The 57,671-nt window shown below is 72.6% G+C and carries 48 protein-coding genes (2 of these 48 cut by a window edge); 23 read left to right on the top strand and 25 right to left on the bottom strand.

Going from position 1 to position 57,671, the window contains the following annotated elements:
• A protein-coding gene (locus HNR21_RS34175) for an outer membrane protein assembly factor BamB family protein (protein WP_182708360.1) crosses the window boundary here: on the top strand, positions 1 to 736 show its 3' portion. It extends 1,067 nt beyond the left edge of the window; the window shows 736 of its 1,803 coding nt (coding positions 1,068-1,803); the start codon falls outside the window, past its left edge; its stop codon occupies positions 734 to 736.
• Between the two features lie 8 nt (positions 737 to 744).
• On the opposite strand, the gene HNR21_RS34170 is transcribed toward HNR21_RS34175, so the two are convergent.
• The 3 genes from HNR21_RS34170 to HNR21_RS34160 all read right to left on the bottom strand — a co-directional run bounded on the left by HNR21_RS34170 (position 745) and on the right by HNR21_RS34160 (position 4,358).
• Complete coding sequence (locus HNR21_RS34170) at positions 745 to 1,812, bottom strand: glycosyltransferase (RefSeq protein WP_182708359.1); 1,068 nt, start codon at positions 1,810 to 1,812, stop codon at positions 745 to 747.
• Positions 1,813 to 2,077: 265 nt separating this feature from the next.
• Positions 2,078 to 2,905, bottom strand: a complete 828-nt coding sequence (locus tag HNR21_RS34165; protein WP_220500406.1) for a sulfotransferase family protein — start codon at positions 2,903 to 2,905, stop codon at positions 2,078 to 2,080.
• Between the two features lie 46 nt (positions 2,906 to 2,951).
• A complete protein-coding gene (locus tag HNR21_RS34160; RefSeq protein ID WP_182708358.1) occupies positions 2,952 to 4,358 on the bottom strand; it encodes an arylsulfatase in 1,407 nt (468 codons plus the stop codon).
• A 294-nt stretch (positions 4,359 to 4,652) separates the two neighbouring features.
• Between HNR21_RS34160 and HNR21_RS34155 the strand changes: the two genes are divergently transcribed.
• The 5 genes from HNR21_RS34155 to HNR21_RS34140 all read left to right on the top strand — a co-directional run bounded on the left by HNR21_RS34155 (position 4,653) and on the right by HNR21_RS34140 (position 13,194).
• A complete protein-coding gene (locus HNR21_RS34155; protein WP_182708357.1) occupies positions 4,653 to 5,633 on the top strand; it encodes a hypothetical protein in 981 nt (326 codons plus the stop codon).
• Complete coding sequence (locus tag HNR21_RS34150) at positions 5,630 to 6,811, top strand: DUF6716 putative glycosyltransferase (protein WP_182708356.1); 1,182 nt, start codon at positions 5,630 to 5,632, stop codon at positions 6,809 to 6,811. Before HNR21_RS34155 ends, HNR21_RS34150 begins: the two co-directional genes overlap by 4 nt.
• Positions 6,812 to 7,249: 438 nt before the next feature.
• Positions 7,250 to 9,382 carry a DNRLRE domain-containing protein gene (locus HNR21_RS35770; RefSeq protein WP_246442451.1) on the top strand — a complete coding sequence of 711 codons (2,133 nt, stop codon included), beginning with the start codon at positions 7,250 to 7,252 and terminating at the stop codon, positions 9,380 to 9,382.
• Between the two features lie 61 nt (positions 9,383 to 9,443).
• Positions 9,444 to 11,375 carry a LamG domain-containing protein gene (locus HNR21_RS34145; protein ID WP_246446555.1) on the top strand — a complete coding sequence of 644 codons (1,932 nt, stop codon included), beginning with the start codon at positions 9,444 to 9,446 and terminating at the stop codon, positions 11,373 to 11,375.
• 412 nt (positions 11,376 to 11,787) lie between these two features.
• Complete coding sequence (locus HNR21_RS34140) at positions 11,788 to 13,194, top strand: hypothetical protein (protein ID WP_182708354.1); 1,407 nt, start codon at positions 11,788 to 11,790, stop codon at positions 13,192 to 13,194.
• 9 nt (positions 13,195 to 13,203) lie between these two features.
• Here the strand turns inward: HNR21_RS34140 and HNR21_RS34135 are convergent, their stop codons facing one another.
• From HNR21_RS34135 to HNR21_RS34090, 10 genes are all read right to left on the bottom strand, one after another.
• Positions 13,204 to 14,493 (bottom strand): hypothetical protein, encoded by a 1,290-nt coding sequence (locus HNR21_RS34135; protein ID WP_182708353.1) that lies wholly within the window; start codon positions 14,491 to 14,493, stop codon positions 13,204 to 13,206.
• On the bottom strand, positions 14,490 to 15,464 hold the full coding sequence (locus HNR21_RS34130; RefSeq protein WP_119728645.1) for a glycosyltransferase family 2 protein: 975 nt from the start codon (positions 15,462 to 15,464) through the stop codon (positions 14,490 to 14,492). The genes HNR21_RS34135 and HNR21_RS34130 overlap by 4 nt, the downstream gene beginning before the upstream one ends.
• 61 nt (positions 15,465 to 15,525) lie before the next feature.
• Positions 15,526 to 16,923 carry an alpha-2,8-polysialyltransferase family protein gene (locus tag HNR21_RS34125; protein WP_182708352.1) on the bottom strand — a complete coding sequence of 466 codons (1,398 nt, stop codon included), beginning with the start codon at positions 16,921 to 16,923 and terminating at the stop codon, positions 15,526 to 15,528.
• A 2-nt stretch (positions 16,924 to 16,925) separates the two neighbouring features.
• Complete coding sequence (locus HNR21_RS34120) at positions 16,926 to 17,885, bottom strand: glycosyltransferase family 2 protein (protein ID WP_182708351.1); 960 nt, start codon at positions 17,883 to 17,885, stop codon at positions 16,926 to 16,928.
• A gap of 116 nt (positions 17,886 to 18,001) precedes the next feature.
• Positions 18,002 to 18,901 carry an N-acetylneuraminate synthase family protein gene (locus tag HNR21_RS34115; RefSeq protein WP_119728648.1) on the bottom strand — a complete coding sequence of 300 codons (900 nt, stop codon included), beginning with the start codon at positions 18,899 to 18,901 and terminating at the stop codon, positions 18,002 to 18,004.
• On the bottom strand, positions 18,898 to 20,067 hold the full coding sequence (locus HNR21_RS34110) for an acylneuraminate cytidylyltransferase (protein WP_182708350.1): 1,170 nt from the start codon (positions 20,065 to 20,067) through the stop codon (positions 18,898 to 18,900). Before HNR21_RS34110 ends, HNR21_RS34115 begins: the two co-directional genes overlap by 4 nt.
• A 115-nt stretch (positions 20,068 to 20,182) precedes the next feature.
• Positions 20,183 to 21,262: an acyltransferase family protein gene (locus tag HNR21_RS34105; RefSeq protein WP_182708349.1), complete on the bottom strand. Its 1,080-nt coding sequence runs from the start codon at positions 21,260 to 21,262 to the stop codon at positions 20,183 to 20,185.
• Positions 21,249 to 21,620, bottom strand: coding sequence for a phosphomannose isomerase type II C-terminal cupin domain (locus tag HNR21_RS34100; RefSeq protein ID WP_220500405.1), 372 nt, complete (start codon positions 21,618 to 21,620; stop codon positions 21,249 to 21,251). Before HNR21_RS34100 ends, HNR21_RS34105 begins: the two co-directional genes overlap by 14 nt.
• Positions 21,621 to 21,768: 148 nt before the next feature.
• Entirely contained in the window at positions 21,769 to 23,202 is a 1,434-nt protein-coding gene (locus HNR21_RS34095; protein WP_182708348.1) for a glycosyltransferase family 39 protein, read from the bottom strand.
• A complete protein-coding gene (locus tag HNR21_RS34090) occupies positions 23,199 to 23,951 on the bottom strand; it encodes a polyprenol monophosphomannose synthase (RefSeq protein ID WP_233359086.1) in 753 nt (250 codons plus the stop codon). Before HNR21_RS34090 ends, HNR21_RS34095 begins: the two co-directional genes overlap by 4 nt.
• A 204-nt stretch (positions 23,952 to 24,155) precedes the next feature.
• On the opposite strand from HNR21_RS34090, the gene HNR21_RS34085 reads away from it, so the two are divergent.
• A complete protein-coding gene (locus tag HNR21_RS34085; RefSeq protein ID WP_182708347.1) occupies positions 24,156 to 25,679 on the top strand; it encodes a hypothetical protein in 1,524 nt (507 codons plus the stop codon).
• 43 nt (positions 25,680 to 25,722) lie between these two features.
• On the opposite strand, the gene HNR21_RS34080 is transcribed toward HNR21_RS34085, so the two are convergent.
• From HNR21_RS34080 to HNR21_RS34065, 4 genes are all read right to left on the bottom strand, one after another.
• Positions 25,723 to 29,190, bottom strand: coding sequence for a bifunctional glycosyltransferase/CDP-glycerol:glycerophosphate glycerophosphotransferase (locus HNR21_RS34080; protein WP_182708346.1), 3,468 nt, complete (start codon positions 29,188 to 29,190; stop codon positions 25,723 to 25,725).
• A 198-nt stretch (positions 29,191 to 29,388) separates the two neighbouring features.
• A complete protein-coding gene (locus tag HNR21_RS34075; protein WP_182708345.1) occupies positions 29,389 to 30,507 on the bottom strand; it encodes an acyltransferase family protein in 1,119 nt (372 codons plus the stop codon).
• A gap of 26 nt (positions 30,508 to 30,533) precedes the next feature.
• A complete protein-coding gene (locus tag HNR21_RS34070) occupies positions 30,534 to 31,952 on the bottom strand; it encodes an LCP family protein (RefSeq protein WP_119728656.1) in 1,419 nt (472 codons plus the stop codon).
• Between the two features lie 41 nt (positions 31,953 to 31,993).
• Positions 31,994 to 32,860 (bottom strand): TIGR03089 family protein, encoded by an 867-nt coding sequence (locus HNR21_RS34065; RefSeq protein WP_182708344.1) that lies wholly within the window; start codon positions 32,858 to 32,860, stop codon positions 31,994 to 31,996.
• Positions 32,861 to 32,916: 56 nt separating this feature from the next.
• On the opposite strand from HNR21_RS34065, the gene HNR21_RS34060 reads away from it, so the two are divergent.
• From HNR21_RS34060 to HNR21_RS34050, 3 genes are read left to right on the top strand one after another with little or no spacing between them, the layout of a single operon-like run.
• Entirely contained in the window at positions 32,917 to 35,064 is a 2,148-nt protein-coding gene (locus tag HNR21_RS34060; RefSeq protein WP_246442449.1) for a hypothetical protein, read from the top strand.
• Positions 35,065 to 35,106: 42 nt separating this feature from the next.
• Entirely contained in the window at positions 35,107 to 36,024 is a 918-nt protein-coding gene (locus HNR21_RS34055) for a glycosyltransferase family 2 protein (protein ID WP_182708343.1), read from the top strand.
• Entirely contained in the window at positions 36,021 to 37,100 is a 1,080-nt protein-coding gene (locus HNR21_RS34050) for a glycosyltransferase family 4 protein (RefSeq protein WP_182708342.1), read from the top strand. The genes HNR21_RS34055 and HNR21_RS34050 overlap by 4 nt, the downstream gene beginning before the upstream one ends.
• A 46-nt stretch (positions 37,101 to 37,146) precedes the next feature.
• Here HNR21_RS34050 and HNR21_RS34045 read toward each other — a convergent pair whose 3' ends face one another.
• Complete coding sequence (locus HNR21_RS34045; protein WP_182708341.1) at positions 37,147 to 37,950, bottom strand: SDR family oxidoreductase; 804 nt, start codon at positions 37,948 to 37,950, stop codon at positions 37,147 to 37,149.
• A gap of 88 nt (positions 37,951 to 38,038) precedes the next feature.
• On the opposite strand from HNR21_RS34045, the gene sigJ reads away from it, so the two are divergent.
• Complete coding sequence (sigJ, locus tag HNR21_RS34040) at positions 38,039 to 38,920, top strand: RNA polymerase sigma factor SigJ (protein ID WP_182708340.1); 882 nt, start codon at positions 38,039 to 38,041, stop codon at positions 38,918 to 38,920.
• Between the two features lie 21 nt (positions 38,921 to 38,941).
• Here the strand turns inward: sigJ and HNR21_RS34035 are convergent, their stop codons facing one another.
• On the bottom strand, positions 38,942 to 39,736 hold the full coding sequence (locus tag HNR21_RS34035) for an alpha/beta fold hydrolase (protein ID WP_220500404.1): 795 nt from the start codon (positions 39,734 to 39,736) through the stop codon (positions 38,942 to 38,944).
• A gap of 56 nt (positions 39,737 to 39,792) precedes the next feature.
• Entirely contained in the window at positions 39,793 to 41,040 is a 1,248-nt protein-coding gene (locus HNR21_RS34030; protein WP_182708338.1) for an MFS transporter, read from the bottom strand.
• An 83-nt stretch (positions 41,041 to 41,123) separates the two neighbouring features.
• Between HNR21_RS34030 and HNR21_RS34025 the strand changes: the two genes are divergently transcribed.
• The 4 genes from HNR21_RS34025 (at position 41,124) to HNR21_RS34010 (ending at position 45,761) form a co-directional block, all read left to right on the top strand.
• Complete coding sequence (locus tag HNR21_RS34025) at positions 41,124 to 41,921, top strand: sulfotransferase family protein (RefSeq protein ID WP_220500403.1); 798 nt, start codon at positions 41,124 to 41,126, stop codon at positions 41,919 to 41,921.
• Between the two features lie 66 nt (positions 41,922 to 41,987).
• Positions 41,988 to 43,127 (top strand): cytochrome P450, encoded by a 1,140-nt coding sequence (locus tag HNR21_RS34020; protein WP_182708337.1) that lies wholly within the window; start codon positions 41,988 to 41,990, stop codon positions 43,125 to 43,127.
• Between the two features lie 229 nt (positions 43,128 to 43,356).
• On the top strand, positions 43,357 to 44,820 hold the full coding sequence (locus HNR21_RS34015; RefSeq protein WP_182708336.1) for a M28 family peptidase: 1,464 nt from the start codon (positions 43,357 to 43,359) through the stop codon (positions 44,818 to 44,820).
• Positions 44,817 to 45,761 (top strand): aspartyl/asparaginyl beta-hydroxylase domain-containing protein, encoded by a 945-nt coding sequence (locus tag HNR21_RS34010; RefSeq protein WP_220500402.1) that lies wholly within the window; start codon positions 44,817 to 44,819, stop codon positions 45,759 to 45,761. Before HNR21_RS34015 ends, HNR21_RS34010 begins: the two co-directional genes overlap by 4 nt.
• Before the next feature lie 131 nt (positions 45,762 to 45,892).
• On the opposite strand, the gene HNR21_RS34005 is transcribed toward HNR21_RS34010, so the two are convergent.
• The 3 genes from HNR21_RS34005 to HNR21_RS33995 all read right to left on the bottom strand — a co-directional run bounded on the left by HNR21_RS34005 (position 45,893) and on the right by HNR21_RS33995 (position 47,519).
• Entirely contained in the window at positions 45,893 to 46,387 is a 495-nt protein-coding gene (locus tag HNR21_RS34005; RefSeq protein WP_182708335.1) for a hypothetical protein, read from the bottom strand.
• A gap of 141 nt (positions 46,388 to 46,528) precedes the next feature.
• The gene (locus HNR21_RS34000) at positions 46,529 to 46,711 is read right to left on the bottom strand and encodes a DUF397 domain-containing protein (protein ID WP_182708334.1); all 183 of its coding nucleotides are present in this window, start codon (positions 46,709 to 46,711) and stop codon (positions 46,529 to 46,531) included.
• Positions 46,680 to 47,519, bottom strand: coding sequence for a helix-turn-helix domain-containing protein (locus HNR21_RS33995; protein WP_182708333.1), 840 nt, complete (start codon positions 47,517 to 47,519; stop codon positions 46,680 to 46,682). Before HNR21_RS33995 ends, HNR21_RS34000 begins: the two co-directional genes overlap by 32 nt.
• 118 nt (positions 47,520 to 47,637) lie before the next feature.
• Here HNR21_RS33995 and HNR21_RS33990 point away from each other — a divergent pair, with 118 nt between their 5' ends.
• Both HNR21_RS33990 and HNR21_RS33985 read left to right on the top strand, forming a co-directional pair.
• Entirely contained in the window at positions 47,638 to 48,108 is a 471-nt protein-coding gene (locus HNR21_RS33990; RefSeq protein ID WP_182708332.1) for an ATP-binding protein, read from the top strand.
• Between the two features lie 2 nt (positions 48,109 to 48,110).
• Positions 48,111 to 48,521 carry an ATP-binding protein gene (locus tag HNR21_RS33985; RefSeq protein WP_182708331.1) on the top strand — a complete coding sequence of 137 codons (411 nt, stop codon included), beginning with the start codon at positions 48,111 to 48,113 and terminating at the stop codon, positions 48,519 to 48,521.
• A 334-nt stretch (positions 48,522 to 48,855) separates the two neighbouring features.
• On the opposite strand, the gene trxA is transcribed toward HNR21_RS33985, so the two are convergent.
• Positions 48,856 to 49,197, bottom strand: a complete 342-nt coding sequence (gene trxA / locus HNR21_RS33980; protein ID WP_182708330.1) for a thioredoxin — start codon at positions 49,195 to 49,197, stop codon at positions 48,856 to 48,858.
• Positions 49,194 to 50,159, bottom strand: a complete 966-nt coding sequence (locus HNR21_RS33975; protein ID WP_312881524.1) for a lysylphosphatidylglycerol synthase domain-containing protein — start codon at positions 50,157 to 50,159, stop codon at positions 49,194 to 49,196. The genes trxA and HNR21_RS33975 overlap by 4 nt, the downstream gene beginning before the upstream one ends.
• A 96-nt stretch (positions 50,160 to 50,255) precedes the next feature.
• On the opposite strand from HNR21_RS33975, the gene HNR21_RS33970 reads away from it, so the two are divergent.
• The 6 genes from HNR21_RS33970 to HNR21_RS33945 form a co-directional block, all read left to right on the top strand.
• Complete coding sequence (locus HNR21_RS33970; RefSeq protein WP_119728673.1) at positions 50,256 to 50,963, top strand: class I SAM-dependent methyltransferase; 708 nt, start codon at positions 50,256 to 50,258, stop codon at positions 50,961 to 50,963.
• A 57-nt stretch (positions 50,964 to 51,020) separates the two neighbouring features.
• A complete protein-coding gene (locus tag HNR21_RS33965; RefSeq protein WP_182708329.1) occupies positions 51,021 to 52,166 on the top strand; it encodes a glycosyltransferase family 4 protein in 1,146 nt (381 codons plus the stop codon).
• A gap of 69 nt (positions 52,167 to 52,235) precedes the next feature.
• Positions 52,236 to 53,306, top strand: a complete 1,071-nt coding sequence (manB, locus tag HNR21_RS33960; protein ID WP_119728675.1) for a mannose-1-phosphate guanylyltransferase — start codon at positions 52,236 to 52,238, stop codon at positions 53,304 to 53,306.
• Positions 53,303 to 54,190: a DNA-3-methyladenine glycosylase family protein gene (locus tag HNR21_RS33955; protein ID WP_182708328.1), complete on the top strand. Its 888-nt coding sequence runs from the start codon at positions 53,303 to 53,305 to the stop codon at positions 54,188 to 54,190. Before manB ends, HNR21_RS33955 begins: the two co-directional genes overlap by 4 nt.
• A 302-nt stretch (positions 54,191 to 54,492) precedes the next feature.
• Positions 54,493 to 55,434, top strand: coding sequence for a LysR substrate-binding domain-containing protein (locus HNR21_RS33950; RefSeq protein WP_182708327.1), 942 nt, complete (start codon positions 54,493 to 54,495; stop codon positions 55,432 to 55,434).
• 149 nt (positions 55,435 to 55,583) lie between these two features.
• A protein-coding gene (locus HNR21_RS33945; protein ID WP_182708326.1) for a bifunctional FO biosynthesis protein CofGH crosses the window boundary here: on the top strand, positions 55,584 to 57,671 show its 5' portion. Its footprint extends 498 nt past the window's final position; the window shows 2,088 of its 2,586 coding nt (coding positions 1-2,088); it begins with the start codon at positions 55,584 to 55,586; its stop codon lies off the right edge, out of view.

Raw genomic sequence — 57,671 nt, 5'->3', positions numbered from 1 at the left:
CGGCCTGCGTCCCCGGCTGGCGGAGGGCCTGCTCCCGGCGGGGGTGGACGCCATCGACCCCGGTGACGGGCGCACCACCACCGCCGCCACGGGCCTGGTCGTCGACCCGGGCCTGGACGGGGCCGTGCCCTGGCTGGCGGCTGCGGGCGGCCTGCTGTACGTGGCCGCGCCGCAGGCGACGCCCCGCCCGGGCGGCGGTGCCCGGCTGGCGGCGTTGCACGGAGGCCCGTCCGGGCGGGGGACGCCCGAGCTGGGCGGCGTTCCCGTCGAGGACTGGCCCGACGCCTGCTCCCTGCTGCGTCCCGCCGACCTGGACGCCACCCGGCTCGCGGGCTACCGTTCCCGCCCCGGCCGCGTCACGATCGGCCACCTCACTCCGGAAGACCCGGTGAGCTGCGCCTACGAGCCGGGTCTCAGCCTGTACCCGGAGGACGCCGGCGAGTCGGTCCTGCCCGCCGCCGAGGCCGACCCCCGCGAGGTCACGGTCGGCGTCAAGTGGGTGGCCACCGACGCCGCCTCGGCCTCCGCCCTGCTCGGCGCCCTCCGCGACACCCAGACCCAGGTGCGCCCGCGCGCCGGTCTGGGCGACGAGGCCTACGAGCTCGGCCCCACCTCGGGCACCATCGCGCTCCGCGTGGGCCGCCACATCATCGGCGTCTACGCCTCCCGGCCCACCGGCACCGCGACCCAGGTGGCCCGGGCCGTGGCGGCCAACCTGCGCACCGCCCGCCCGTGACGCCCGGATCAGGCCCGCGCCGGCTCCCGGACCCCGGCGGCCTCCTCCAGCATCCGCACGAACCGATCGCCCTCCGCGGCCCCGTCGAACCGTTCACGGGCCGTCTCGTACGCCCGCCGCCCCAGCCGGGCGCGCAGGCCCTTCTCGTCGCGCAGCCGCAGCACCGCCGCCAGTGCCGCCTCCACGTCGCCGGGCGGCACCACCAGCCCGCACCGCTCGTCCCCGACCAGTTCCGCGACCGCCGGAACGGCCGAGGCCACGACCGGGATCCCGTGCGCCATGTAGTCCATGACCTTGACCGGAACGCCCTGCGGGGCGTGCCCGGATCCGGGCGGCAGCGCCAGCCCGGCCATGGCGCCCTCGGCGATGCGCATGGCCCGGTCGTAGGGAACGAACCCGTACCACCGCAGCGCACCCGACCGCTGCGCCGCCCGCAGCGCGGGCCGCACCCGCGGGTCGGCGCCGCCGATCAGCTCCACCGCCACGCCCTTGTCGGCCAGCCGCCCGGCCATCTCGATCACCTCGAGCGCCCCGCCCGCCGCCGACAGCCGCCCGACGTGCACGACCCGCCGGTCGTCGGGCTCGGCGGGCGGCACCGCGGACACCTCCGGCACGTCCGGCACCACCGGATGCCCGTCCCCGAACTCCGCCCGGTACTCCGGCGAGGCGAGCACCAGCCGATGCCGCCGCCCCGCCCGCGCCCGCACGTACCGCGACATCGCCCCCGGCAGCCCGAACCCCGCCGGGGCCTCGTGCACGTCCACGACCACGGCCTTCCGCCGCGCCGCCCGGGGCAGCGCCACCGTCAGCTCGGGGTCGTGCAGCAGCAGCACATCGCAGTACGGCACGTGCTCGGCCAGCGCCCGGCGCACCGCCCGCAGCACCGACAGCGCCCCGCGCCCGCCGGCCCGCGGCACGTCCACCGGGGTCAGCTGCCGCCACGGCGTGACATGCCAGGCCCGGAACGGCGCCGCGTACGTCACCGAATGCCCGGCGTCCAGCATCGCCCGGATCTGCCGATGCAGGACGCGCGCGTCCTCCGGATGGTGCCGCACCGTGCACACCAGAACCCGCATGCCGCCCCCGAGGGTTGATGATCACTTACCGAGTACGCACCAATCCTCAGCGCGCTCGGCGAACACCCGGGATATACGACGGGACAACGGGATGAACGTGCTTCACGTGGAGGGCGGCTTTTACGTGGGGAGCGACCCTCACACCCCCGCACGCTCAGTCGGCCGGAGCTCCGCCTGGGGGCTCCGGCCGAGTGAGGGTTGGTTGGTCCGTGGTCGCTGTGGAAGTTCTGGGGGCTTCGCCCCCAGAACTCCCGCCGGATCACCGTCAGTCGAGATAACCCCAGGTCTTGGCTATGGGGATGAGGGGGTCGGGGGTCTTCTCGTCGTCGGAGAGGGCACGGGCGGGCTGGATCGTTCCGGACTTGATGTTCTTGCTCCAGTCGCCGAAGAACGGCTTGAGGGGACCGTGGTCCTGCTTGCCGTACTCGAGCATGTCCCGCTCCCACGGAACGCCGAGGTACTCGCAGATCTTGCGGGTCTCGCCCTCGGGGTCGGTGGTCAGGTCCTCGTAGCGGACCACCACGCCGGGGACGCGGTCGCGGCAGGCCTCCATGCCCTCGGCGTGCTTGAGGACCTCGTCGACCACGTCGTCGAGGACGGCGTTGGGGCGGCGGCTCATCACCGAGCCGACGATGGCGGCGGGGTTGCGCCACAGGTAGATGAACCGGGCCTTGGGCCAGGCGCGGAGCAGCCGGCGCCAGCGCAGCGCGTTGGCGGGGGTCTTCTCGGCGATGATGCTCTTACCGCTGCGGGACAGCTCGTGGTAGAGGATCCGGTCCCACAGCATGTGCTCCAGTTCCTCCTTGGACAGCGCCAGCTCCTCCACCACGTCCGCGGTGAAGTCGGCGGCCAGGTGGACCTGGACGGTGTTCAGGTGCAGCTCGTGCGGGGCGCGGATCTTGGAGTGGCTGTTCAGCAGCACGCGCAGCAGCGTGGATCCGGAACGCTGGCACGACAGCACGAACACCGGGGACTCGACGAGCCGGGCCGTGCGCGGCTTGGGCAGCGCGGGAGCGGGTCCGCGGCCCGGCGGGCGCACCGCCGCGGCCAGCAGTTCGCTTCTGCGTCGCAGGCCCTTACGCAGGACCTGCACTCGTCGGTTCGGGCTGTTGCCGTTCACCATCTGTCGCCATCCATCTTCATCCGGGAGGTTCCCAGGCCTCGCGCAGGTAGCCGATCCCGCGGTCGACGACGTCGGGGTGTGCGCGCGCGATATCGGTCGTCTCCGCCGGATCGGCTCGCAGATCGTACAACTCCAGCGACCAGCTGTCGTCCGGTTCGGAGTAGTGCCGACCCGGTGCATAACCGACGAGCTTCCAATTGCCGAACCTGACGGCGGCGGCGGCCCGCCAGGTTCGGCCGCGTTCGGCCCGGGCCACCCGCGGAGTCCGCCGGGATCCGCTGGGACGGACCCAGTACAGATATTCGTGCTGGGGCGTGCGACCCCGGCCGGTCAGAATTCCGCGAAGCGAGATCCCGTCGCCCTCGGCCGGGCCGAGACCCGCCAGATCGGTGAGGGTGGGGAACAGGTCCCACATCGCCGTGGGACGCGCGCTGACGGTGCCGCGGGTGCGCGTGAGGTGGCCCGGCCCCCAGGCGATGAGCGGCACCCGGATCCCGCCCTCGTACAGGCTGCGCTTGTAGCCGCGCAGGCCGCCGCGCGCCCCGAAGAAGTCGGGGTCGAAGTCGCCCTCCTCGTGCGGGCCGTTGTCGCTGGTGAAGAACAGCAGGGTGTCGTCGACCAGGCCCAGCTCGGCGAGCTTGTCCACCAGCCGGCCCACATAGGAGTCCAGCAGGCTGACCTGGGCGGCGTGCGCCCGGTCCGGCAGCCGCCACGGCTGCCTCGGGTACGGGTCGCCGGGCACCACCGAGGGCGCGTGCGGCAGCGGCAGCGTCAGCACCAGCAGGAACGGCTCGTCGCGGTGCCGTTCCATGAATTGCAGGCTGCGCTGCACGATCACTTCCGGCGCGTACACCGCCCGGCCCGAACGGCGGTTGCCCGCGAACCGCACCGGAGTGCGATTGTCCCACAATTTCGATGGGAAATAACTGTGCGCCTCTTTGTGCGACAGGTAACCGTAGAACTCCTCGAACCCCTTGTCATTGGGATGGGTGTCGGTATTGGGATCGGGGCCGCCGAATCCCCACTTGCCGAACAGCCCGGTCCGGTAACCGGCCTGCCGCAGCGCCATCCCGAAGGTGACGTCCTGCGGCGCCAGCGGCGCGTCCGTGCCCTGGGGGTTGTCGCGCACCCGGGAGTGCCCGGCGTGCCGGCCGGTCAGCAGCGTGCACCGGCTCGGGGCGCACACCGCCGCGCCCGAGTAGAAGTGGGTGAAGCGCACGCCCTCGGACGCCAGCCGGTCCAGCCGCGGGGTGCGCATCATGCGCTGGCCGTACGAGCCGAGTTCTCCGTAGCCCAGGTCGTCGGCGAGCACGAGGATGAAGTTGGGCCTGCGCCGGCGCTCCGCCGTGGAGGGGGTGGCGCGCGGCCGTGCGGGTCCGTCGCCGCGGATCGTCAGCGCCGTCGTGGCCCCCGCGGCGGCCACCCCGGCCGTCGTCGTCGCCGCTCCCAGCAGAAACCGGCGACGAGAGGGCGGGGGAACTGCGGAAGGCGGCTCCTCCGTCGGGTTCATCGCGCGCCGCGCCGGTTACGGGAGCCGATACCGGGGGAATTGCTCATGTCGGAGCACAGCGTACACGCTGATCCCCTTTTGCACGTCTGAAGTGTGCGAGCCCCTGTCCGGTGGGCTACTGTTTGCGGAGTGTTCACGCATTCGTCGCCTTCGTGTGGGCGGCGGGGCAGCTAGCCTCGGCTCGGTCGATGGAATGAGCCAAACCGCATGTCGTCATCGGTGATCTGGGCGGAGTCGCCCCTGCAACTGCTGTCGGCCGTGGAGGCCCACCGGGCGGGCCTGTGCGGACCGTGCACCGAGGCGCGGCTGCGGGCCGGCGCGCCGTCCCTGGAGACCACCGCGGCGGAGATCGAGCGCCTGGGCGTCCCGGCCGGTCTGCGGATGGCCGGCAGCGCGCCGCGCCCGGTCCGTCCCGCCGAGGACGGCGTCTGGGTGATCGGCGACGCCTTCTCCGGCGCGGTGCAGCGCGGGCTGGTCGCCCCCGGCCGCTGCCGGCTGGTGATCGTCGACGACGGGCTGGCCACCATCCACCTGCTGGAACTGCTCACCACCTCCCGTCCCAAGGCGCTGGTACGGGCCCGCGCCCGCCCCGGCCCGGCCCGGCGCGCGCTCGGGCTGGCCGCCTGGGGCCGGCTGCGCGCCGCCGCGTCCGCCGGGCGGCTGACCGTCTGCACCGCCCTGCCGATCTCCGCCGAGCTGCGCGACGCGGTGCGCGGGCTGGGCGCGGCGGTGCACGTGCACGACTTCCCCTGGCTGCGCGGCCGCCCGGCCGCCGAAGCCCCGCCGCAGCGGCTGGTGGTGCTGGGCAGCTCGCTGGTGCGCAACGGCCTGGTGCATCGTGACCGCTATCTGGCCTGGGTGCGGTCGCTGGCCGCCGCCGAGCCGCTGCAGTACCGGCCGCACCGCCGCGAGTCCCCGGACGTGCTGGACGAGTTGCGCGCCGACCCGCGGATCTCGGTGGTGGAGACCGGGGTGCCGGTGGAGATCTCACTGCGCGGGCTGACCGCCGAGCACCGGGTGGTCAGCCTGCCGTCCACCGCGCTGACGTCGTTGCGGCTGATGCTGCGCTCCACCGGCACTAGGATCGAGGGCGTGCCCGTACCCCCGGACTGGTGGACGGACGCCGCCGACCCCGGCCTGCGCGACCACCTCAGCCTCTTCCTCGACGGTCTGGAGATCGCCACGTGACGGCTCCGCGCGTGCTCGCGGTCGCCGACTCGGACTCCTATCTCAAGTGGACCGCGGGCCTGCTCGACCACATGCCCGCCGGCTGGTCCCGCACCCTGGCGGTGGTCCGGTCGCCCATCGCGCCCTCCGCCGAGCAGATCCGTTCCGCGCTGAACGGCACCGCCGCCGGGACGCCGGACGTGCTCACCGCCAGGGGGGTGGCCCAGCGGGTCCGCCGGGAACGCCCGGACGTGGTGGTGCTCGGCTGCACCGGACCGGTGGTGAAGGTGCTGTCCCGGATGCTCCCCGCCGCCGACCGGCCGGTCCTGGTGTCGGGGCTGCCGGGCATCTCCGTGCCGGCCTCGGAGCGGGCCTGGGTGTTCCGCAGCGCGGTGGACCTGTTCGTGGTGCACAGCCGCCGTGAGGTGGCGGAGTTCACCGAGATCGCCGCCCGGCTCGGGCTGCCCGGCCGGGTCGGCTTCACCCGGCTGCCGTTCCTGGAGCCGGCCCCGCCCGCCGAGGTCCGCGACCGGGTCGTGTTCGCCACCCAGGCCAAGGTGCCGGCCGCCCCCGCCGACCGGGAACGGATCCTGCTGGCGCTCGCCGGCCTCGCCGAACTGCGGCCCGACCTGCGGGTGGTGGTCAAGCTGCGGGCGCTGGCCGACGAGCAGCAGACCCACCGGGAGGACCACCACTACCAGGTGCTGTGGCGGCGGATGGCGCAGGCGGGCCGGGTACGCGAGGACGCCCTGCACTTCGACGCCGGGCCGATGCGCGAGCACCTGGCGCGCGCCGCGGGGTTCGTGACGGTCAGCTCCACCGCCGCGCTGGAGGCCATCGCCGCCGGCGTGCCGCTGCTGGTGCTGTCGGACTTCGGGGTCAACGCCGAGATGATCAACCTGGTCTTCGAGGGCAGCGGCTGCCTGGGCACCCTGGCGGAGCTGACCGAGGGGACCTTCAAGACCCCCGACCCCGGCTGGTGCGCGGCCAACTACTTCCACGACCCCGCCGACGAGACCTGGCTCTCCCACCTCGCCGAGCTGCTGGAGGACGCCCGCGCCGGCCGGCTGCCGGAGCCGGTGCACCTGCCGGTGTGGACGCACCCGCTGGGCGAGCCCCGCGCCCGGCTGCGCCTGGAGCTCAGCCCGGCCGCGTTCCGCCGGGTCGACGTCCTGCGCAGGGTCCTGCGCCGCCACTAGCCCACGCCCGGTCCCTCCGCTCGACGAGGCGTCGTCGGGCGTCGGCGGAACCCGTCCGGTGCCGTCGTGGCCGCCGGACTGCTCCAGCGCCCGGTCGGCAGCACTCGCCATCGGCGGACCGCACGGCTACAGCACGTCCAGGCGCGTCTGACAAGATCCGGATGGCGGCCTGACCGGAAACGGTCATCCGATGTCGGACGGTGCGGGCGACGGCGGCCGTCCATGATCGCGCTAGCTGGGCGACCTCGCCATGCCGCCGGACCGCGGCCCGTGGCGATGACGCGGAGCACGGAGACCGCCACGGAAACGATCTTTCCGGGTGATCATCGCGAAGTTATCTTTTGCGCGGCTTCGCTTGATTCGTCACCCGATGGGGGTTTCGTGGCCTTCAGGGGATCATCGGCTCTGCGTCGCAGGGCCATCGCGATCGTGGCCTCCATGGCCATGGTGTCCACCGTGACGGTGGCGATCGCCGGCCCGCCGGAGCCGGCCGCCGCCGACCCGGCTCCGCGGGCGAGCGCCGAGGGCGGCGCACTCGAAACGGCGCGCAAGACCGGCAAGCCGGTCGAGGTCGAGAGCCTGCGGACGTCCACCCGCCAGGTCTTCGCGCAACCATCCGGCTCGTTCCGGATGGAGCAGAGCCTGCGCCCCCGCTGGGTGCGGCGCGCGGGCAAGTGGGTCGACGTCGATCCCACGCTGCGGCGCAACTCCGACGGCACGGTCGCTCCGGCGGCCGCGGTGCTGGACCTGCGGCTGTCCGGCGGCGGCGCCCGGCCGCTCGTCGCGCTCGGGAACGGCGCGCAGTCGATGGAGTTCCACTGGCCCCACAAGCTGCCCCAGCCGACCCTCGACGGCGACACCGCCACCTACGCGGAGGTCCTGCCCGGAGTCGACCTGCAGGTCCGCGCCGACATCGAGGGCTTCGTCTGGGCGCTCGTGGTGAAGAACGCGCAGGCCGCCAAGAACCCGGCCCTGCGGCGCATCACCCTACGTACTGTCGGCCGGGGCATGTCGATCAGGGCCAACCCGAAGGGCGGCGCCGACATCCTCGATGCGGCCGGCGGCCAGGTGCTGTACGCGCCGACTCCTTTGATGTGGGACTCCTCCGATGCGTCGGCCGCGTCCGGAACGCCCCAGCGGCTGAGGGCTCAGGGGAAGGTCTCGCCCAGACTCCAGGGACCGGCGGTGGGCGCCCGCCGCAAGCAGATCGGGCTCGACGTGGGCTCCGGCGGTCTGTCCGTGATCCCGGACCGGAACATGCTGGAAGACCCCGACACCGTCTTCCCGGTGGTCATCGACCCGCCCCTCACCATGGGACGCGCCGCCTGGGCGAAGGTCTCCAGCGGGCATCCCGGACAGGAGTACCCGAACGGCGGGATCGACGGCTCCTACGGTGAGGTGGGGAACGCGGGCGACGACGGCGAGGTGTGGCGCACGTTCTACCGCTTCACCATGCCGGGAGCCCTGTACGGGAAGCAGATCCTCAGCTCTCGCCTCCACCTTCATCTGACGCATTCGCGGTCGTGCGAGGCCCACGCGATCCAGGTCCACCGAACCGGTGGATTCGGCGCGTACACCAACTGGAGGAACCAGCCGGCCTGGCGCGGGCTGCTGGACGAGGTGAGCGCCGGAAAGGGCCACGGCGCGGACTGCCCGGCGGGCGACGTCGAGCTGGACGTCAAGGACGCCGTCGCGGCCGCGGCGGCGGATGAGCGGCCGACCCTGACGCTGGGCATCCGGGCGAAGGACGAGCACGACAGCCACGCCTGGAAGAGGTTCGGCAGCACCCCCGAGCAGGTGAAGCTCGTCACCGAGTACAACGCCGTGCCGCAGCGGCCGGAGCTGGCGGAGATGCGCGTACAGCCCGGCGGCTGGTGCTCGGGAGGCTCCTCCTCCGACCCCGTTCCGGTCAACCGGACCGATCCGGTGTTCCATGCACGGCTGCACGATGCGGACGGCACGGTCAGGGGTGTGTTCGAGCTCCGCGAGGCGGCCCCGGACGGCTCCGCCCCGCTGCGGCTGAGCCACACCTCGCCGTTGAACTCGACCGGTCTCGAGCACCAGTGGCAGGTGCCGGCGGGGGCGCTGCAGGACGGCAAGCGGTACCGGCTCACCATCAAGGCGGTCGACGAGAACGGAGCCGCCAGCGAATTCAGCGACGCCTGCTGGATAAGGATCGACACCGGCAACCCGCAGAGCCTGCCCACGGTCACCTCTCCCGACTACCCCTCCGTCGACCAGGCGCCGGAGGGGAGTGACGGAGTCGGTCAGCCCGGCCGCTTCGTGCTGTCGGCCAACGGCGACACCGATGTGACCGCGTTCCGTTACGGGCTGGACGACCCCTACTGCTCGCAGGGACCGGTCGCCGCAGACGCCCCCGGCGGGCACCCGGACCGTCATCCTGACCCCGCAGACCGAGGGAATCCGGGTGCTGTACGCGGCGGGCGTGGACGCGGCGGGCAACTGGAGCCAGGCGGGATGCAGCGCGGTCTACACGTTCAACGTGAAGGGCGCCGCGCCTCCGGTCTCCCATTTCCTGCTCGACGAGAACTCCGGCGACAGCGCTCATGACGCCAAGAACGACGGCCGGACCCTCACCCTGGCGGACGGAGCCGGCTGGGCCCCGGGCCGGATGAACAGCGCGCTCTCCCTGAACGGTGGCACGGCCCACGCCGCGACCACCGGCCCGGTGGTCGACACCGCCAAGGCGTTCACGGTCAGCGCCTGGGCTCGGCTGACGGACAAGAGCGCCGACCGCACCGTCGTCTCCCAGACGGGAGAACGCGCAGCCGGATTCCAGCTGCACTACGACGCACAGGCCGATCGCTGGATGTTCAGCCGGCCCGTGACCGACGCCGATTCCCCGGCGTTCGCCAGGGCCGTGGGGGCGCACTCACCGGCGGTGAACGCCTGGACGCACCTCATGGGCGTCCATGACCCGGGGAAGGGTCAGCTCAGGCTGTACGTCAACGGCAGGCTCGAGGGCTGGGCGTCCTTCACCTCCCCCTGGAACGCCACCGGCGGACTGCAGGTCGGGCGGACCAAGCACAACGGCGTTTTCACCGGGGGATTCGCCGGGCAGATCGACAACATCCGGATCTGGCAGCGGCTGGTGGGCGAGCCCGCGCCGGTGCCGGAGGCCTACTTCCAGCTGAACGAGGCGAACGGCGAGCCGCTCCGGGACCTGATCTACCGAGGGCGCACGCTCACCCTCGGGCCCGGTGCCGCCCAGATCGACGACGCCCGATACGGCAGGGGCCTGTCCTTCGACGGCGGCGCCGACGCCCATGCCACCACTTCGGGCGAGGTCGTCCGGACGGACCAGGCGTTCTCGGCCGGCATCTGGGTGAAACTCGCCGACAAGAACCTCACCTACTCCCTGCTGAGCCAGACCGGCAGCCGGACGAGCGCCTTCCAGCTCTCCTACTCCAAGGACGACGACCGGTGGGTCTTCGGCCGCCACGACTCCGACTCCGACGACGCGACCCAGACCCGGGCGGTGTCGACCTCGGTGCCGAGCCTGGAATGGACTCACCTGCTGGGCGTGTACGACCCGGTGGCCCGGCAGATCCGGCTGTACGTCGACGGCCGGCTGGAGTCCTCCGTCGCCTACACCGGCACGCCGTGGCACGCCGAGCACCTGCAGATCGGCAGGACGAAGTCCGAGGGGCGGTTCCAGGGGAACGCCAAGGCCCGGATCGACGAGGTGAAGCTCTGGGACCGGGCGATCGACCATGACCCGTACCGCACGGCCCCGGCCACGGAAACGGCGGACCCCTCGGACCCGTACGGCAAGCCGGAGGTCTGGAAAGAGGCCAACTCCCCGGTGCAGCTCGCCGCGCACTGGAAGCTCGACCCGTCCGAGGACGGCACGACGGCACCGTCCGAGCACGGCAACACCACACCGCTCACCCTGCAAGGCGGAGCCGCCCTCCTCCCCGACGACCTCTTCTGGACGCAGGACGGGATGGGCTTCCTCGGCCTCGACGGCATCGACGACCAGGCCGTGGCGTCCGGGCCGATCGCCCGGACGGACCGGAGCTTCTCCGTCGCGGCCTGGGTCCGGGTGACCGGCAACCCGGCGAGCTGGCCCGACGGGAAGAACGGCGCCTCGGTGGTCAGCCAGGACGGTGAGGTCGGCAACGGCTTCTCCCTCTGGGCGGAGCGTTACGGCCCGACCGGTTCGGACACCTCCGGCGAACGCTTCCGGTGGACGTTCAGCACGGTCGGTGACGACACCATGTCGCCGACGGTCCATCGCGCCCGCTCCGAGGAAGTGGTGCAGTACGAGCCGGTCCATCTGGTCGGTGTCTACGACATGACGGAACGCCGGATCATGCTGTACGTGAACGGCCAGCTCGCCAGGTCCGCACAGGCCCCCTTCACCCGAGCCTGGGCGGCGCTGCGGCAGTTCCGGATCGGCACCGCCAAGAACGGGGGAAGTTTCGCGAACGACTTCCTCCCCGGCCAGGTCGACGAAGTGAGCGTCTATGCCGGGGTGCTCACCCAGCCTGACGTCCTGAAGGTGGGGGCGGGAGCCTACCCGATCGGAACAGTGCATTAGCGCCCGCCGGGCCCGGACCCGCCTGGTGGGTCCGGGCCCGCGCTTGCGCCGTCACGGTCGGAGCCGTCGCCTCCTCCGGCGGCGCCGCGGTGTGCGCTGCGCCGGTGCTGGCCTCGTCCGCCGGACGAGTCTCCGCTTGATCCGTCTGATCAAGGTGCGTCGTCGGGGCGGGGGGCGTCGTGGCGGGGCGTCCGGTTCGGGGGCGACGGGTCGACCAGGGGCGAGTTCCTGGAGGCGTTCCCTGGTGGAGCAGCGGGCGATCGTCTGGCGATTCTGGGGTGCCGTGTTGTGATGTCTTCTTCGGTCGTTCGCTGCGCCTGTCGGACGGTGGCCTGCGGGTGGTGATGTGGTGATGGGCGGGTGGTCGGTGGGGGCGAGTGGTGCGCTGGGAGTGTTGCTGGATCGGTCGCTGGTGCAGATCGCGGAGGCGGCGGCGGATGCTCGGGTCTTTGACCGCGAGACCGTTCGGACGGTGGCGGATGTGTGGGACAACAACACTTTCCCGCTGTTCCGCGTCGCGGTGACCGGTACCCGGCGGGGCCGGGAACGGCGGGCTCGGGCCTCGCTGGAGTGGATGGCGGCCGCGGGGGCGCAACGCCGGGAATGGATGGTGGAGCAGGCGGCGGCCGCCGGGTATCGGCTGGAACCGTTGCTGTCGCCTCGCCGGGAGGATGCCGGGCATGGGCGGGACTATCGCGGCGAGGTGATGCCGCGGCCCGTGCCGTTGACGGGGGAGGCCGTTCGGTACCTGGAGGCCGACTATGACCTGGCGGGAGCGGAGGTGCGGGCTCTCCAGGTGGAACGAGTCCGTACCCGCCTGGTCGGGTCTGTGATCGTGGCGGCCGGACGCCGGTTTTCCACGGGCGCGGAGAACGGTCCGGGCGAGCTGGCTGAGTTGCACCTGTGGCTGGAAGAGGTCACCGAAGTGCGCTTCGACTCCCGCGACGTGTCACCGGTCGCCGTGAGTGTCGAGCCGGGCGGGATCGCGGTGTCGATCGGCTCGCGCGGGATCGTCCGCGCGCATACGGCGACCGTGTGTTGCGACGACTCGTACTGGCATCTGTCGACGGCGGGACGGGAGGCCGACCGCCGGACACCGCCTCGCGAGGGGAGAACCGACAATGCGCATCCGGTGCGGGATTCTCGTCGGCTCGGTGGTGCCGCCCTGGTCGCCGCCACGGTTCTGCGTGAGGCGATGTGGGAGATCCGCTCGGTCCGCTACCCCGAATACGCGGGTCAGGTGCCGGTATCGGCGTTCTGCCGGGTGTTCGCCGGCGCGGGGTCGGCTGTGCTCGCCGCCGGTGGTCACCTCCGCGCGAGCCGTCGTGAGGAGGCCTTCCGCCGCTTGATGGAGGAATGGATCGACCGCGCCGACCCGCTGATGAAGCGGTGGTTCGCGCAGCGGCTGCGAAGCGCCGCCGACAGGACCCGGCTCTCCGAGGGCACCCGGTCATGGCTTGAGCAGCTCGCCTCCCATCTGGACTCGCTCCCGCAGCCCGATCCGAAGCCCGGTCGCAGGCGACCCACCCGGGCGGAACTGCGGCTGGCCTCCTACACGGCCGCGCATGACCGGTACGGGTCGGCGAAGGAGGCTTCGGCCACCGTCAACCTGGCCCTGCCACCGGCTCCTGGCCAAGCCCCCGACGCACCTTGGCACCTGCGCTCGCTGAAGATCGGTGGCACAGGCCGATTCCGCCTGCGCACCACGGCGTTCCACGGACCCGGCGATCTGCACATGGTGGTCGACCAGGGCGCGGTGCGCTCGTTCACCCTGTACGGGAACGCCTTCACCGTGACCGCCGGTTACCGGGATGCCTAGGGGAAGCGCTCAGCGGCCGCCGACGAGCTTTCGTTTGATCCGCCTGGTCAGTGGTGCGTTGGACCGTGACGATTCGTCGGACCGGGTGGCGGACTCGTGGGATGGGGGATCGACCAGGGCGAGTTCCTGGAGGCGTTCCTTGTCGAAGTAGCGGTCGACCAGGGTGGGGTCGGTGGTCTTGACGTAGTCGCGGGTGGGCTCGCGCAGCTGCGACCACAGCGTCATGCGCATGCAGTACGTGATCGCGGAGAGCAGGGGGGCCAGTTCGCCCGGGCCGTCCACCCGGGGGGCCGTCTGTGCTCCGCCGGGGCCCAGCGCGGGCAGCGCGGCGTCGGCGATGGTCAGCGGAACGCGTTCGGTGCTCTCGTAGCCGCCCAGCCGGCCCAGGACCTTGCCGGTGTCGCCCGCCGCCACCGGCAGGCCGTACATCCGGTCGGCCACGAACAGGTCGGCGGGGGAGGCGGAGCCGGTCACCAGCGCGGGACGCTCCGGCAGCAGAGGAACGGCGGGTGCGGCGGCGACGACCAGCCGGCCGCCGAGCCGAGTGGCCTCCTCCGCCAGCCGTTGCACCTTGCCGGGCGGGGCGGGCGGCGGGGCCACGTACACCACGGTGGTGTGGCCGCCCGCGATCACGTTGCGCACCACCTCGCGGTCGGGATCGACCCGGTCGCCGATGACCAGGGCGGCGCCCTCCGGAACGACCTGGGTGCCGCCGGCGGCGTCGCGCACCCCCTGCACGACCGCCCGGTACGCCTCCGGGGGAACGACGCCGACCGGGATGCCGTACTCGGCGTGCAGCAACGTCGGCAGGCCCGGCACCAGGTCCAGGTGCAGCATCCGCTCGATCCGGCTGCCGGCCCCGTCCGGCAGGTGGTGCATGGTCGGCCCGTACGCCGCCAGCCCCGGGCAGCACACCGTGATCGGCGCGTCGTGGAAGATCGAGGCCAGCGTCCGGCCGGTGCCCTCGGACACCGACTCGACCACCAGCCGGACCGGTCCGCCGCCCAGGTCCCATGCCCGCCGCAGCAGCCGCTCGAACAGCGGCAGTTCCTCCTGCGGCGGCGCCCACGCGGCCGGGTGCAGCGGCGCCAGTTCCTCCACCAGATCGATCACCGTGTCGAACCGGCGGGCGATCGCCGCGAAGCCTGCGGAACCGGACGGGCCGGGCCGCAGCTCGGGCACCGGGGTGTCGGCCCCGGCCAGCAGCACTCGCCGCCCCCCGGGGAGCAGGCCCGCCTCGTCCGCCGCCGCGAGGGCGAGCGCGCCCGCATGCGTCCAGGCCACCGCCAGCACGGTCATAGCGCTCCGACCTCGATTCCCAGAGTCTCGGACAGCACTCGCATCCGGTCCAGCCCCAACGCCGGAAGCGTCTCGGCCACCAGCGGCCCCGGCAGCGCCCGGATCGTCGCCACCGCCCGGGCGTGCAGTCGTTCCCGCAACTCGGGAAGCAGCCTGTCCTGCAGGTTCAGATGGCGGACGATGAGCGCCAGGTAGGTACGGACCGCTTTGCGCAGGAACCGGTCCCGGTCCGGATCGTCGGCCAGCCCGGCGAGGACGATGTCGAACGCGTCGAAGAAGTGCAGCTGCCGCTCGTCACCGATCTGGGTGAGCGAGGTGGCCACGCCGCGCCGGTAGAACACGCCCGCCAGCGACACCACCGCATAGGACTCCGCAGTGCGGAACAGCTGCCAGATGAACGGCCGGTCCGTCGCGGTCTGCACCCGCTCGTCGAACAGCAGGACCCCGGCGTCGGCGAGCTCACGGCGATAGATCCCGGTGAACACGCCCGGGTAGTCCACCATGGTGGGCTCGTGCACCGGCAGGATCGAGTCCCGCGGCGGAAGCACGATGTCCCGCCGCCCCTGCGGGGCCCGGTGCAGCACCCTGCGCCGGCCCGTCACCTGGATGTGGTCGGTGCGGAGGAAGTCGCAGCCCAGCCGCTCGATCGCGGCCACCAGGTCGAACAGGTGGCCGGGGGCCATCCAGTCGTCCCCGTCGTGGAACATGAGATAGCGGCCCTGGGCCTCGGCGATGCCGCGATTGCGGGCCGCGTTCACCCCCAGCGGCCGGTCGTGATGGACGAGCCGCAGCCCGGGCACCAGTGAACGGTGGTCCTCCACGACGTCCGGGGTGGAATCCGCCGAACCGTCGTTGACCACGATGAACTCGATGTCGTTCCGGACGTTGCCGGCCAGGCCCCGCATCATCTCGGGCACATACCGCTGCACGTCCCGAACCGGAACGATGACAGACAACACCGGCCCCGCCATCGTCACTCGCCCCTCTGGTGTCGACTCCCTTCCCTCTAGTCGCCTGACGTTTCCGAACGGTTTACGTGCCGGATTCCTTGCCCTTGAGCTTCTCGGTCTGCCGCAGCACGCTCACCGCGAACTGGCGGCGCCGGCTGCTGCGCGGCAGGACGGCGTTCAGCACCCACGGATGCGACTGCGCGACCCCGCCGGGCAGGCCCAGCGCGGTCAGCCTGCGGCGCTTGAAGTAGCGCCTGGCCCGTCCGCCGCCGTTGCGCTCCAGGTAGTCGATCGCCGTGGCGCGCAGCTCGGGGCGCGCCGAGGCCCGCATGCAGTAGGCGACGGTGGCCACCAGCGGCGCAAGCTCCGACTCGATCCGGTCCTGGCCGATCCACGGGTCGGTCAGGGTGCCGTCCGCCTTCAGCGTGGGCAGGGTGGCCTCGATGATCGTGACCGGGATCCGGTTGCTGTTCTCGTACGGGGCCAGCCTGTCCAGCAGCTCGGTCGCGCCGACCGCCGCCGCCGGGACGCCGTAGTAGCGCGCCGCCGTCACCAGCGAGGTCGAGAAGCAGCCCACGATCAGGCCCGGCCGGACCGTGGCGCACCAGGTCTCGGCCGGCACCGGCGCGTCGATCACCACCAGCCGGGCGCCCAGCCTGTCGGCCTCGGCCGCCAGCCGGGTGCTCACCGTGGCGGGCGCGGCCGGGTGCGGCTTGAACAGCACCGTCCGATGCCCGCGGGCCACCGCGCCGCGCAGCATCCTCAGGTGCAGCTCGTCCTCCTCCCGGGGGGTGAGGATGTCCAGCGCCGCCAGGTACTGGCCGACGATCAGCGCCACCTCGCCGCCGTCCGCCGGCGGGTCGGGGAACTGCTCGTCCAGGATCGGGGCGATCTCGGCGCGGACCTTGTCCAGCACCGCGCGGAAGCTCTCGTCCGGGATGGTCTGCGCCGGAACGCCGTGCTCGCGCAGCAGCTGCGGCTCCAGGCCGGGCACCAGGTCCAGGTGCAGCTGCCGGGTGATCTGCGTGCCGATGCCGTACGGCAGGGCGTTGCGGGTGGGGCCGTAGCTCATCAGGCCGTCGGAGTAGACGGTGATCTCGGCGTCGAAGAAGATCTGCGCCAGCGCCCGCGACGGCGGCACCGCGATCGACTCGACGACCAGCTCGACCGGCTCGTCGCCCAGCCCCCACCGGTCCCGCAGCCACCGCTCCAGCAGCGGCTGGTCCTCCTGCCGGGGCTCCCAGCCGCTGGGGTGCAGCGGGGCGATCTCGTCGTTCCAGTAGCGGATCTCGTCCCAGCGCGACGCCAGCGCGGCGAAACCGGGGGCCCGGTGCACCGGAGTGGACATCTCCGGCAGCGCCCCGGTGTTGCTGACCAGCAGCATCCGTCTGCGGTCCGGCGGGCCGAACTGTCCCGCGTCCATCGCGGCCGACACCGTGATCGCGCCGAACAGGGTGGAGACGAGGAAGATCTGTGTCATGGTCAGATACCGATGCCCAGCGTGGTCGCGAACAGGTCCAGCCGTTCCTTGCCCACCCCCGGGCGGACCGCGGCCAGCACGTCCGGGGGGAAGGTGCGCAGCCGTTCCCGGGCCCGGGTCCGCAGGGTGTGCCGCAGCGCCGGGGTGAGCCGCTCCCGCTCGTTCAGGTGGTGGGCGATGATGGCGCAGTAGTTCTGCACCGCCTTGAGGATGAGCCTGTCCCGGTCGGGGTCGCCGGCCAGTTCGTCGAGGACCTTGTCGAACGCGTCGAAGAAGTGCAGCTGCCGACGGTCCCCGACCTGGCTGAGCGAGTTCGCCACCTGCCGCCGGTAGAACACCCCGGACAGCGAGACCACCGCGTACGAGGACGCCCGCCGGTGCAGCCGCCAGATCCACGGCCGGTCCTCGGCGGTCAGCAGCTCCTCGTCGAAGCGCAGCAGCCCGTCCTCGAACAGCTCCCGGCGGTAGAGGCCGGCCCACGCGTACGGGTAGTCCACCATCGTCTTGGTGTGCATCGGCAGGATGCCGTCGCGGGGATCGAGCTTGACGCCGCGGCGGCCCATCGGCGCGCGGTGCACCTCGCGCCGCCGCCCGAACACCTGGATGTGGTCGGTGCGGACGAAGTCGCAGCCGAGTTCCTCGATCGCCGCCACCGCCTGCGCCAGATAACCGGGCGCCAGCCAGTCGTCACCGTCCAGGAAGGTGATGTACCGGCCGGACGAGGCGGCCATGCCGCGGTTGCGGGCACCGCTCAGCCCGACCGCCTCGTCGTTGCGCAGCACCCGGAAGTTGGGCATCCGCAGCGCGTGCTCGGCCAGGATCTGCGGGGTGGCGTCCACCGATCCGTCGTCGACCGCGATGAACTCGAAGTCCCCGCGATCGTTGTGGGTCAGGCTGAGCAGGAGGTTCCCCAGATAGGGGGCCACATCCCGCATGGGCACGATGACCGACAGGGTGGTCACCAGGACTCCGTTCCGTATCGGGTGACTGGCTCATGCACACGGTCAGACGACCGCGGCCGGGCGCGGTCGTCTGACGTGTTCTTCGCAGGTCCGGGGACCGCCCCCCGGACGGCAGGTCAGTCGGTCACCCGGCGCAGGCGGGCGCGCGGCTCCTCCTCGCCCGGGAAGACGCGCTTGACGCCGTCGCCGAGGGCCTCCTCGATGATACGGATGTCTCGGACGAGGTGCTCCAGACCGGTCGGCTCCAGGGAGGCGGCGTGGTCGGAGCCCCACATGGTGCGGTCCAAGGTGATGTGCCGCTCCACCATCACCGCGCCCATGGTCACCGCCGCCAGCGAGATCTGCAGGCCGCGCTCGTGGCCGGAGTAGCCGACCGGCACCCCGTAGCGCTCCTGCAGGGTGGCGATGGTGCGCAGGTTGGCCTCCTCGGGAGGCAGCGGGTAGGTCGAGGTGGCGTGCAGGATCACCAGCTTGTCGGTGCCGAGGATCTCCACCGCCTCGTCGATCTCCTCGATGGTGGACATCCCGGTGGACAGGATGATCGGCTTGCCGGTGGCGGCCAGCGCCCGCAGCAGCTCCCTGTCGGTGATCGACGCCGACGCCACCTTGTGGGTGACCACGTCGAACTGCTCCAGGAACTCCACCGACGGGACGTCCCACGGGGAGGCGAACCAGTCGATGCCGCGGTCGGCGGCGTACTTGGCGATCTGCTCGTACTCGTCCTTGCCGAACTCCACCCGGTGCTTGTACTCCAGGTAGGTCATCTCGCCCCACGGCGTCTGCCGCAGCTTGTTCTGCTGCTCGGGCGGAACGCAGATCTCCGGGGTGCGCTTCTGGAACTTCACCGCCTGGCAGCCGGCGTCCGCGGCGATGTTGATCAGGCGGCGGGCGATGTCGACGTCCCCGTTGTGGTTGATGCCGATCTCGCCGATCACGTAGACCGGCTTTCCGGGACCCACCTCGTGGTCGCCGATGCGCACCGGCTTGATCTCCGATGCCTGGGCAGTGCTGCTCATATGGTGCCGTCCTCGCTGTCTTGGATTCCGCGGGCCGCCAGGACCCGTTCACACAGCTCACGAACCGCCCCGGCGCCTCCGGGGCGGGTGAGCGTCACCCGTGCCGCCGCCAGCACGCCGGGATGGGCGTCCGGGACGGCGATCGGCCACCCGACCAGGGCCAGGCAACCGAGATCGTTGACGTCGTTGCCGACGTAGGCGACCCGGGCCGGGTCCAGTCCCTCGTCGGCCAGCCACTTGCGCAGCGCGGTGGCCTTGTCGGCCTGACCGTGCAGCACCGGCACGCCGAGCTTGCGGGCGCGCGCCGCCACCACCGGGTTGATCTCGGTGGACAGGATCAGCATCGGCACGCCGGCCTCGCGCAGCCGCGCCACTCCCATGCCGTCGCCGCGGCTCACCGCGACCGTCTCGCGGCCGTCCTGGTCGACGTAGGCGCGGTCGTCGGTGTGCACGCCGTCGAAGTCGGTGACCACCGCGTCCACGTCCAGCGGCTCGGGCTCGTCGGCGATCTGCGCGATCGCCCGGACCAGTTCCAGGTCGGCGGGCTCGTCCACCTCCACCGCGTGCGCGGTCGGCACCGGCTGCACGTCGATGCGGCCGAAGAACCGGTGCCGGTGCTCGCGCAGCCCCGCGGTGCGCATCACGTAGAACGCCCCGGTCTCCCGGTAGTGCGGGGCCCGGTCCTGGCGGCGCGGCCGGTGGGCGGGGTCGTGCCCCACCCCGGTGACGCCGCGCGCCCCGATCGAGCGCCACTGGAACTCGTGGGTCTCCAGCCCGGAGAACACCGAGTCGGCCTCGCCGTCCAGCACCCGCCGCACCGCCGCGTCCAGGTCGGCCGGGTCGATGAACGGGCTGGTGCACTGCACCATCACCGTCACCTCCGGCTCGCCGTCGAGCTGGTCCAGGGCGTGCAGCAGCGCCGACTCCGAGGAGGCCGTGTCGCCGCTGAGGTCGTCCGGGCGCCTGATCACCTGGGCGCCGGCGGCCCGGGCGATCAGGGCGATCTCGTCGTCGTCGGTGCTGACCGCGACCACGTCGACATGGGGCGCTGCCAAGGCGGACTTGACCGCCCGCGCGACCAGGGGACGACCGCCGACGAGGGCGAGGTTCTTACGGGGAATGCCCTTGGAACCGCCCCGGGCAGGGATGACGCAGACAACGCGCAAGATGAAAACCTGACCTCAATATGGGAGCGCTGTGAACGAACACAGAGGAAGCCCACGATAGAGGCACAAGAGCCCCAAGTGGTAGCGGAACGGTTAACGCCGCAGGTCGAACGCCCTAAGAGTTGGCCCGGCCGGAGAACAGCCAGTTCACGTCGGGTTCCACCAGCCGGCGGGTGGCGCGCACCACCGGCCGGGTGCACAGCACGGTGGCCATGACGGCGGCCGCGGCGCCCACGGCGGCCGCTCCGGTGACCGTGTGCAACCGCTCGATCTCGTAGAAATCGACCGTGCGCAGCACCTGCACGATGAATCCGTGGAAAAGGTAGGCGTACAGGGTCGCCGCCCCCAGCCCGGTGAACCAGGTGCGCCGGGCGGGCACCACCGCCAGGAACGCGAACACCAGCACGGTCGCCGCCAGCAGCATCGCCGTGCGCACGACGGTGCCGGTCACGTTGCTCATGCCGAGGGCGTGGTGCGGGTCGTTCCAGAAGATCAGGTCGATGGTCCAGCCGCGGCCCACCGTCAGCGCCCCGGCGAACGCCGCCGCCAGGACCAGCGCGCCCGCCGCCCGCGCCGCGGGCCGCTTGAGCGGCTCGAAGTGCTCCGGCCGCAGCATCAGCCCCAGCACGTAGAACGGCAGCAGCCCGAGCAGCCGCGGCAGCGTCAGGTCGCGGGGCAGGTCGGTCATGAACGCCAGCAGGCACACGCCCACCGCGACCCCCAGCGGCCAGCGGATCCGCTGCCACAGCGGGGTGGACAGCCGCCACAGGAACAGCGCCAGCAGGAACCACATCAGGTACGAGGACCGCTGCAGGCTGATCTCCAGCGGCTTGCCGCCCGAGACCGCCCAGAAGTACAGCGAGTACAGCGTCTCGAAGATCGCGTACGGGACGAGGAGCTGGACGACCAGCTTGCGGGTGCGGTCCCGGGACCGGGTGAACCCGCGCGACAGGTAGCCGGTGACCACGATGAACACCGGCATGTGGAACAGGTAGACGAACACGTAGGCGGCGCGCACCGCGGGCACGTCGCGCAGCGACTCGACCGCGTGGAACACCACCACCAGCACGATCGCCAGGAACTTGGCGTTGTCGAAGTAGGGGTCGCGGACCTTGGCGGGCGGCGCGGCGGCCGCGGCGGCCGGGCCCTTGGACCCGGCCGGCCGCGCCGCCACGGCCACCTCAGACGCGGCCATAGGAGTCTTCGAGCCGCTCGATGTCGTCCTCGTCGAAGTGCCCGAAGGCGATCTCCAGCACCCGCACCGCGGGCCCGGACGAGCTCATCCGGTGGGTCTGCCCGGCCCGGATCATCACCCGCCGGCCGACCTCGGGCTCGATCCGCTCCCCGGCGACCTCGAACACCGCCCCGGGGTCCAGCGCCACCCACAGCTCGTCGCGGTGCCTGTGCCGCTGCAGGCTGAGCCGCTGGCCCGGGGCCACGTGGATGATCTTGACGGTGGACTGCTCGTTCCAGGTGAACCGCTCGAAGCCGCCCCACGGGCGCTGCTCGGTGTAGATCTCCGGCTCGTCGATACGGGACGTGGGGGAGGTCAAGATGTCAGCTCCATCGTGTCATCGGTGGATCGGGAGACCGCGGAGCGCCGTTCATCGGCACGGCTCCGCTTCGACCAGAGAGCGCACGGAACCGCCGCATCGGCCTCGCCGGGCCGGTTCACCGCGCGCATCCCGGACCGTACCGTGCTCAGCGGCGTTCGTACAGATAGACCGTCCCGCCGCGGAACCGCCACCGGCCCGCCTGGTCCCAGTCCTCCGACCGCTGGAACTCCTCGTCCTTGACCCGCTCCCACGAGCCCGGACCGCCCTCCAGCCCGGAGCGGTCGACGTACCAGACACGCCGCAGGCCCGCCGCCCGCCGTCGCAGGGTCGCAACGTCGGATATCTCACTTCCCTGCAGGTCGGCGACCTGGTCGGCGGGCCGGTCCAGGGTCAGGTCGGACAGCCCCGCGAACGCCTGCGGATCGGCGGCGACGATCCGGCGGTAGAGCGCCTCCTCGAACACCAGCCCGTCGCCGGGCCGCCGGTGCTCGGCGATGATCCGGGCCACCCGCTCCACGTCGTCGGGCCGGGAGCCGGCCGTCCGCACCTCCAGGTGCATGGGCACGGTCAGCGCGAGCATCGCCGCCAGCGCCGGGACCGCCCCCCACAGCGGCATGGCGCGCAGGCCCATGGCGGTGAGCAACGCCACACCCGGCACCGCGAAGATCACGTACCGCAGCCAGTAGACCGGTTCGACCAGCGAGACGGCCAGCAGCAGGGCGGGCGGCAGCACCGCCCAGGCCGTCGCCAGGATCCGCAGGTCCACCGGCGCGCCGGGGGAGGGCCGCCGCCACCAGGCCACCACCGCCAGCACCACCACCGGGGCGATCAGGATCCGGTCGCCGGCGAACGCGTCCAGCAGCCGCTGCACCGTCTCCGCGTCGGGTGCGGTGATCCAGTTCACCTGCTTGGTCCGCTGCTCCAGCGCCAGCGGCAGGACCGGCAGGAACGCCGCCGTCCCCGCGGCGGCGGCCGGCGCCCACCGGGTCAGCAGGGCGCGGTCGCGGCGCACCGTCCACAGCGCGGCCAGATGCGCCGGCAGGATCAGCAGCGTGAACAGCTGGATCCAGCCGACCAGCGCCACCGAGACCGCGTAGCCCGCGAACCAGCGGGGGGTCCGCGCCTCCAGCGCCCGCACCAGCAGATACGTCGAGACGGCCGCCAGCGCGGTCGCGATCGTGTACTGGCGGGCCTCCTGCGCGTACCGCGACAGCACCGGCGAGGCCGCCACCAGCAGGCCGGCCACGAGCCCCACCCGGGCGTCGGCCAGCCGCCGTCCCAGCGCGGCCACCACCGCGGCTGCGACGGCCAGCGCCAGCGCCGACGGCAGCCGGATCGCCAGGTCGCCGGTGCCGAACACGGCCGTCCAGACGTGCATGAACAGGTAGTACAGGCCGTGCACCGCGTCGATGTTGCCCAGCAGCCGCAGCAGGTCGGGCAGCGAACGCTCCGCGGCCGCCGACAGGGTGGCCGCCTCGTCCCGCCACAGCGGCGGCACGGTGATCCGCCACAGCCCGACCGCCAGCGCCGCCAGCGCCGGGACGGCCGGCACCGCCCAGCGCACCGGGTCCCGCGTCACCTGCTCCCGCGCTCGCGCAGGGCGCGCGTCCGGTCGGACACTCCCCACCGGGTGACCCGCCACATCGCCTCCGCCATGACGTCCCTGCTCATCTTGCTGTTTCCGCGCTCGCGCTCGATGAACGTGATGGGCACCTCGGCCACCCGCAGCCCGGCCCGCACCGCCCGGTACGCCAGGTCGATCTGGAAGCAGTACCCGCGCGAGTCCACCCCGTCGAGCCCGATCTTGTGCAGCGCCGACGCCCGGTACGCCCGGTAGCCGCCGGTCGAGTCGTGCAGCGGCACCCCCAGCAGCAGCCGCGCGTAGGTGTTGGCGCCGCGCGACAGCGCCTCCCGCTTGAGCGGCCAGTTGACCACCCGGCCGCCGGGCACGTAGCGGGCGCCGATCACCACGTCGGCGCGCACCAGCGCCGTCAGCAGCGCGGGCAGCTCCTCGGGCTGGTGGGAGCCGTCGGCGTCCATCTCCACCAGCACGTCGTAGCCGCGGTCCAGGGCCCAGCCGAACCCGGCGATGTAGGCCGCGCCGAGCCCCTCCTTGCCCTGGCGATGCAGCACGTGGACCTGCCCGTCGCCGGCCGCCAGCCGGTCGGCCAGCTCCCCGGTGCCGTCCGGGCTGGCGTCGTCGACCACCAGCACGTCCACCGCAGGCACCGCCGCCCGCACCCGGGCCACGATCGGCTCCAGGTTCTCCCGCTCGTTGTACGTCGGGATGATCACCAGCACCCGGCCGAGTTCCTGCGGAACCTGCACCGGAGGCTCCCCCTTTCCATGCGCGGTGACGCCGGGGGCGTCCCCTATGGTGTTCTGCATCGCCCCGTCGCCGCGGGGACCGTCCGGCCCTGGGCGGGCCGCTGCCGTTCGGTGTGCGATCTTTCCGTAGATCATTCCGGCGTGCGCGGGAAACTCCCGATCCGCTTGGTGCCGCCCGGGCAGTTCTGGTGGGAATGGAGCGGAGTGAAAGCAGCAGTCCGCCTGGTCTTGGCGCACGGGCCGTTCGCCCTCGTGGTGGTGGCCGCGGTGGCGGTCCGCCGGCTCGCCATGCTGGGGTATCCGTCGGTGCTGTGGTTCGTCGGCGACTCCTACACCTATCTGCAGGGCGCGCTGGAGCTCGAGCCCTCCGACCTGCGGCCCAGCGGCTACTCGATCTTCCTGTGGCTGCTGGGGCCGGCGCACAGCTTCACGGTGGTGCTGGCCGTGCAGCACGCGGTGGGCGTCGCGATCGGCGTGCTGGTGTACGCGGTGGTGTGGCGTGCCGCGCGGGCGGCGTGGCCGGACCGGATCTGGCTGCCGGGCCTGGTGGCGACCCCGTTCGCCGCGCCGGTGCTGCTGGACGGGTACCTGCTCCAGCTCGGGCACCTGCTGATGGCCGACCTGCTGTTCACGTTCTGGGTGACGGCGGCGGTCACGGTGGTGCTGTGGCGGCGGCGGATGACCTGGTGGACGGGGGCGCTGGCCGGGCTGCTGGTCGCCTTCGGCGCGCTGACCCGTTCGGTGGGGCTGCCGCTGCTGGTGGTGGTGCTGGTGGGCATGGCGGCCCGCCGCGCCGGGTGGCGCGCCATGGCGGCGGCCGTGGCGGCCTGCGCGCTCCCGGTGCTCGGCTACATGGCCTGGTTCGAGTCGGTGCACGGCAGGTTCGCCATGACCAAGACCGACCAGATCTTCCTGTACGGCCGGACCGTCGACTTCGCCGACTGCTCCAGGATCCGGCCGCGGCCTGAGGTGGCGGTCATGTGCCGCGACCACCTGGAGCCCCACCCGCAGATCGCCCCCGCCTTCGGGGCGCTGTGGGGCGAGGACTCGCCGTTCAGGCGGATGCCGGACGGGATCCGCAGCCCCCAGGCCAACGAGCTGGCGGGGGAGTTCGCCTGGGCGGCCATCCGGGAACAGCCCGGGGACTACGTGCGCGTCGTCGTCCGCGACACCTTCCGCGCCTTCGAGTGGGAGCGCAGGCCCTATCCCACGCCGTGGACGGCCCGCGGTTACGAGTTCCGCGAAGGCGCGTCGCTGCGCGAGTCGTACGCCGAGCTCGCCTACCCCTACGGCGGGGACACGGCCGTCGCCAGGGTCGTCGAGCCGTACGGCGGGTGGGTCCGCGCCTACCAGGACGTGGTGTACCTGCGCGGGCCGATGCTGGGCGGCCTGCTGCTGGTCGGGCTGGCGGGCATGGTGGTGCGGATCCGGCGGCTGGGCGGCCCGGTGCTGCTGCCCTGGTCGGTGGGGCTGGCCCTGCTGGTGGTCCCGGCGGCGACCGCCGACTTCGACCCCCGGTACGTCCTGCCCGCGCTGCCGTTCGCCGCGATGGCCGCCGGGCTGGCGCTCGTCCCGGCCGCCCGCCGCCCCGAGCCCGCCACCCCTGCCGAGACCGCCGAGACCGCCGCTCCGAAGCCCGATCCCGAGCCGGATCCCGACGAGCGGTCCGCCGAGACCGTCCGCCGCCCGCACGGCTCAGGCGACCGCAGCACGGCCGAGATCGCCTGACCCGCTTGTCAGCGGCCCGGAGGGCGTTCTGCGGGGAGAACCGTCACGACAGCAGCAGGTCCACCACCCGGGCGGCGGCCCGGCCGTCGTCCAGCGGGCAGTACCGGTCGCGGAACGCGCGGAGCGCCGCCGCGTGCGCCAGGGCCGTCCCGTCCAGGTCGCGCAGCGCGTCGATCACCTCGTCCGTCGTGCGCAGCAGCGGCCCCGGGGCCTCGGTGGCCAGGTCGAGGTACGCGCCGCGCAGCTCGCCGGTGCGCGACTCCAGGTCCGGGGTGAAGAACAGGATCGGCCGGCCCGTCCCGGCGAAGTCGAACATCACCGAGGAGTAGTCGGTGATCAGCGCGTCGGCGATCAGGAGCAGCTCGCCGGTCTCCGGGTATCCGGTGACGTCGATCACCCGGGAGCCGGTGCCCGCCGTCCGCACCAGCACCGCGAACTCCTCGCCGAGCGCCTCGGCCAGCCGCTCGGCGTCCATGGCCGGGTGCGCCTGCCGTTCCCGGGGCGGATGGGCGTCGTCACGCCCGGCCGGCGCGTACAGCACCACCCGGCGGTCGGCCGCGATGCCCAGCCGCCGCCGCACCTGCATGGCCCGCGCGTGCCGGTCGGCCGCGTGCAGCAGGTCGTTGCGCGGCCAGCCGGACTCGATCACCTCGCCGTCGTACCGGAACGCCTTGCGCAGCATCTCGGTGACGTACGGGCCGGGGGACAGCAGGCCGTCCCACATCGGCACGTCCTCCAGGTAACGGTGCGGCCCCGGGGAGCCGGGCGCGGTCCGCCCGCTCCGGGCCAGGTCGAAGGCGATGTGCCCGTACGGGGTGCCGTGCCAGGTCTGCAGGTAGTACTGGCCGTCGCGCTTGACGAAGCCCTGCGGCTGCAGGCCGTTGGTGACGATGACGCGGGCCGACGCGACCGTCTCGTGGTACTCGGTGCTGCCGCGCAGCACCGCACGGCCGCCGGGGACCCGGAACTGGCCGTCGGCGGTCGACCACACCGGCTCCAGGTCCACGCCGCGCCGGACCAGCTCCTCGTGGATCGCCTTCGGGTTGCAGGAGTACTCCCGGCCGGAGAAGCTCTCGAACAGCACCACGTCCCGTATCGGGGCGGTGTTCGCGGCCGAGTAGTACCGCAGCCTGAGCCGCCGCTGCGCGTACCGGCCGCGCTCCTCGTCGGTGAGCGCGGTGCGGATCCGCACCGACAGCAGCTCTCCCCGGTACGGGCCGACCGTCAGCTCGTGCACGCCCGCGACCCGCGGGCCGGGCAGCGCGTCCCGGGCGGTGCGGTCCACCACCACCGGCACCTCGCCCGCGGGGCCGGGCGCCCACAGCTCCCAGCGGCCCGACGGCAGCGGCAGGACGCCCTGCGGCGTCGGGCGTTCGGTGGTGACCAGCGCGGTGAACTCCGCGCCGTCCCAGGTCACCGGGACCTCGTGCACGTCGCCGGTGCGGCTGTGGCGCAGCGCCAGCCGGCCGGGGCGGGTGCCGGGGTCGGCGCACGAGCCGGTCAGCCGCAGCGTGCGCGCGTCGATCCACTCGGCGGCGGTCGCCACCGGCCGGGGCGGGCGCTCGCTGAGCGTCAGGTTGCCGTGCCTGGTGCCGACCAGCCGGTACTCGCGCCCGCCGACGACGGTCCGGGCGTCGCACAGGTCGGCCCGTGCCGCCAGGCGCAGCCGCTCGCCCCGCGCCGCCAGGTACACGTCCCGATCGACGCCGCCGGTCCCGTCCTGCGGCCCGGAGCCGGTGTCCCGCCCGGCCAGGGCGGCCGGATCGATCCGGGCGGTGAAGGTCACCCGGCCCCGCCGCCTCCCGGTGACGGTCACCGGCTGCTCCACCGTGGCCCGGCTCCGCCGGGGCGCCAGGGCCAGCCGGCCGTCCTGGGCGAGGCCGGCGTCCTGCCTGTGCACCCATCCGGTCAGCTCGATGACGCCGCCGTCCGTCCGCGCCTCGGTGACCAGCGCCCGGACCGGCCGCACGTCGATCACCAGCTCGTCGGCGCGGGTGTACCCGGGGCTGATCCGCAGCCCGGAGTCGGTCTCGTGGGCCGGCGGCCGCAGCGCCGCGCCCGTGGGGCCGGTCAGCCGGGTGCGGTGCCGGACCCCGCCCGCGGTCACCGTCACGAACACGTGCCAGGTGCCCGCCGACCTGCCCAGCCTGGCCCCGTCCAGCTCGACCGCGAACGCGGACCAGTCCTGGCAGGCGGTGGCCTGGCCGCTGGCGGCGGTGATCTCGGGCCGCCGCAGCCGCTCCACCCGCGGGCGCAGCACCCGGGGGATGAACCGCCTGATCCGGCGGCGGACCTCGACCTCGATGACGGAGTCCTCGGGCCGGGCGGTCTCCAGCCGGTCGACGTAGGCGTGCCCCTCGATGCGCAGCCGCCCGTCCCGCCAGGTGATCTCGTGGATCCCCGTCACCGGCGCCAGCTCGTGCTCGGGCGACAGCTCGTACAGGTGGTCGGGGAACCGCGGGTCGCCCAGGAACGGGTAGTCGCCGTACCAGGCGTCCGATCCGGGCCGGCGGACGACGCCGGTGCGGTTGGGGTCGCGCTTGGCGAACGAGACGATCCGCACCAGCTCCGGCGCCATCCGCCGCCGCACGGCGTGGAACTTCAGCCGCTCGATCGCCGGCAGCTTCGCCGGCAGCCCCGGGTCGATCCGGTCGAGATGGTCGTTGACCAGGTCCAGGAGCGTCTCCCGGTAGGCGTCGTCGCCCCGGTCGGCCGCGTCGAGGTAGATGCGGATGTCGCTGAGCAGCGCGTACCGGTCGTAGACGTCCTTGAGCTCGGGGCAGTTGGCGGCCAGGAAGTCGGACGCGGCGCGGACCGAGCGGATCCGGGCGGCCAGGTTGCCCGGCTCGGTGCGCCGCTGCGTGATGGAGCGCTCGCCCGACTCGCGGATCCGCCAGTGGTAGACCGGCTCGCGCAGCACGTCCACCGAGCCGGCCAGCACGTGCGCCGGGACGGTCACCGGGGCGTCCTCGTACAGGCCGGGCGGGAAGCGGAAGCCGTGCCGGTCCCAGAACGAGCGGCGGAACACCTTGTTCCAGGCGGTCCGGTCGTTCAGCAGTTCGGGGAACTCGCGCACGTGGGTCCTGCGCCGGGCGACCCGGAAGATGCCCTCGTGCAGGCTCGAGGGGGTCACGCCCTGGACGCCGATCCGGCGCACGCCGCCGCAGGCGATGTCGGAGCCGGTCTTCTCCAGGCTGGAGACCATCAGCTCGTAGGCGTCCGGGGGGACCACGTCGTCGCTGTCGGCGAACGCCAGGTACTTCCCGGTGGCGTGCGGCACCCCGGCGTTGCGGGCGGGGCCGAGCCCGGCGTTGGGCTGCTGGACCAGCCGGAACCGCGGGTCGCGCTCGGCGAACTCCTTGGCGATCGCGGCGCCGCCGTCGGTCGACCCGTCGTCGACCATGATCACCTCGAGCTCCCGCAGGCTCTGCCGTTCCAGCGACTCGAGGCATTCCCGCAGGTAGGGCTCGACGTTGTAGAACGGTACGACGACGCTCAGCAGGGGTGACACGGTTCTCCAGGTCGGATGGCGCGATCGCGCGACTCGGCTGCGCGGCCCGGCACCGGAGCGGTGGCCTCGGGTGAATGGGCGGCAAGCGGAAGGTTAACCGACTTCGGCCGACGTGCGGACTCCGCCGGGAACCGTCGCGGTGTTCCCGATCACGCCGCTTGGGGGCCGTTCCGCCGGATCCGGGCGGGCTCTTCCCGGCTAGTTCCCCTTGCCCGCCGGGACATTCCGGGAGTCGGCCGGCCGGCGCAGCCCGGTGAACATGCGGCCGGCGTCCGGCTCCACCAGCCAGCGGAACGTCCTGACCACCGGCGGGGTGCACAGCAGCGTCCCGACCGCCAGCGCGATCGCCGCCATCGCCAGCACGCCCGGGACCGAGTGCCACATCTCCAGGTCGTCGAACCCGCTGTAGGTCATCAGCCGGGTCCCGAAGCCGTGCAGCAGGTAGGCGTACAGCGTCGCCGCCCCGAGCCCGGTGAACCAGGTCCGGCGGCGCGGCACCAGCGACAGGAACGCGGCGATCAGGACCACCGCGACGACCATCATGGCCAGCCGCATCGCGGTCCCGGTGAGGTGGTCCACGCCGAACTCCGAGTGCGGGTGCTTCCAGTACACCCAGTCGACGGCCATGTGCCGGTGGGCGACGAACGCGACCGCGAGCGCACCCGCCAGCGTCAGCGCCCCCAGCACCCGGGCGACCGGCCGGTGCAGCAGCGCGAAGTGCTCGCGGCGCAGCAGCAGCCCCAGCACGTAGAACGGCAGCAGCCCCAGCGTGCGGTGCAGTTCCAGCTCGTCGCCCAGGTCGTCCAGGTACGACAGCAGCGAGATCCCCACCGCGACCGCCAGCGGCCAGCGGATCTGCTGCCACACCGGGGTGGACAGCCGCCACCAGAACAGCGCCAGCAGGAACCACGTCAGGTAGTACGGGTCCAGCAGGCTGAGGGACAGCTCGTTGCCGCCGACCGCCCAGTTGTACATCGAGTACAGGAACTCGAACAGCAGGTAGGGGACGGCGAGCTGGAGGACGAGCTTGCGCGCCTTGCCCGACCCGAACGTGAAGTTCCGCGACAGGTACCCGGTGACCAGGATGAACAGCGGCATGTGGAACAGGTAGATGGTCAGGTACGCCGCCCCCGCCAGGGGCACGTCGCGCAGCCCGACCAGTGAGTGCCCCACGACCACCAGCAGGATCGCCAGGAACTTGGCGTTGTCGAAGTAGGGGTCGCGTTCCTTGCGCGGACGCGGCGCCGGGGCCTGCGCGGCCTGCTGGGCCTGCACGGCCCGGGGCGCCGCGATGCCGGGGTCGCTGAGCTGCGTCATGGGTTCCGGGGTTCCAGCGGAAGGGGTCAGGACTTGCAGATGTCGTCGGTGGCGCGGACCTCGTCCTGCTGCCGGGGGATGCCGGACTGGCGGGGCTTGAGCGAGGTCCAGTCCGCGCCGAGCACCAGGTCGACCATGCCGGGAGCGGCGCCCTGGGCGCCCGGGGCGGGCTTGCCGGCGTCCGGCACCACCTCGGCCAGCGCGGCGGCCTGGTGGTCGGCGCCCGGCCCGTACAGCACCTGGGTGTTCCGGCCGGCGGGCCGGTTGCCCACCTCGACGACCCGGAACCCGCGGTCGGTCAGCTCGTCGGCGACCCGGCGGGCCAGCCCGTCGACGCCGCTGGCGTTGTAGACCCGCACCCGCACCTGGCTGGGCGGGATCTTGGGGGCGGCGGTGCCGCCGGTCCTGGTCTCCTGGATCCCGGTGTCGTGCCGGATCGCGGTGAAGAACTGGTTGGCGTCGGGCTGGCGCAGCGCCACCCGGTTGGGGTCGGGGGCGTAGGCGGTCCACGGCACGGTGACGAAGCGCAGCTTGCCGGCGGTCAGCCCCTGCATCCCGCGGGCGATCTTGGTCATCGCCGCCACGTCCAGGTCCTCGTCGGCGGTCAGCGACTTGGTGGTCGCGCTGAGCAGCGAGTTCAGGGTGCCGGGGTTGCTCAGCACGCCGGCCGACAGCGCCTTCTTGGCCAGCGAGGCCATGAACTGCTGCTGCCGTTTGATGCGGTCCAGGTCCGAGCCGTCGCCCAGCGCCTTGCGGGAGCGCACGTAGGCCAGCGCGGTCTCGCCCTTGATGGTGTGCCTGCCCTTGCTCAGCCGCAGCTTGGCCTGCGGGTCGTAGACGTTCTTGGGCACGCAGACGTCGACCCCGCCGATGGCGTTGGTGATGTTCTTGAAGCCGACGAAGTCGACCTGCAGGAAGTGGTCGATCTTGATCTGGGTGAGCCGTTCGATGGTCTTGACCGTGCAGGGCGCCCCGCCCCGGGTGAACGACTCGTTGATCATCGCGACGCTGGAGGCCGGGACGGTGCTGCCGTCACGGGCCTTGCAGTCGGGGATCGGCACCATCAGGTCGCGCGGGAAGCTGATGCCCATCGCCTGCTCGCCGCCGGGGGACAGGTGCAGCAGGATCATGGTGTCCGACCGCGGCGGGTCGTTGACCATGCTCCGGCCGTACTTGGCGTTGGCGCCGGTCCGGGTGTCGGAGCCGAGCAGCAGGATGTTCAGGGCGTCGTTGAGCTTCTCCGGGCGCGGGCCGTAGTTGATGGACTCCCGGGAGATGTTGCCGTTCAGCTTCCGGTAGTAGCCGTACAGGCCCAGGCTCGAGCACACCAGGGTGACCGACAGGCCGATGGCGACCCAGCCGAGGATGCGCCAGCCGCGCCGGTGCTCCTCCGGCGCCGGATCTGCGTCATCGACGTACTCCATGTACATCGGGTTGCTGTTCATGGGCTCCTGCGGTCGGGCGCGGACCCCCGCGGGGGTCGGGGTCAGTGCTGGATCACCAGCCGGCGGACCGCCCGGGCGCCCGCGGAGTCCCGCGGGTCCCAACTCGGCACACCGGCCACCGCTGTCACATGCTCCAAAGAGATACGCCGGTCAAGGGCTGCTTCGTCGAGATTTCGTTGAATTATGGCCGAACCGCCCGCCGCGAGAGGGGCGATGAGCCCGACGAGTATCCCGTCGAGGGCGGTGAAGGGCAGGTCGCTCAGCACCCGGCTACCGGCGTCCAGCCCCCATGAGCGGGCGGCTTCCGCTCCCCGGGAGGCCAGCTCGCCCGCCCCCAGTGTGGCATATGTCACGTGTGTCCCTGCCGCCGCCTCCGCCACACAAAGCGCGGGCGCCTCCACGTCCACCGGAGAGTACGGCATGAACCGGTCGCCGTAACCCCGGATCTCGACCGCATAGTCCATGACGTCCGGTCGCGGCTCGGCCAGCGGGCCGCCCAGCGCGTGCAGCGACAGCCCCACCACCTCGTCGGCCCCGGCGGCCAGCGGCTCCCAGCGGTCCGGCATGGACAGCACCTCCTCGGCGACCGCCAGGAGGTACGGCCCTTCGCCGCCGTCCGGTTCGACGCCGGGCTCCAGCGGTTCGGCCACCAGCCCCGCCGACCAGCACGCCATCAGCCACACCGCCGTCTGCCAGTGCGGCGGCAGCAGCATCACCACCCGGTCGCCCGGTTGTGCGCCCAGCCCGTCCACCAGCAGGTTCGCGGTCTTGGCCACCCAGTTGGCGAACACGCGGGCCGACAGTTCCACCCGTTCGCCGGAGGCGTCGTCGTAGAAGGTCACCAGGGGACGCGACGGGTCGTCGGCCAGCCGCCGCGCCAGCAGATCCGCGGGTGTGCTCTGCACCATGCCGCAGAAGCGTAGGGCCACCCCCGTTCGGCGCGGCCCGCTACTCTGCGCTTCCAGTGGACGAACGCGAGCAGCTCAGCACCCGCCCGCCCCGCGAGGCGGGCCGACGCGCATCCTCCGGGCTGCGGTTGCCGAACCCGTTCCCCAACGACCCGCGGGCCCTCGGCAACTCCACCCGCGCCGGGCGGGTGCTGGCCCGGCTCACCATCGCCCCCGCGCTGCTGATCGTGGCCTGGCTGGCGGTGTCGCTGCCGCTGCTCATGGCGGGGGCGTACGGTCTGGGGCCGTCGCTGGCGCTGTTCGTCCCGGTGGCGTTCCTGGTGCTCAAGGCCGGGTTCTGGGACCGGACCCGGCTGGAGCTGACGATCGGGCTGCGCGGGCGGGTGTCCTGGTGGGTGACCGCCTCGGTGGTCGCGGTGGCGGCGGCGTTCTTCGCGCTCGAGGTCGCCATGTGCGCCGAGCAGGTCGTGGTGCGCCGCGACCCCGCCTCCTACGTGCAGTTCGCCACCTGGCTGAACGAGCACGGCAGCCTGCCGATCGACCCGATGCGGGAGGCGTTCGGCTCCGGGGACCGCTACCTGGACTACGGCGGGCCGGCGTTCTACGAGGACGGCGGGTGGATCGTCCCGCAGTTCATGGCCGGGCTGCCGATGGTGCTGGCGCTCGGCGGATGGCTCGGCGGCACCGGCGCGATGCTGCTGATGGCGCCGCTGCTGGGGGCGGGCGCGGTGCTGTCGTTCGGCGGGCTGACCGCCCGGCTGGTCGGGCCGCGCTGGGCGCCGGTGGGGGCGCTGGCGCTGGCGCTGACGCTGCCGATGCAGTGGCTGGCCCGCTCCACCTACAGCGAGCTGCCCGCGCTGGTGCTGCTGCTGGGCGGGCTGAGCCTGCTGGTGGACGTCCGGGAGCTGGAGTCGCGGGCCGCGCGGGTCCGGGCGTTCCTGGCGGGGCTGTCGCTGGGGCTGGTCCTGCTGGTGCGCATCGACGGCATCCGCGACCTGCTGCCGGTGGTGGTGTTCGCCGGTCTGCTGGCCGCCCGCCGCCGCCCGACCTGGCTGCCGCTGACCCTGGGCCTGGGGCTGGGCGCGGGGGCCGGGCTGCTGGAGGGCTACACCAAGTCCCGGCCCTACCTGGAGTACCTGGGCGACTCGCTGCGGCCGGCGCTGCTGCTGGCCGCCGCGGTGATCGCCGGAACGGTCCTGATGGCGGTGCTGCTGCGGTGGGGGCCGACCGGGCTGCGGCTGCGCCGTCTGGGCGCGGCGATCTCCCGGGGCCCGCTGCCCTCGCTGGCCGCGGCGGGGACGGTGCTGGTGGTGGCCGCGTTCGCGGCGCGGCCCCTGGTGCAGACCGTCCGGCGGGCGCCGCGCACCGAGGAGGACCGGATCAACGTCGAGTTCGTCGAGCAGATGCAGCGCATCAACGGGCTGCCGATCGACGGGTGGCGGCAGTACACCGAGCAGTCGCTGTACTGGGTGATCTGGTACATCGGGCTGCCCGCGCTGCTGCTGGCCGCGCTCGGCGCGGCGGTGCTGACCCGGCGGCTGCTGAAGCGGCGCACCGGCGAGTGGGTGCTGCCGTTCATGATGATCGCCTGGTCGACGGTCACGATCCTGTACCGGCCCGGCATCACCCCCGACCATCCGTGGGCCTCCCGCCGGCTGGTGGCGCTGGTCCTGCCGGGGCTGCTGCTGCTGGCGCTGTGGGGCACCGCCTGGTGCGTCCGCCGGGTGCGCTTCTCGCGGTGGCGGCGCGCGGCGATGCCGGTGGCGCTGGCGGGCGCGCTGGCCGTGACGGTCCCGATCGCGGTGACGGCCTGGCCGCTGATGCTCACCCCCACCGAGCAGGGCGAGCTGCGGGCGGTCCGCGACATGTGCCGCAAGATCGGCCCCGGCCGTTCCGTCGTCATCGTCGACCCGGTCGTCGCCGACCGCCTCGCCCAGGTCGTCCGCGGCATGTGCGGCATCCCCGCCGCCCGTCCCGCCCCGGGCGTCAAGGACCGTGACTTCGAACGCATCCTCGACGGCATCCGCGAGACCGGCCGCCGCCCCGCCGTCCTCGGCGCGACCCCCGGCCAGGTCTCCTCCCACGGCGCCGCCGAACGCGTCCTCCACCTGCGCACCCGCCAGGACGAGCGCTCTCTGGTGAGCCCCCCGAACGGCACCTGGCCCCTGTCGATGGAGGTCTGGATGTCCGAACCGGCCCCCTGAACGATGTGCGGGTACTCAGTGGCCTCGGTATTCTCGGCCCGCGTGAGCACCCAGCCCGAGACCGGATCCGAGTCCGTCCACGTGACGATCGTCCTGCCCTGTTACAACGAGCAGGACCACGTGATCGACGAGGTCGAGCGCATCTGCAAGGCGATGGACGCCAGCGGCCACAGCTACGAGCTGCTGGCGGTCGACGACTGCTCGACCGACGACACGCTGGCCCGGCTCCAGGAGGCCGCGCCGCGGTTCCCCAACATGCGGATCATGGCGTTCCAGCACAACAGCGGCTCGGGCACGGTGCGGCGGATCGGCACCCAGCAGGCGCGCGGCGACATCGTCGTGTGGACCGACGCCGACATGACCTACCCCAACGAGCGGATCCCCGAGCTGGTCGACATCCTCGACAACGACCCCTCGGTGGACCAGGTGGTGGGCGCGCGGGTCACCGAGGCCGGGACGCACAAGGTGCTGCGGGTGCCGGCCAAGTGGTTCATCCGCAAGGTCGCCGAGCGGCTGACCAACACCAAGATCCCGGACCTGAACTCGGGGCTGCGGGCGTTCCGCCGCGAGGTGTCGCTGCCCTACCTGCGGCTGCTGCCCCCCGGGTTCTCCTGCGTGACCACGATCACCATCGCGTTCCTGTCCAACCAGCACGCGGTGCGGTACCTGCCGATCGACTACTACAAGCGGGCCGGCAAGTCCAAGTTCCACTTCACCAAGGACGCCTACCGCTACATCCTGCAGGTGCTGCGGATGGTCATGTACTTCAACCCGCTGGCCGTGCTGATGCCCCTGGCCCTGTGGCTGCTGGGGATCGGCGTGGTCAAGGGGATCTTCGACATGGTCGTCCACTTCGGCTACTTCGCCAACAACACCGTGATGATCTTCATCTCCGGCCTGCTGATCGCCTCCCTGGCGCTGCTGGCCGACCTGATCGTCCGATCCCGGGGCGACACATGAGGATCGCCGTCGTCGGGCCCGCGTTCCCCTACAAGGGCGGCGGCGCGCACCACACCACCGAACTGGCGCACCGGCTGTCGGCCGCGGGCCACGACGTGGTGATCGAGTCGTGGAAGGCGCAGTACCCCTCGTTCCTGTATCCGGGGCGGCAGACCATCGACGCCCCGGAGGGCGAGCCGTTCCCGGCGACCCGCCGTGAGCTGGCCTGGTACCGCCCCGACGGCTGGCTGCGCACGGGACGCGCGCTGCGCTCGGCCGACCTGGTGGTCCTGGCCGTGCTGACTCCCGTCCAGGTGCCCTCCTACCTGGGGATCCTGCGGGGCGTACGGCGGAGGACCCGGGTGGTGGCGCTGTGCCACAACGTGTTGCCGCACGAGCGCAAGCCCTACGACGTCCCCCTGATGAAGGCGTTGCTGCGCCGCGTCGACGGGGTCCTGGTCCACTCCGAGCAGCAGGCGCAGCTCGCCCGTACCCTGACCGCCCGCCCGGTCACGGTGGCCGAGATGCCTCCCCACCTGCCCGCCAGGCCCGTGGAACGCGCGGCGGGGGAGAAGGTCCGCAACCGTCTGCTCTTCTTCGGCATCGTCCGCCCCTACAAGGGCCTCGACGTCCTGCTGAGAGCGCTGGCCGCCGGACCTGCCGAGGTGCGGCTGACCGTGGCGGGCGAGTTCTGGGGCGGCGTCGAGAAGACCCAGGAGCTGATCAGGTCCCTGGGCCTGGCCGACCGGGTGGACCTGCGTCCCGGCTACGTCCCGGCCTCCGAGGTGCCGGGGCTGTTCGCCGACGCCGACGCCCTGGTCCTGCCGTACCGCTCGGCGACGGCGAGCCAGAACGTCTGGATGGCCCACGAGCACGGCGTCCCCGTCATCGCGACCCGGGTCGGCGGCTTCCCCGACCAGGTCAGGGACGGCGTGGACGGCGTCCTCTGCGAGCCGGACGACGTCCCCTCCCTGACCAGGGCCCTGGAACGCTTCTACGCCCCCGGCGAGCCGGAACGTCTCCGTTCCGCCGTCCGCCCGGTGGACGACACCCCGCTCTGGGACGCCTACCTGGACCGCCTGCTGTCGTCCGGGTGATACGGGAGCCCTCCTGGTGTGGAGGACTCCCGCATGGTGCCGTTCTTCAACGCGCTGTTGCGGAGCGCTCGGTGGCGGGCCGGGCCGCGTCGGCGAGACGTTCGGTGAGGAAGTCCTCCCAGGTGCGCGTGCCGAGGGTGGCGCCCTCGAGGGTCAGGTTGTCCCCGTTCCGGTAGGCGCGGCCGGGCTTGCCGGGGATCCGGACCGGGAGCAGCGGGCGGCGCTTGCCGGTGGCCCGCAGGTAGCTTCGGAGCAGGTCGGCCATCGCGTACACCCGGGGTCCGGCAAGGTCGGGCACCCGGCTGGCCGGTTCGCCGAGGGCCAGCTCCACCAGCCGGGCCGCCACGTCGCGGGAGTCGACCGGCTGGAAGCGGAGCCCGCGCGGAGCCGGGACCACCGGGAGCTTGGCCATGGCGCTCACCGTCCTGAAGACCAGGTCGTGGAACTGGGCGGCGCGCAGGATCGTCCACGGCACTCCGGAGCCGATGACGGCCTCCTCGGCGGCGAGCTGGGAGCGGAGCCAGGCCAGCGGGACGCGGTCCGCCCCGATCACCGAGATGAACACCACATGCCGCACCCCGGCCCGTGCCGCGGCCCGCATGAGGTTCCGGGTGGCCTCGTCGTCGCCCTTGGCGCTCCCGGCGAGGTGCAGGACGGTCTCGACACCGTCCACCGCGGCCTCGACGCCCTCGTTCTTCAGCAGGTCACCGGTCACGTACTCGATGCCGTCCACGGGGTCGTGGCTCCGGCGGCTGAGCACCCGCAACCGCCGGCCGGCGTCCCGCAGCAGCGGAACGACGTGGCCGCCGAGGGTCCCGGTGCCGCCGGTGATCAGGATGGGCGATGTCATAGCGTTCCTCCAGGCCGGTTCCGGTCGGATCGACCGGTTCTTCGTGGGTCCACTGGGATGACCCCGGCCGGGGAGGGAACGTGACAGCGTGGACGAGCGGAATCTGGCCGGGCTTTTCGAGGAGCACCGGACGCGGCTGCGGGCGGTGGCGTACCGGATGCTCGGCTCGGTGAGCGAGGCCGACGACGCCGTTCAGGAGACCTGGATCCGCCTCGGCCGCACCGGCGCCGACGAGGTGAACGACCTCGGCGCCTGGCTGACCACGGTCGTCGCCCGGGTGTGCCTGAACGCGCTGCGCTCCCGCGAACGCCGCCGCGAGGATCCCCTCGACGTGCGCGTCCCCGATCCGATCGTCGCCCCCGGGACCGGCGGCGACCCCGAGCACGAGGCGCTGCTGGCCGACTCGGTGGGCCTGGCGCTGATGGTGGTGCTGGAGACCCTGTCCCCGGACGAACGGGTCGCGTTCGTGCTGCACGACATGTTCGCCGTGCCGTACGAGGAGATCGCCCCGCTGATCGACCGTTCCACGCCCACCGCCCGGCAGCTCGCCAGCCGCGCCCGCCGCCGCGTGCAGGGCCATGCCCCCGTCCCCGACCCCGACCTCGCCCGGCAACGCGAGGTCGTCGACGCCTTCTTCGCCGCCGCCCGGGACGGCGACCTCGACGCCCTGGTCACCGTCCTGCACCCGGACGTCGTCCTGCGCTCCGACGGCGGCGTCGCCCGCCCCCGGCAGACCACCGTCATCACCGGCGCCCGCAACGTCGCAGCCCAGGCCGTCACCTTCGGCCGCCTCTCCCCGTACGCCCGCCCCGCCCTCGTCAACGGCACCGCCGGCACCGTCGTCACCGCCCACGGCCGGCCCCTGTCCGTCATGGCCTTCACCGTCACCGAGGGCAGGATCACCGCCATCGACGTCCTCGCCGACCCCGACCGCCTGGACGCCCTGGTGCCGGCCCCTTCCGGCGACTGATCCCGGTGTCCCCCGGCCCGGTCACAGCGTGGCGAGGAAGTCCCGTACCGCCGAGGCGAAACCGGGCGGGTCGTCGTCGTGCACCCAGTGCCCGCAGCCGGGGAACTCCCGCAGCGTCGTCCCGGGGCGCCGTTGCGCCATCTGTCGCGCCATCCAGGTCGGCAGGACGAAGCTGTCCAGGCCGTGGATCAGCAGCGCCGGGCAGGTGGAGGCCAGCCAGTCGTCCCACCAGTCGCCGATCAGCGCCTCCTGCGACCGCACCATGTCGTCGTAGTCGAACAGGAACCCCCAGCCGTCCGGTCGTTCGACGGCGCTTTCCAGGAAGTAGCCCGCGTCCGGGATCCCCCGTTCCTCCACCCGCCGCTTCAGCTCGCCCAGCGTCGGGGCGCGTCGTGGCCAGTCCCGCACGTCCAGGACCGGGTGGGGGATCTCGGGTCGCCGGTTGTAGGCGCCGCCCTCCTCGACGACCAGCGCCCGGACCAGTTCGGGGTGCCGTGCCGCCAGCCGGAACGCCACCACCCCGCCCATCGAGTGGCCGAGCACCACGAGCGGTCCCAGGCCCAGGGAACGCGCGAAGGCGGCGGCGTCGGCCACGTAGGCGTCCGGTGAGAAGTCGCCGTCACGCTCGCTGTGCCCGTGTCCCCGCTGCTCCAGCGCGATCAGGCGGTATTCCGGCGCGAGCGCGGCGGCCGGCCCGGCGAACGACCGGGCCCGCCCGAAGTGCCCGTGCAGCGCCAGCACTGGCATCCCCTCACCGCCGAAGTCCACGTAGGCCAGCCGCAGCCCCCGGACGGTCGTCGTCCTCGCGATGGTCATCGTCATCCCCTCCGGTGTCGAGATGATGCCGGAGACGGGACGGGTGTTGAGGAGGTTCACCGGCCCGGGGAGGTGGCCTCCTTCCCGCCGGATGCGTCTTCGGGCATCGGGGCGGGACGGACCGCGGGGGCGTCGTTCGGCGCCCGGGCCAGCCAGACGGCGCACGCCGCGGTGACGGCCGCCATGACGACCAGCAGCAGCCGGTAGTCCACCAGCAGGGACAGGCCGGCTCCGAGCGCGATCGACACCGTCTGGGGAGTGGACACGATCCCCATCGACGCCGCGAGCGCCCGGCCCCGCGTGTCGTCGGGGGTGCGGCGCTGCACCGCGGTGATCATGCCGACCGTGGTCCAGCAGATGCCGGCCCCGAACAGGAACGCCCCCACGCAGACCACGACGGCGTTCGGGACGAGGTAGACCACCGACGCCGCCGATGTCCCGGCGATCCCGGCCACCACCAGGCGGATGTCGCCGATGCGCCGGGTCGCGGCGCCGGCCGCCAGTCCCGCGGCGATCGCCCCCGCCCCCTGCGCGCAGGAGAGCACCCCGATGAACGCCGCCGTCCGGTGCAGGCCCTCGTCGACGATCGCGAAGACCAGCGTTTGGGAGAAGCCGCAGACCAGCAACGCCAGCCCGAGCGCGAGGAGCATGTTCCGCAGCGCGGGGCTGGCGAACACGTACCGCAGCCCCGACAGCAGTTCCTCGCGCAGCCGCAGGGCCCCCTGCACGTGCCGCCTGTCGCCCGGCGCCCGGACCAGCCACACGGCCACCGCCGCCGCGACGAACGTCGCCGAGTCCAGCAGGGCGACGACATGCCCGCCGGCGAGGGTGAACAACGCCGCGCCGATCAGCGGGGCCAGCAGTTTCACCCCGTCGCCGGCGGTCTGCAGCAGGCCGTTGGCGGCCGGCAGGTCGTCGTCGTCGACGATCGCGGACACCAGGGCGCCCTGGGCGGCGGTGATGATGACCGCGGAGACGCCGTAGCACAGGATCACCGCGTACAGCAGCCAGACGTCTTCGGCGCTCCGCACCAGCAGCGTCATCAGCAGCAGGCACGCCATCACCAGGTTGGTGACGATGAACACCGCGCGCCGGGGGAAGCGGTCGACGATCACCCCGGCGAAGGGGGCGAACAGGAAGGGCAGGGCCACGAAGAAGAAGGCCCCGCCCGCCGCCGCGTTGCTCCCCGTCAGCTCCTTGACCCAGATGCCGAAGGCGATGATGAGGGCCCGGTCACCGAGGGTGGAGAGGGTCTGTCCGAAGACGAGGAGCTGGAAACCGCGGTTTCTCAGCAGGACTCGCAAGGCCCGCCCCTCCTTAGCGAACGATGACCCGGCGATGAGATCACGGGGCCGGACGAACTGTCCAGAGGCGACCGGATGACCGGATGTGGCCACATATCTTACTGGACCTGACGTTTTCGGTCATAGATCTTGGGCTGGTGCAGATCATATGCGCAGGATTTCTACGGACCGGAACGACGACACTGACCCTCGCGCTGGAGCGCCTGGGGTTCGGTCCGTGCTACCACATGCGGACGGTGCAGGCCGAGCCGTGGCGGGCCGAGGACTGGATCGCCGCCGCCGACGAACCCGCCGCCGCCGACTGGGAGCGGATCCTTTCCGGATTCGAATCCACGGTGGGGGATCCGGGCGCGCTGTTCTGGCGCCATCTGATCGACGCCTTTCCCGACGCGAAGGTGATCCTTTCGGTGCGGGATCCGCAGCAATGGTACGAAAGCGCGTCCCGCACCATCTTCCCGGCCCTGGAAGGCCCGCCGCTGCCATTGCGCCTGCTGACCTGGCGCCGGCCGAGCCGTGAGGACAGGTTGCTCGACCGGCTGCAACGACTGACCTGGGAGCTCGACTTCGGCAACGACTTCGCCGACCGGGACCGCGCCGTCGAGGTCTTCACCAGGCGCATCGCCGACGTGCGGGCGCATGTGCCCGCCGACCGGCTGCTGGTGTACGACGTGCGGGAGGGCTGGGAGCCGCTGTGCGCGTTCCTCGGCGTGCCCGTCCCGGACGAGCCGATGCCCCGGGAGAACGACCGGGCCGCCTTCCAGGCCCGTCAACGCAGTGCGCTCATGCGCGTGGTGGGCGACCGCGCGCGCAAGGCGGCGGCGATCGGCGTCGGCGCCGCACTGACGGCATGGGTGGTGCGGCGGCTGCGGTCCGCATCGTGACGTGACGGCCGAGGCCATCGACGAGGCGGGGTGATCACCATGGCGGAGAAACTGACCATCGATCCGATGTCCGAGTTGGTGGAAGCGTCCCCGGGGCGGGACCCCCACCCGCTGTACTCCCGGCTGCGCGCCGATCACCCGGTGCATTGGAGCGAACTGCTGGGGTCCTGGGTGCTGACCCGGCACGAGGACTGCACATCGGTGCTCCGCGATTCGCGATCCTTCGCGTCGGACTGGCGAAGGATCGGGGAGGACGTCCCCGAACCGATGCTCAGCATCCAGACGGTCGACCCGCCCGAGCACACCGGCATACGCCATTTCCTGGTGGACGCGGTCCGCGCCATCGACCACCGGGCCCTCGAGGAGACGATCGCCCGGCAGGTCGACGCCCGGCTCAAGGACCTCGGCGCCCGGGACGGCTTCGACTTCGTCGCGGACTTCGCCGAACCCGTCGCCCTGCACACCGTCACCGCGTTCCTCGGCGTCCCCCCGATCGACCTCGACTGGTTCCGGCCCGTCTCCCAGGCGATCGTCGACGGGATGGACGCCGGGATCTGGCCCGAGAAGGCCGGACCCGCCGTACGGGCACGGGCGCTGCTGGCGGAGATGTCGGCGGACTGGCTCGCCGACCCGCCCGGCGGCGGGCTGGTCGGGTACGTCGCCGCGCACGAGGCCGGATCCGGGATCAGCCGCCCGGTGCTGCTGAACACCCTGCGCGCGGTCCTGCACGCGGGATACGAGTCGGCGGGCAGGCTGCTCACCGGCGGCATGGCCGCGCTGCTGGCCGAACCGGACGCCCTGCCGCTGCTGGCGCGCGGCGACCTGGCCCGCGCGGTCGAGGAGATCGTCCGGTTCGTCTCCCCGGTGCAGGCCGACGGCCGTGCCTGCGTCATCGAGACGACGATCGGCGGCCACACCATCAAGGCCGGTGATCCCGTCACGATGCTGCTCGGGGCCGCCAACCGCGACCCGTCCCGGTTCGCCGAGCCCGACGCTCTGGACTTCTCCCGCCACCCCAACCCGCATCTGGGGTTCGGCCGGGGCGCGCACTCCTGTCTCGGGCAGTCCCTGGCGACCCTGCAGGCGCGCATCGTGTTCGGGACCATCGCGGCCGAGCATCCCGGCATCCACGCGACGGGCCGGGCCGTCTGGCGAGGCAACCTCACGCTCCGCGGAGTCGCCCGGCTTCCCGTCAGCCTCTCCTGACCTTCTCCCCGGCGATCGGCGACGAAGGAGGTGAACGCCATGCGCTACATCCACTGAGCCCACAGCACACGCGACCGATAGATCGATCGGCGGAAGGGGGCCGTGACGATGCGCTACATCCACTGAACCCCGTGAGCGCGCGCCCGGCCGTGGCGGGTCCGCGGAACGAGCGGCCCGAACGGCCGGGCGCCCGCCCGACGCCCCCCTACCTCTTCGTCCAGGAGCAGCGATGACGACGGTCCTCCGCGCCACGACCGCCACGGCCACCGCGATCATGGTGCTGGCGTCCACGACGGCGGCGCAGGCCGCCGGCCGGCTCGACGGGACATGGCCGGCCCACCGGCTCGCCGCGACCACCACCGGCGACGACGCGATGCGGCACCTGCGGGCCTACGACCGGATCGCCAGGCGGAACGGGGGAGTGCGCGCCACCGGCACGCCCGGGTTCGCCGCGTCCGACGCCTACACCGCCCGGGTGCTGGAGCGCGCGGGATACCGGGTGTACCGGCAGGAGGTGCCGTACGAGGACTACCGGATCGACGCCGAGCGGGCCGACGTGCTCACCCCGGCGAACCGGCCGGTGCGGGTGCTCATGATGAGGTTCTCGCCCGTCACCCCGCCCGAGGGCCTCACCGCACCGCTCGTCGTCGCCCCCGTCACGGAGTCGGGCGGCTGCACCGCGTCCGACTACGACGGCCTGCCGGTGCGCGGATCCATCGTGCTGGTCCGGCGCGGGTCATGCGGCTACACGGCGCAGCAGAGGGTCGCCGCGACGCTGGGAGCCAAGGCGATGCTGGTCTACATGGCGACGCCGAGCCCCGGGAACATCTGGCGGCTGCACGCGTTCGACCGCTCGGCCGTCACGATCCCGGTCGCCAGCGTCTCGCAGGAACAGGGCGAGCGGCTCGCCGCCGACGCCGCCCGCGGCACGGTGAGCCTGCGCCTCCGGCTGCGCGGCCATTCGGTGACCGGAACGACCAGCAACCTGTTCGCCGAGACCCGCGGCGGCGACCCGGCCTGCGTCGTGATGGCCGGAGCGCATCTGGACAGCGTCACCGAATCCCCCGGCATCAACGACAACGCCGCCGCCGTCGCCGCGCTGCTGGCCACCGCGCAGCGGCTCGCGCCGTACCAGCGGCGGGTGCGCAACAAGGTGCGGTTCGCGTTCTGGGGCGCGGAGGAACTCCCCGTCGTCGGCTCCACGCACTACGTGCGCACCCTGTCGCCCGAGCAGCGCGCGGACATCGCGCTGTACCTCAACTTCGAACTGCTCGCCGCACCCAACCATGTGCGGTTCCTGATGGACGGCGACGCCGGCGACCAGCCGCCCGGCACCACCCCGGGACCGCCCGGGTCGGGCGCGATCGAGGACGTCTTCCGTGCCTACCTGCGCCCCCGGGGACTGCCGTTCAAGCCGCAGAACATGCGCGCGGTCGGTTCCGACCACGAGCCGTTCGCACAGGCCGGGATTCCGGTCGGCGGGATCAACGGGGGCGCGTTCGCCGTCAAGACCGAGGAGGAGGCGAAGGTGTTCGGCGGACAGGCCGGGCGGCTGTACGACTGGTGCTACCACCAGGCGTGCGACACGATCGACAACATCGACCGCCGCGCCCTGGACGAGAACGTGCCCGCCATCGCCTACGCGGTGGGACGCTTCGCCGCCGACGTCTCGCAGGTGGAGGGCGCCCGATGAGCACCTACCCCGCATCGACGCCCATGGCGCTGGACTTCGACGTCGCGAAACTCCAGGCCGACCTGGACGCGCTGCGCCGCGAGCGGTGGCGGGCGCAGCGCCCGATCGGGCGGGACGGCCTGCTCCCGGAGCCGGACGTCGACTGGCGGGTCCTGCCGCTGCGCAGCATCGGCGGGGATCCGGAACGCACCGACCCCGGCGGCGCGGGCCTGGACGACTTCGCCGACACCCCCTGGCTGGACAAGGCCCCCCACCTCCGCGAGGTGATCGACGCGATCCCCGCACCGGTCCGCGGTGTGCGGCTGATGTCCCTGGGGAGCGGCGCCACCGTGCACGAGCACCGCGACTCCAGGTACGGATTCCCCAACGGCCTGCTGAGGCTGCACGTGCCGATCGACACCAACCCCGACGCCGTCGTGGTCATCGACCGGGTGCCGCGGCACTGGGACGCGGGCAGGCTGTGGTTCGGCGACTTCCGGCGGCCGCACTACGTGGCCAACCACGGCGACCGGGCCCGCGTCCACATGGTGATCGACTGCCTGGTCGGCCACCGGCTCATCGACCTGTTCCCCGCGGGCTTCCGGGAGCGGCTGCCGCTCAGCGAGGTGCTGTTCGCCCGCGAGCCGGTCCCGCTCGTCGACGGCGAACTCGACGCGTTCCGCTGCCGTTTCGCCCTGCCCGGCGAGTTCCCGCAGTGGTCCGAGGACGAGGCCGCCGACGGCCCGGACGCCGAGGCCGCGATCGAGATCGCGGACGGCCGCCCCGTTCTCGGCATCGACGGAAGGCCGGCGTTCGGCCTGGTGCATCTCGGGCTCGGCGAGTTCCGCCTCACCGGATGGAGCGAGGAGCGCACGATCACCGTCGAGCCCGGCGGCTCGGTACGGATCCGGATCCGCGCCGGACGCCGGATGCGCGAATGGATCCGGCCCACGCGCCCGTGAGGCCGCCCCCCGCATCCGCGCTCGCCGCCGCGTGCGGGGCCATGCCCCCGTCCCCGACCCCGACCCCGACCCCGACCGCCTGAACGTTCTCGACCTGGAGCGACCGCCGACCGCCCCGAAGACTCGGGGTGTCAGGCCCAGCCGCAGGAGAACGACTCGCCGCCGGGCCGGCCGTCCACGAGAGGCGAACCGTAGTCACCGACCGTGATCCTGTACGGACTGGACTCCGACCGTCGGCCTGCCGACACCAGAAGCCCGTCACCTGGCTTGTGCGATATGCAGGCGAGGAAGTCCAGGACGGAGTTCTCGCCCTCCTGATAGGCGACTCGCAGGGGCGCGTCGAAGACGTGCGCGTAGTTGTCGACCAGCCACCGGGCGCCAGGGGCGACGATGTTCGGGTCGGCATAGAACTCCGCACCCCGGTCGAGGCGGAGTATCGCCGCCGTGTCCCTGTCCCTGACCGCGAGAATGAACCGCCCGACCAGCTCGCGCTTCTCACGATCGCCGCCGGCGAAGGACACGCGGTCGAAGGAGGGGGCCTTCTGCCGGTCGAGCAGATACGCGCCTCCCAGCGCCAACGCTCCCGTGAGCAGGACGGCGGTGACGGCGATGGCGGCTCTGCGCATTTCTCGGCTCCAGGAGAAGATCAGCGGCGCGTCATCCTAGCCGAGCGACCGACACCGGTGGGCTGCGGAGCGAACGGGACGCAGCCGCCCCCGGCCCAGGCAAAAGAGCCCCCGGTGAGAGGGCTCTTGGAAGCGACGGGGCTAGCCGTTCTTGATCCGGCGTACCAGCGCGGCGAAGCCCTGGGTGGAGACGGCCAGGTGACCTGCGCCGGGATTCTTGCTGTCCCGCAACCCGACGCCCGTGGGCAGGGCGGCGACCTCTACGCACTCGGGCTCGTTCGGGCCGCTATAGCTACTCTTGCGCCAGTTGGGCGTGGAAGGCATCTCTGATCTGTCCCATCAACTCCCGGGAAGCCGCTTCCGGAAGCGCGTTCCCCGCAATATGGTCAAACCGGACGGTGTACGAGCGTATCTCAGAGGGGGAACGCACCAGTCTTCCCCCTTCAGGAGAGGCCGCGTAGGCCACGTCCCCGTAGCTGTCGGCGGTCATCAGGCGAAACCCGCCGTCCAGGCCAGGGTAGGCCCCTACCTCCCAGCTCCGGGGGATGACCCGGATCATGAAGGTGGGCTCCTCGGACAGCTTCAGCAGGTGGTCGAGCTGATCGCGCATGATTTGAGGGCTGCCGACCGGCCACTCCAGAGCGTTCTGGCTGATCAGTACGGACATGTAGGGCGGATCAGGCTGGCTGAGGATCGTCTGGCGGGCCAGCCTGTCCTTCAGGATGCTTTCTCGGTCCCGCCGGAAGCTGGTGGCCAGCAGAGCGCGGGCATAGCCTTCGGTCTGGAGCAGGCCGGGTATCACATGCGGCTCGAAGATCCTGATGATCTCGGCCTTCCTCTCCAGCTCCAGGTATCCGGCGAACCACTGGGGATCGTGCGTACTCGTGGCGTAGTGGACAAGTAGGGCAAACAGTCCATCCGTTTCCCAGGCTCGATCCAGCACCTCCGCCTGATCTTCGGACAGTCGAACGATGTCGTGCTCAAGCTTGGAAAGTTGGCTCGGTGAGATGTTGAGGATCCGGGCCACGTCCTCCCCGGTCTGCTTGCGCCTGAGGCGGGATTTTCGCAGGTAATAGGCTATGAGGGCCCACATGGACGTCTTGGGGTTCGGTGGCTCCTTGAGATTGGGCACTGGCTCTCCAGCTTTCCTTAACTTTCTGAACCTTCTGGAATGCGCGACAGCGTACCTCCCTTCGGTCCACTCTGTGGCCTGAGTCACGCAACTGGTCGTGAGGGGAGATGTCGGAAGAGTGACGACGGCGGGTTTCGGGCGGGAGCTGTTGGCCACGGCGGCGGCCGCCGGGTTAGCGCGGACGTACGTTGACGTGCAACTCCGCAAGCTGGGGTGCGCCGAGGCCGTGCATGACGCGCAACTGGTGGCGACCGAGCTGGTCGCCAACGCGATTGCGGAGTGCCGGTGGGGCGGGACCATCCGGATCTTTCTCGGGCAGCGGCCCCGGGGGCTGGTGTTCGGGGTGTGGGATCCCGGCCCGCGGATGCCCCGGCGCGGGCCGATGCCGGAGCTGACCCTCGGAACGCTCGATCTCGACCCCGCCGGCTTCGACCGCAACGGGGGCCGGGGCCTGGCCGTCGTGGCGGCGCTCACCCGGGACCTGTGGGTCGAGAGGTCCAGGCCCGGCGGCAAGTGGGTCTGCGCGCTGCTCGACGTCACCGCCCGACCCGAGCCGCGACCGGTGGACGTCCACGGATCGGAGATCTAGCCATGAGAACGCCCGCGCCCCCCGACGAGGAGAACCGGATCCACGCCACGTTCGCGCTCGCCCCCGATGACCGGGCACCGGCCGGGGCGCGCGAACGGGTGGCCCGCGAACTGCACGGATGGGGACTCGCCCGGCTCGCCGACGACGCGCTGACGGTCGTCTCGGAGCTGGTGACGAACGCGGTCCGGTACGGCGCCGCGCACATCACCGTGAACGTCGAGTGGCACCGCACCCGCGAGGCCGTCGAGATCGCCGTCTGGGACGACGCACCGGGAACGCCGCAGAGGCGGGAGCCCGACTTCGTCTCCGAGACCGGCCGTGGCCTGCACATCGTGGAGCGGCTTTCCACAGGCTGGGGGCATCGCCCCGGCACCGGCGGCATCGGCAAGACCGTCTGGGCGGAACTGCGGTGACCGGCCTCGGATCGGCCCTCGGCGACCTTCTCCTGTTCTCCGCGGTCCTCCTGGTGAACGGCATCCTCATCGGCCTGATCGGCGGCCACGTTCTCCGCGTGCTCGGAATCCGGGCCGTACGCCGTCACCGGAACCGGCGCCGTTCCCCTCGCGTGTGACAACCCGGCTTCCGCCCATACGAAGGCGCGGAGGTCCGGCCGGTCAGGACGCGTCGTAGCGCAGGCGGGAGCATCCGCTGGGAGATGCCGTCGATGGCGCGCTGCCCCCGGGGACGGCTCCGGCATGACGAACGGGCCCGGATACGCGATCCGGGCCCGTTCGGTGAAAGGCGGCGTCAGCTCTTGGCGACGTCCTGCAGGTGCGGCTCCAGGGCGTTGACCAGGAAGCGCTTGGGCTTGGCGCCGACGATCTGCTCGACGACCTCGCCGCCCACGTAGAGGTTGAGGGTCGGCAGGCCCATCACGCCGGCCTTGGCCTGGGTGGCGGGGTTCTCGTCGGCGTTCAGCTTGGCGATCGTGAGCCGGCCGTCGTACTCGGCGGCGAGTTCGTCCAGGATCGGCGCGATCATCTTGCAGGGCCCGCACCACTCGGCCCAGAAGTCGACCAGGACGGGCTTGTCGCTCTTGAGGACCAGCTCCTCGAACGTCTCGTCGGTGACCTTGATCGGTGCGCTCACGATCTCTCCTTCATCGGCTCTCTGTCGGTGTCAAGGCGGGCGGGGCCCGGTTCATTCCCGTTCCCGCGGCCCACCGCCAGGACCGCTCCGGCGCAGGCCAGGTCGGCCAGCGTCAGCACCACCCGGGACACCAGCGCCACCACCAGCGGGGCGCCGGCCGGCAGCACCGGGGAGAGGGTGATGACGATCACCGCCTCCCGGGCGCCGAGCCCGTTGGGCGCGATGAACACCAGGAACCCGGCGGTGAACGCCAGCGCGTACGCCCCGATGGCCAGGAACGGCAGCCCCCGGCCGTCACCGCCGGCCGCGTCGGCGATCAGCCAGGTGTGCACGCCGAACAGCACCCAGCCCACCGTCGCCCACGCCGTGGCGTGCAGGGTCGCCGCCAGGCTCACCGGCTGCTCCAGCCCGGGCCGCCGCACCAGCTTCAGCAGCAGGCCGATGCCCCAGGTCACGATACGGGGGTGCAGCATCGCCAGCAGCACCGGCGCCAGCAGGAACAGCCACCAGTACCGCTCGGTGGCCTCCGGCGAGGTCAGCGGGAGCGTCACCGCCGCGACGGCCAGCCCCGAGGCCATCGACGTGACGATCGCCAGCAGCGACGAGCTGGCGTTGCGGATGCGCGGGACGCCGTACTGGCGGCCCAGCTCCATCAGGGTCACCAGCGCCCACACCTTGCCCGGCACGTACTTGCCGAGCCCGGAGATGAACGACATGCGCGCCGCCGCGGTCACCGGGATGGGGGAGCCGAGCCCGGCCAGGAGCACCCGCCAGCTCAGCATCCACGCCGCCAGCCCGCCGACCGCGGCCAGGAAGGAGCCGACCAGGGCGGTCCACGACATGCGCGCGAACGCGTCCTTGGTCTCGTCCCACTGGGAGACCAGGCTGTAGGCACAGAAGGCCACGGCGGACACGACCAACAGGACCCGCACCACGCTCATGGCCCGCTGCTTGGAAATCACCCGCATAGCGTAGGCGAGCCGCCCGCCCGGCAGGTCCGGGGCCGGATGACGGATGACGCCCGCCGTCCCCGGCGGAGGCAATAAGCTCGGAGCGCTATGAAGCTTGCTGATGCGGTCGCGTTCGTCGGCCACCAGGTGCACATCTGCCGGTTCCGCGAGGCGGGGACGCTGCTGCGATGGATGGGACCCGACCTGCGCGGGAAGCGGGTCCTGGACGTCGCCGGCGGGGACGGCTACTGGGCCGGGCAGGCCCGCAGGCGCGGTGCGCGGGCGGTCTCCATCGATCTGGCCCGCAACAAGATGCTGTACGGCAAGACGCTGGCGCACCCCCCGGCGCTGATCGAGGGCGACGCGCTGGCGCTGCCGTTCGCCGACGCCTCGTTCGACGCGGTGCTGTCGGTGTGCGCGATCGAGCACTTCGACGACGGCGGGCGGTCGCTGGCGGAGATGGCGCGGGTGCTCAAGCCCGGCGGTGAAATTTTCATGTCCGCCGACGTGCTCAGCCGCGCCGACGCCTGGCCCAAACTGCGCGACGCGCACAAGGCCAAGTACCACGTCCAGCACACCTACACCCACGAGACGCTGGGCAAGCTGATGAACGAGCACGGCCTGGACGTGGTCGCGCACTCCTACCAGTTCCGCACCGCCGCGGCCGAACGGCTGTACCTGTCGCTGTCGGCCTACGGGGGCAGGGTCGGGTTCAACGCGGCGGCCCCGCTGGCCCCGCTGGTGGCGCTGACCGACCGGCGCGCCCCCAACGAGCGGGGCAGCATCGTGCTCGTCCGCGCCCGCAAGCGCGCCTGAGCGGCGTACCCTCTCAAAAGGGGCGTGACCCCCGACACGTCGATCCGAGGGAGGACCGTGGCGCCTCGAATTCTCGTTGACGCCACCGCCGTACCCGCCGACCGTGGGGCGCTGGGCCGCTACGTGGACGGGCTGCTGGGCGCGCTGGACGACCAGGGCGCCGATCTGGTGGTGGTCTGCCAGCGGTCCGACGAGGCGCGCTATGCGGCGCTGGCCCCGCGGGCGCGGGTGGTGGCGGGCCCGGCGACGCTGGCGCACCGGACCTCCCGGCTGGCCTGGGAGCAGAACGGGCTGCCGCTGATCGCCCGGCAGGTGGGCGCGGACGTGATCCACCACCCGTACTACACGGTGCCGCTGCGCGCGCACTGCCCGACCGTGGTGACGGTGCACGACGTGACGCACTTCAGCGAGCCGGAGGAGCACAACCCGGTCCGCTCGGAGTACCTGAAGTCGGCCACCCGGACCGCCGCCTACCGCGCCACCCGGCTGGTCGTCCCGTCCAACGCCACCAAGGACGAGCTGGTGCGGCTGCTGGGCGCCGACCCCGGCCGGATCGACGTGGCCTACCACGGCGTGGACCACCGGGTGTTCCACCGGCCCGCCGAGGAGGAGGTCAAGCGGGTCTCCGACCGGCTCGGCCTGCACGGGCACCCGTACGTGGCGTTCCTGGGGGCGCTGGAGCCCCGCAAGAACGTGCCGAACCTGATCCGCGGCTGGGCGGCGGCGGTCGCCGAGATGCACGAGCCGCCCGCGCTGGTGCTGGCGGGCGGGGCCGGCGGCTGGGACGACGAGGTGGACGCGGCGCTGGCGACGGTGCCGGTGCACCTGCGGGTGATCCGCCCCGGCTATCTGAGCTGGGCGTCGCTGCCGGGGTTCCTGGGCGGGGCGCTGGCGGTGGCGCTGCCGAGCCGGGGCGAGGGCTTCGGGCTGCCGGTGCTGGAGGCGATGGCCTGCGGCGCGCCGGTGCTGACCACCCGCCGTTCGTCGCTGCCCGAGGTCGGCGGGGACGCGGTCGCCTACACCGAGCCGGACGCCGCCTCGATCGCCACCGCGCTGCGCGAGCTGATCAGCGACCCGGCCCGCCGGGCGGCGCTGGCCGAGGCCGCGTTCCGCCGGTCGGAGCAGTTCACCTGGGCCGCCTCCGCCCAGGCGCACCTGGCCGCGTACGACCGCGCCGCGACCGCCTCGCCCGCCCGTCAGTGACCCGTTCCGACACCGCCCCATTCCCCGGGCGGAACGGGTGTTGGAACACCGATCAGTAAGGTGAGCCCCGTGGAAGCGATTCTTCTGGTCGGGGGACAGGGCACCAGGCTGCGGCCGCTGACCCTGTCGACGCCCAAGCCGCTGCTGCCGATGGCCGGCGTTCCGCTGCTGGAGCACCAGCTCACCCGGGCGCGGGAGGCCGGGGTGCGCAGGCTGGTGTTCGCCACCTCCTACCGGGCGTCGATGTTCACCGAGGCGTTCGGCGACGGGTCGCGGCTCGGACTGGAGATCGTGTACTGCACCGAGGAGGAGCCGCTGGGCACCGCGGGCGCGATCCGCAACGCCGCGCAGGCGCTGACCGGCGGCCCGGCCGACCCGGTGCTGGTGCTCAACGGCGACATCCTGTCCAGCCACGACCTGCACGCCCAGCTCGCCGCGCACCGCAAGGCCGACGCGGCGGTGACGCTGCATCTGACGCTGGTGGACGACGCCCGCCGGTACGGGGCGGTGCCGACCGCGCCGGACGGCCGGGTGCTGGCGTTCGTGGAGAAGTCCCCCAACCCGCCGACCAACCAGGTCAACGCGGGCTGCTACATCTTCCGCCGCTCGGTGATCGACGAGATCCCCGAGGGCCGGGTGGTGTCGGCCGAGTACGAGGTCTTCCCCGGGCTGCTGGCCGCCGGGGAGCCGATCTACGGGTACGTGGAGGCGGCGTACTGGCTGGACGTGGGCACCCCGGCGGCGTTCGTGAAGGGGGCCTCGGACCTGGTGACCGGGGCGATGACCTCGCCGGTGGTCAGCGGCGCCGAGCACGGGGTGCTGTGCCTGGACGGGGCGTTCATCGCCGCCAGCGCCCAGGTCGGCGGCGGCACCACGGTCGGCGAGGGCGCCCGGGTGGGGGAGAAGGCCCGGGTGGAGTCCAGCGTGCTGTTCGACGGCGCGGTGGTGGAGTCCGGCGCCCGGGTGGTCCGGTCGGTGATCGGCAAGAACGCCCGGATCTGCGCGGGCGCGGTGCTGGAGGACGTGGTGATCGGCGACGGGGCGACCATCGGCCCCGGCAACGAGCTCCGCAGCGGGCTGCGGGTATGGCCGGGCGTGGAGCTGCCGCCGATGGCGGTGCGCTTCTCCCACGACGCGTGACCGGAGGCCGGACGCGGGTCTGGCGGCCGCCGTGGCCGCTGGACGTGGCGGCGACGCTGTCTCCGCATCGGCGGGGCGGCCATGACCCGGCCTATCGGGTGACCCCGGACGGGGCCGTGTGGCGCGCCTCGTTCACCCCGGACGGGCCGGGCACGCTACGGGTTCTCGCCCGCGCCGGGGAGGTCGAGGCGACGGCGTGGGGGCCGGGCGCGGACTGGCTGCTGGACGGGCTGCCGGAGCTGCTGGGCTCGGCGGACGAGCCGGGCGGGCTGCGGCCGGTGCACCCGGTGGTGGCCGAATGCCTGGCCCGGGGCGAGGGGATGCGGATCGGCCGGACCCGCCGGGTGTTCGAGGCGCTGGTGCCCGCGGTGCTGGAGCAGAAGGTGGTCAGCATCGAGGCGTGGCGGGCCTGGGGGTACCTGCTGCGCCGGTTCGGCGAGCCCGCGCCCGGCGCGCCCGGCATGCGGGTGCCTCCGCCGCCCGCCGTGTGGGCGCGCATCCCGTCGTGGGAGTGGCACCGGGCGGGTGCGGAGGCGGTACGGGCGCGGACCGTCATGAACGCCGCCCGGGTCGCCGCGCAGCTCGAACGCGACCCGTCCGAGCGGCGGCTGCGATCACTGCCGGGCATCGGGGTGTGGACGGCCGCCGAGATCCGGCAGCGCGCGGCGGGCGATCCCGACGCCGTCTCGGTGGGCGACTACAACCTGCCCGGCCTGGTGGGCTGGGCACTGGCCGGCCGCAAGGTCGACGACGCCGGGATGCTGGCGCTGCTGGAGCCGTACGCCGGGCACCGGTACCGGGTCACCCGGCTGCTGGAACTGTCGGGCAGGCGGCCACCGCGGCGCGGGCCTCGGATGTCGGTGCGCGACTACCGTTCCTTCTGAGGGACCGCGGGGAACGGCCCCGCCGGGGGAGCCAGAAGTGATTGGGGGTCCAGTCCAGCCCGTCACGGGAGTCGGCGCCGAACAGCGGCCCGAGCACGGCGAGCACGAGCAGCAGGCCGAGGACGTAGTGCATGGGGGATTCCTTTGTGCAGGGCCCGAAGGCAGTGGACGTGTGGGCTCCCGCGCGGGTCGCGACCGGTTGACGGGTTCGCCGTCGCGCCGTTCGCCTCTTCAGTCTGGACCGGCGAATTGTTCAGGTCCAGCGACTATTTCTGCATGGAACATGTAAGAATCCCTGAACTATGTTGGACCTGGCCCGGCTGCGCGTCCTGCGCGAGCTGAAGACCCGCGGCACCGTCGGCGCGGTCGCGCAGGCTCTCGGCTACACCCCCTCGGCGGTGTCCCAGCAGCTCGCCCGGCTCCAGCAGGAGCTCGGCGTGCCCCTGGTGGAACGGGCCGGGCGCCGGCTGCGGCTCACCGAGGCGGGCGAGGTGCTGGCCGACCACGCCGAGGCGCTGCTGGCCCGCGCCCAGCAGGCCGAGGAGGAGACCGCCGCGGCCTCCGGGCGGGTGGTCGGCGTGGTGCGGGTGGTGGGCTACCAGACCGCCCTGATCAACCTGCTCGCCCCGGTGCTGCCGGGACTGGCGCGGCGGCATCCGGAGCTGACCGTCGAGGTGATCGACGAGGAGTTCGTCCGGGTGCTGCAGGCGCTGGTGCTGCGTGAGGTGGACATCGTCATCACCGACGAGTACTCGGCACTGCCCCGGCCCCGCCGTCCCGAGCTGACGGCCGAGCCGCTGATCACCGAGCCGATGCGGCTGGCGCTGCCGGAGGGGCATCCGGCGGCGGCCTCCGGGGGGCCGGTGCGGCTGGCGGACCTGGCCCGGGAGACCTGGGTGACCGGCCATCCCGGCACCAACCACGCCGAGCTGCTGGAACGCGCCTGCGTGGACCTGGCCGGGTTCCGGCCCGACATCCGGCACCGCAGCAACGACATCCATGTGATCATGGCGCTGGTCCGGCACGCGGGGGCGGCCTGCCTGTTCCCGGACGTGGGGCGGGCCGAGAGCTTCCCCGGCGTGGTGGTGCGCGACCTGGCGGACGCCGAGCTGCGGCGGCACATCGTGGTGTGGACCCGGATCGGCGCCGACGTGCGGCCCTCGGTGCGGGTGGTGCTGGAGGCGCTGCGCGGCTCGGCGGCCGAGCTGACCGAGCGGTTCCCCAGCCTGGCCCTGCTCATCTGAGGCGGCCCCGGGCCCCGAGACGCGGGGCGGGCCGCCTGATCCGGCGCGTTCCGGCGCGGGGGAATAGAACCGGCACCGCCGGACGCTGACCCGAATGCGTCAGGGGTCCGGTAGATCGCCAATATGACGATTGGCATAGAGTGCCTGGCATGGACGCTGCCAGCACGGTGACCGAATCGGCACTCCGGCGGGCGCTGGCCCGCGCACGCGACGGCAAGGCCCTCGACCAGGACGAGGCCACCACCCTCCTGCACGCCCGCGGCCCGCACCTGGACCGGCTGCTGGAGTACGCCTCCCGCACCCGCGACGCGGGACTGCAGGCCGCCGGGCGGCCCGGGATCATCACCTACAGCCGCAAGGTGTTCATCCCGCTCACCCGGCTGTGCCGCGACCGCTGCGGCTACTGCACCTTCGCCACCGTCCCGCACCGGCTCGACGCGCCGTACCTCAGCCCCGACGAGGTGCTCGAGATCGCCCGGCAGGGCGCGGCGCTCGGCTGCAAGGAGGCCCTGTTCACCCTCGGCGACCGGCCCGAGGACCGCTGGCGGCAGGCCCGCGAGTGGCTGGACGCGCACGGCTACGACGACACCCTGTCCTACGTGCGGGCCATGGCGATCCGGGTGCTGGAGGAGACCGGGCTGCTGCCGCACCTCAACCCCGGCGTGCTGACCTGGCGGGACTTCCAGCGGCTCAAGCCCGTCGCGCCCTCGATGGGGATGATGCTGGAGACCACCGCGACCCGGCTGTTCAGCGAGCGCGGCGGCCCGCACTACGGATCGCCGGACAAGGACCCGGCGGTGCGGCTGCGGGTGCTGGAGGACGCCGGGCGCAGCAACGTCCCGTTCACCACCGGCATCCTCATCGGCATCGGCGAGACCCCCGCCGAACGCGTCGACGCGATCTTCGCCATCCGCCGGACGATGCGCGAGTACGGCGCGATCCAGGAGGTGATCGTCCAGAACTTCCGCGCCAAGCCCGACACCAAGATGCGCGACACCCCCGACGCCGAGCTGGCCGAGCTGGCCGCCACCATCGCCGTCACCCGGCTGGTGCTCGGCCCCAAGGCCCGCATCCAGGCCCCGCCCAACCTCATCGGCGACCAGTACGCGCTGATGCTGCGGGCCGGCATCGACGACTGGGGCGGCGTCTCGCCGCTGACCCCCGACCACGTCAACCCCGAACGGCCCTGGCCGCAGATCGACGAGCTGGCCGCCAAGACCGCCGAGCAGGGCTTCACGCTGCGGGAACGGCTCACCGTCTACCCCGAGTACGTCGAGCGCGGCGAGCCCTGGCTGGACCCGCGGCTGTCGGCGCACGTCGCCGCGCTGGCCGACCCGGAGACCGGCCTGGCCCGCGAGGACGCCGTGCTGGAGGGCCGTCCCTGGCAGGAGCCGGACGGCGGGTTCCTGGAGGCCGCCGGGCGCACCGACCTGCACGTGGAGATCGACACCACCGGCCGGACCAGCGACCGCCGCGACGACTTCGACGAGGTGTACGGGGACTGGGACGCCCTGCGCGACCGGGTCCGCGCCCCGCAGCGGTTCGACGCCGACGTCAAGGCCGCCCTCGCCCACGCCGAACGCGACCCCGCCGGGCTGTCCGACACCGAGGCCCTGGCCCTGCTGCACGCCGACGGCCCCGAGCTGGAGGCCGTGGCCAAGCTGGCCGACGACCTGCGCCGGGACGCGGTCGGCGACGACGTGACCTACGTCGTCACCCGCAACATCAACTTCACCAACGTGTGCTACACCGGCTGCCGGTTCTGCGCGTTCGCCCAGCGCCGCACCGACGCCGACGCCTACACCCTGTCGCTGGAGCAGGTCGGGCAGCGGGTCGAGCAGGCGTGGGAGGCCGGCGCCACCGAGATCTGCATGCAGGGCGGCATCCACCCCGACCTGCCCGGCACCGCCTACTTCGACCTGGCCCGCGAGGTCAAGCGCCGCGCCCCCGGCATCCACCTGCACTCCTACAGCCCGATGGAGGTCGTCAACGGGGCCGCCCGCACCGACATGTCCATCCGGGACTGGCTGCAGGCCGCCAAGGAGGCCGGGGTCGACTCGCTGCCCGGCACCGCCGCCGAGATCCTCGACGACGACGTGCGATGGGTGCTCACCAAGGGCAAGCTGCCCGCCGCCACCTGGGTCGAGGTGATCACCACCGCGCACGAGCTGGGCATCCCGACGACGTCCACGATGATGTACGGGCACGTCGACACCCCCGCCCACTGGGTGGCGCAC

The organism is Thermomonospora cellulosilytica (assembly GCF_014138835.1).
Taxonomy (GTDB): domain Bacteria; phylum Actinomycetota; class Actinomycetes; order Streptosporangiales; family Streptosporangiaceae; genus Thermomonospora; species Thermomonospora amylolytica.
The sequence above is the reverse complement of the archived record's forward strand: the minus strand, read 5'-3'. Positions and strand labels throughout refer to the sequence as shown.

What these genes read in the sequence shown, in the direction of transcription:
- HNR21_RS35770 (WP_246442451.1), top strand. Translation starts at nt 7,250, where the DNA reads ATGGCCATGGTGTCCACCGTGACGGTGGCGATCGCCGGCCCGCCGGAG.
- HNR21_RS34015 (WP_182708336.1), top strand. Translation starts at nt 43,357, where the DNA reads ATGACGACGGTCCTCCGCGCCACGACCGCCACGGCCACCGCGATCATG.
- HNR21_RS34045 (WP_182708341.1), bottom strand. Translation starts at nt 37,950, where the DNA reads ATGACATCGCCCATCCTGATCACCGGCGGCACCGGGACCCTCGGCGGC.
- HNR21_RS34170 (WP_182708359.1), bottom strand. Translation starts at nt 1,812, where the DNA reads ATGCGGGTTCTGGTGTGCACGGTGCGGCACCATCCGGAGGACGCGCGC.
- HNR21_RS34000 (WP_182708334.1), bottom strand. Translation starts at nt 46,711, where the DNA reads ATGCCTTCCACGCCCAACTGGCGCAAGAGTAGCTATAGCGGCCCGAAC.
- HNR21_RS34115 (WP_119728648.1), bottom strand. Translation starts at nt 18,901, where the DNA reads ATGAGCAGCACTGCCCAGGCATCGGAGATCAAGCCGGTGCGCATCGGC.
- HNR21_RS34005 (WP_182708335.1), bottom strand. Translation starts at nt 46,387, where the DNA reads ATGCGCAGAGCCGCCATCGCCGTCACCGCCGTCCTGCTCACGGGAGCG.
- HNR21_RS34145 (WP_246446555.1), top strand. Translation starts at nt 9,444, where the DNA reads ATGAACAGCGCGCTCTCCCTGAACGGTGGCACGGCCCACGCCGCGACC.
- HNR21_RS34135 (WP_182708353.1), bottom strand. Translation starts at nt 14,493, where the DNA reads ATGACCGTGCTGGCGGTGGCCTGGACGCATGCGGGCGCGCTCGCCCTC.
- HNR21_RS34125 (WP_182708352.1), bottom strand. Translation starts at nt 16,923, where the DNA reads ATGACACAGATCTTCCTCGTCTCCACCCTGTTCGGCGCGATCACGGTG.
- HNR21_RS34155 (WP_182708357.1), top strand. Translation starts at nt 4,653, where the DNA reads ATGTCGTCATCGGTGATCTGGGCGGAGTCGCCCCTGCAACTGCTGTCG.
- HNR21_RS34025 (WP_220500403.1), top strand. Translation starts at nt 41,124, where the DNA reads ATGTGGCCACATATCTTACTGGACCTGACGTTTTCGGTCATAGATCTT.
- HNR21_RS34130 (WP_119728645.1), bottom strand. Translation starts at nt 15,464, where the DNA reads ATGGCGGGGCCGGTGTTGTCTGTCATCGTTCCGGTTCGGGACGTGCAG.
- HNR21_RS33950 (WP_182708327.1), top strand. Translation starts at nt 54,493, where the DNA reads ATGTTGGACCTGGCCCGGCTGCGCGTCCTGCGCGAGCTGAAGACCCGC.
- HNR21_RS33970 (WP_119728673.1), top strand. Translation starts at nt 50,256, where the DNA reads ATGAAGCTTGCTGATGCGGTCGCGTTCGTCGGCCACCAGGTGCACATC.
- HNR21_RS34075 (WP_182708345.1), bottom strand. Translation starts at nt 30,507, where the DNA reads ATGACGCAGCTCAGCGACCCCGGCATCGCGGCGCCCCGGGCCGTGCAG.
- HNR21_RS34020 (WP_182708337.1), top strand. Translation starts at nt 41,988, where the DNA reads ATGTCCGAGTTGGTGGAAGCGTCCCCGGGGCGGGACCCCCACCCGCTG.
- HNR21_RS34010 (WP_220500402.1), top strand. Translation starts at nt 44,817, where the DNA reads ATGAGCACCTACCCCGCATCGACGCCCATGGCGCTGGACTTCGACGTC.
- HNR21_RS34065 (WP_182708344.1), bottom strand. Translation starts at nt 32,860, where the DNA reads ATGGTGCAGAGCACACCCGCGGATCTGCTGGCGCGGCGGCTGGCCGAC.
- HNR21_RS33985 (WP_182708331.1), top strand. Translation starts at nt 48,111, where the DNA reads ATGAGAACGCCCGCGCCCCCCGACGAGGAGAACCGGATCCACGCCACG.
- HNR21_RS34105 (WP_182708349.1), bottom strand. Translation starts at nt 21,262, where the DNA reads ATGGCCGCGTCTGAGGTGGCCGTGGCGGCGCGGCCGGCCGGGTCCAAG.
- HNR21_RS34035 (WP_220500404.1), bottom strand. Translation starts at nt 39,736, where the DNA reads ATGACCATCGCGAGGACGACGACCGTCCGGGGGCTGCGGCTGGCCTAC.
- HNR21_RS34050 (WP_182708342.1), top strand. Translation starts at nt 36,021, where the DNA reads ATGAGGATCGCCGTCGTCGGGCCCGCGTTCCCCTACAAGGGCGGCGGC.
- HNR21_RS34070 (WP_119728656.1), bottom strand. Translation starts at nt 31,952, where the DNA reads ATGAACAGCAACCCGATGTACATGGAGTACGTCGATGACGCAGATCCG.